Source organism: Streptomyces sp. CB00316, from assembly GCF_001905595.1.
GTDB lineage: Bacteria > Actinomycetota > Actinomycetes > Streptomycetales > Streptomycetaceae > Streptomyces.
The window spans coordinates 1-56,528 of the sequence record NZ_LIXI01000013.1 but is presented as its reverse complement, the minus strand read 5'-3'; the positions used below and the strand labels follow the sequence as shown (position 1 = coordinate 56,528).

Sequence of the window (56,528 nt, the reverse complement as noted above, 5' to 3'; positions counted from 1 at the left end):
CGGATGCTGTCGCTCGGCTGTGGCTCCGGGCTCGCCATGCTCGTCGCGGCGGCCCGGGGGGCGCAGGTGACGGGCGTGGACTCCGACCGCGAGCGCCTGGCGCTGGCGCGTGAGCGGTTGCTGCCCGACGAGGGCGCGGAAGGCGCGCCCGCGCACCGGGCCCGGCTGCATGACGGCGGGCTCCCGGCGGGCGCCGCCGCGGACGGGGCACCGTACGACCTGATCACCGTGTTCGAGCCGATCGGCTGTGCGGCCGGGGACTCCGAGGGGCTGGTGCCGGCGCTGGAGTCGGCGCTGCCGCTGGCCGCCCGGGGCGCGACCGTGGTGCTGACCGGCTGGGGCCCGCCGGAGCGGTGTGCCACGGCGCCGGTGCTGCGGGTCGCGGCCCGGCTGACGGAGTCCGCGCGTCCGCCGCGTCCCGGCGGGTGGCGGCCGACCCTCCGGGACGACCTGGAGGACGTGGCCGCACGGGCGGGGCTGAAGCCGGACGGTTCGGGGCGGGTCTCCTGCCCGTTCGGGTACGCGGATCCGGACAGCGCGGTCCGCGGGCTGCTGTCGACCGGGCTCTTCGACGCCGCCGTACGGGCCACCGACCGTTCCCAGGTGGAGAAGGAGGTCGCGGAGGCGCTGCATCCCTACAGGCGCCCGGACGGCACGGTGTGGATGCCGAACGTCTTCCGCTACCTGGTGTGCACGACGTGACCTGAAAGAAGTCGCTCCGGACGCGCGTAAGGGGCACCCTTCCGAAGGGCGCCCCTTACACAAACGTCCGGCAGGGCCGGTCAGCCCATGAACTTCTTGAACTCGTCCGGCAGCTCGAAGTTCTTGTCCTCCTGGGCCGGGAGCCCGAACGCGCCGCCCTGGGCGGCCGCCTGCTCGCGGCGCTCCGCGGCGGCGGCCTCCTCGGCCTTGCGCTTCATCGGGTTGCCGCTCTTGCGCTTGCCCTTGGCCTGCTTGACCTGCTTCTTCTGACGCCCGGGGCCGCCACCCATGCCGGGCATCCCCGGCATCCCGGGCATACCGCCGCCCTGGGCCATCTTCGACATCATCTTGCGGGCCTCGAAGAAGCGCTCCACCAGGCCCTTGACGGCGGAGACCTCGACGCCCGAACCCTTGGCGATACGGGCCCGGCGCGAACCGTTGATGATCGTCGGCTCGGCGCGCTCCTTGGGCGTCATCGACTTGATGATCGCGGCGGTGCGGTCGATGTCGCGCTCGTCGATGTTGTTGATCTGGTCCTTGATCTGCCCCATGCCGGGCAGCATCCCGAGCAGCTTGGAGATGGAGCCCATCTTGCGGACCTGCTCCATCTGGGCCAGGAAGTCGTCGAGGGTGAAGTCCTTGCCACCCTTGCTCGACTGGAGCTTCGAGGCCATTTTGGCGGCCTCTTCCTGGCTGAACGTCTTCTCCGCCTGCTCGATCAGGGTGAGCAGGTCACCCATGTCGAGGATGCGGGAGGCCATCCGGTCCGGGTGGAACGCGTCGAAGTCCTCCAGCTTCTCGCCGTTCGACGCGAACATGACCTGCTTGCCCGTGACATGGGCGATCGACAGGGCGGCACCACCGCGGGCGTCACCGTCGAGCTTGGAGAGGACCACGCCGTCGAAGCCGACGCCGTCGCGGAAGGCCTCCGCGGTGTTGACCGCGTCCTGACCGATCATCGCGTCGACGACGAAGAGGATCTCGTCGGGGCTGACGGCGTCGCGGATGTCAGCGGCCTGCCGCATCAGCTCCTGGTCGATACCGAGGCGGCCGGCGGTGTCGACGATGACGATGTCGTGGACCTTGGCCTTGGCGAACTCGATGGAGTCCTTGGCGACCTGGACCGGGTCGCCGACGCCGTTGCCCGGCTCGGGGGCGTACACCGCGACGCCGGCGCGCTCGGCGACGACGCTCAGCTGGTTGACGGCGTTGGGGCGCTGGAGGTCACAGGCGACGAGCAGCGGGGAGTGGCCCTGGCCCTTGAGCCAGAGGCCGAGCTTTCCGGCCAGCGTCGTCTTACCGGCGCCCTGGAGACCGGCGAGCATGATCACGGTGGGGGCGGTCTTGGCGAACCGCAGCCGCCGGGTCTCGCCGCCGAGGATGGAGACGAGCTCCTCATTGACGATCTTGACGACCTGCTGGGCGGGGTTCAGCGCCTGGGAGACCTCGGAGCCGCGTGCCCGCTCCTTCACGTTGGCGATGAAGGCCCGGACCACGGGCAGGGCGACGTCGGCTTCCAGCAGGGCGATACGGATCTCGCGTGCCGTGGCGTCGATGTCCGCCTCGGACAAGCGGCCCTTGCCCCGGAGGTTCTTGAAAGTCGCGCTAAGGCGGTCGGAGAGAGTATCGAACACGGCGCTCGTCGGTCCTCAGGGTCGGGGGCGGGGCAGGTCAGTCGCCCTCCAGGGTATCCGTCCCCCGGAGAACACCAAGCCCTCGCCCGGAACCAGCCGGACGAGGGCTTGTCGTACACGGTCAGCCGAGGGCCTTCTCGACCTCCCGGGCGACCTCGGCGGCCCGGATTTCCGGCAGCGGTTCGCCGTCGGTCCCGGTGACGTAGAAGGCGTCCACCGCGTTGGCGCCGAGGGTGGAGACATGGGCGCTGCGCACCCGTACCGCGCTGCCCTCCAGGGCGTTGCCGATCCGGTGCAGCAGCCCCGGGGCGTCCTGGGCACGGACCTCGATGACGGTGGCCCGGCGGGAGCCGGCCGCCGCGACGGTGACGCGGGGCGGCGGGGCCTTCACGCCCCGGCGGCGCGGGTAGGCGGCCTCCCGCTCCGCGAGCCGGGCCCGGATGTCCAGGGAGCCGTCCAGGGCGCGTACGAGGTCGGCGCGGAGCCGGACGGCCTGCGGGAGGGACCCGTACTCGGCCGCCACCCGCCAGCTGAGCAGCAGCAGGTCCGCCCTCTCCCCCACCTCGTTGGGCAGTTCCACCGCGCGCAGGTCGGCGGCGCGCACGGTGAGACGGTGCAGGGCGAGGACCCCGGCGGCGGCGGGCAGGACGCCGGGCCGGTCGGGCAGGGCGATGAGGAGCTCGACGCCGACCGGTTCCACCTCCCCGTCCCCGGCGGGCTCCTCGGGGTGGGTGTGCAGGGCGAGGGCGGGTTCGCCGGTGCGCAGGGCCTCGATCGCGAGCCGTTCGTGCTCGGCGCTGGGTGCGGCCTCCTCCGGCTCCTCGGGGGCCTCCCCCGCGAGGACGGCGGCGACGCGCTTGACCAGGTCGGTGACGAGGGAGGCCCGCCAGGTGGACCAGGCGGCGGGGCCGGTGGCGAGTGCGTCGGCCTCGGTGAGGGCGTGCAGCAGCTCCAGGGTGGAGGCGGTGGAGACGGCCTCGGCGACCGACCGCACGGTGGCGGGGTCGTCCAGGTCGCGCCGGGTGGCGGTGTCGACGAGCAGCAGATGGTGGCGTACGAGGGTGGCGATGACGCCCACGTCGTGCTTGTCGAAGCCGATCCGGGTGGCCATGTCGCGGGCGATGACCTCGCCGGCCACCGAGTGGTCGCCGGGCCATCCCTTGCCGATGTCGTGGAGGAGGGCGGCGACCAGGAGGAGGTCGGGACGGTGGACGCGGCGGGTGAGGGAGGCGGCACGGACGGCGGTCTCCACCAGGTGCCGGTCGACGGTCCAGGTGTGGACGGGGTTGCGCTGGGGCCGGCAGTGGACGCGTTCCCAGTCGGGCAGCAGCCGGGTGATGATCCCTTCTGCTTCGAGCGCCTCCCAGACGCCGACGGTGGCCTCCCCCGCGCCGAGCAGGGTGACCAGCTCCTCACGGGCCTCGGGAGGCCACGGGACCGGCAGCGGCCGGACGGTGGCGGCGAGGTGGCGTACGAGGTGGCGGGAGAGCGGCAGTCCGGCCTCGGCGGCGGCCGCGGCGGCACGCAGCGTGAGGACGGGGTCGCGGTCGGGCCGAGCCGCGCGGGCGAGGACCACTTCGCCGTCGGCCTCCACCACACCGTCGGCGAGCGGTGCGCGCTCGGGGGCGGGTTTGGCGGAGACGCGGCCGCCGCTGAGCATGGCGCGGAGCCGGGGGCGGACCGAGCGGGCGCGCAGCACCCGGTTGACCTCGCGCCAGGTGACGTCGGTGGCGTACGAGATCGTGCGCGCGGCCTCGTACACCTGACGCAGCAGCGCGTCCGCGTCCATGAGGCCGAGCGCGCCCGCGACCTGGTCCTGTTCCTGGAGGGCGAGGCGGTCGGTGGCGCGGCCGGTGGTGAGGTGGAGGGCGTCGCGGGCGTCCAGGAGGGTGCGGCGGGCCTGGTCAAGCCCCTCCCGGGGCGCGTCGGCGACCCAGGAGGCGGCGACCGCGCGCAGGGCGGTGGCGTCGCGGAGGCCTCCGCGGGCCTCCTTGAGGTCGGGTTCCAGGAGGAACTGGAGCTCGCCCATCCGCTCCGCGCGCTCCTGGCAGAGCTCGTGGAGGGCGGGAAGGCGCTTGGGCGCCTGGTTGCGCCAGTCGGCGAGGATCGCGGTGCGCAGGGAGGCGACCAGGCCGAGGTCGCCGGCGACCGGCCGGGCGTCCAGCAGGCCGAGCTGGACCTTGAGATCCTCGCCCGCCGTCTTCCGCGCCTCGCCGGGGGTCCGTACGGAGTGGTCGAGGGCCAGGCCCAGGTCCCAGACCGGGTACCAGATGCCGTCCGCGAGGGCGGAGATGGCCGCCGCGTCGGCGGTGCCGTCGTGCAGGAGGAGCAGGTCGAGGTCGCTGCGCGGGGAGAGTTCGCCGCGGCCGTAGCCGCCGACGGCGACGAGGGCGGCGCCGCGGACCCCGGAGTGTTCGGCCGCCGACGTGAACAGGCCGGTGAGCCAGTCGTCGGTGAGGCGGGCGAGGGCCGCACGGCGCGGCGGCCCGGACCGCGCCTCCTGCTGGAGGAGGCGCAGCCGGGCCGCCGCGTAGCCGCTGGGTCCCGAGTCTTCGCTTTCGGTGATCGCTTCGGTGCTCGTCACCCAGGTGCCTTCCGTTCGGTGGGGCCGTCGGTCAGAGGGCGTCCGGGCCGCGTTCGCCGGTTCGCACGCGCACGGCGGTGTCGACCGGGACGCTCCAGACCTTCCCGTCACCGATCTTGCCGGTACGGGCGGCCTTGACGACGACCTCGATGAGCTGTTCGGCGTCCTCGTCCTCGACGAGGACCTCGATGCGGATCTTGGGGACCAGGTCGACGGTGTACTCGGCGCCCCGGTAGACCTCGGTGTGGCCGCGCTGACGCCCGTAACCGCTGGCTTCGGTGACGGTGAGGCCCTGGACGCCGAAGGCCTGGAGCGCCTCCTTGATCTCGTCCAGCCGGTGGGGCTTCACGACCGCGGTGATGAGCTTCATGCGTCCACCTTCTTTGCCTTCGGTGCTGCCGTCGGGTCCGTCGCGGGGGCGGTGGTGCGGGAGACCGTGCCGCCGCCGGCGCCGCTGAAGTCGTATGCGGTCTCGGCGTGCTCGACCTGGTCGATGCCGGAGATCTCGTCGTCCTCGGAGACCCGCATCCCGATGGTCTTGTGGAGCACCAGGGCGATGAGGCCGGAGACGACCAGAGAGTACGCGAGGACCGCGACGACGCCGACGACCTGCTTGCCGAGCTGGTCGACACCGCCGCCGTAGAAGAGGCCCTTGGCGTCGGACTGGACTCCGCCGGTGGCGAAGAAGCCGACCAGGACGGAGCCGATGACGCCGCCGACGAGGTGGACGCCGATGACGTCCAGGGAGTCGTCGTAACCGAACTTGTACTTCAGGCCGACGGCCATGGCGCACAGGACACCGGCGATGGCACCGAGCGCGATGGCACCGAGCGGGGAGACCGAACCACCCGCGGGGGTGATGGCGACCAGGCCGGAGACCGCGCCGGAGGCGGCGCCGAGGGTGGTGAAGGAGCCGTGGCGCAGCTTCTCGTAGACGAGCCAGCCGAGGACGGCGGCGGCCGTGGCGACCTGGGTGTTGAGGAACATGACCGCGCCGACGCCGTCGTCGTTGCCGAGCCAGGATCCGGCGTTGAAGCCGAACCAGCCGAACCACAGGAGGGCCGCGCCGAGCATGACGAGCGGCAGGCTGTGCGGCCGCATCGGGTCCTTCTTGAAGCCGATGCGCTTGCCGATGACGAAGATCACGCCGAGGGCCGCGGCACCCGCGTTGATGTGGACCGCCGTACCGCCGGCGAAGTCGATGACGCCCATCTCGAAGAGCCAGCCGCCCGAGCCCCAGACCCAGTGGGCGACGGGGAAGTAGACGATGGTGACCCACAGGACGATGAACAGCGCCCACGCGGTGAACTTCACGCGGTCGGCGAGCGCACCGCTGATCAGGGCCGGGGTGAGGATGGCGAACATCAGCTGGAAGGCGGCGAACACGTACACCGGGATGGTGTAGCCGTCCCAGAGTTCGGTGACGCCGATGCTGCTGAAACCGACGTAGTCGGAGCTCCAGCCGATGACCGAGCCGATGTCGGAGCCGAAGGTGAGGCTGAATCCGTAGAGCACCCAAAGGATCGTGACGATCCCGAGGCTGATGAAGCTCATCATCAGCATGTTGAGGGTGCTCTTGACGCGGACCATGCCTCCGTAGAAGAAGGCCAGGCCGGGGGTCATGAGCATCACCAGGGCCGAGCAGATGAGCATGAACCCGGTGTTGGCGGCAGACAGCTCAGGGGCGTCTGCGGCAAGCGTCGTGATGCCTGGGGGCATCGGCGTCTCCTCGTCGTCGGAGCGGCCGCGGCGTGCGGGGGAAAGCTGCGGGACCACTGGGCAAAGGTGCGGGCCGGTCAGGGGGTGTCCGCGGATCATGGCCGGAGACCGCCCGTGCGCCATGAGATTGGCGGAGCGCCGTTTCCGGGGATGCCGCACGATGTTTCGCGAGCGTGACGAAGAGGTAGCGCGTGTTACGTCGGAATGAATCCCGGGTGGCGGGTCCGGTGCGCTGCCTACCATGCAGCCCCCGCCGCATACGGTCCGGTCGAAACGCCGCCGGGTCCCTCCGAGGGCGGTACGACGCGAACCGGCCGCGGCTCCCCTCCGGATGACCAGGCGATGGGGGAGCCGAGTCGGGCTGTACGGAGGGGTGCCGCGGCCGGGGCCGGTGGTGCCGGGTCAGACCGCTTCGGCGGACTCCGGCAGCTGTTCGCTGAGCAGATCGGTGAGCCGGGCGACATCGGCGACATCGCCGAAGTCCCTGGCAGCGGTGTCGACGGTCTTGCGCAGCCGGGTGTTGACGCGCTCGGAGCGGACCTTCCTGGCGATCTTCAGGGCCTGTCCGGCGAGCACGGTGGACTGCTCGGGCTCGCGCTGGAGCAGATGGACGGTGGCCATGCCGATCAGGTTGAGCGCGTAGGAGCGCTGGTGCTCGTCGTCCTCGCCGAACAGCTCGACGGCCTTCTCCATGACGGGTTCGGCGAGCGAGGCGTAGGTGGGGCTGCGGCCGGCGACATAGGCCAGGTCACGGTAGGAGTGGGCGTTCTCCCCGTTGAGCTCGGCCTCGGAGAAGAAGCGGATCCAGTCGGGCTCGGGCTCGCCGTCCAGTCCCGCGTCGAGGAAGGTGTCCTCGGCCATCCGGACCGCGCGCTTGCACTTGCTGGGCTGGCCCATGTTGGCGTAGGCGCGGGCCTCCATCGCATACAGCATGGCCTGGGTTCGGGGGGTGGCGCAGTCACGGCTGCCGTACTGCGCCAGGTGGATCAGCTCCAGGGCGTCGTCGGGGCGGCCCAGGTGGATCATCTGGCGGCTCATGCTGGAGAGCACATAGCTGCCGAGCGGCTTGTCCCCGGCCTCCTTGGCGGCGTGCAGGGCGAGCACGAAGTACTTCTGCGCGGTGGGCTGGAGGCCCACGTCGTAGCTCATCCAGCCCGCCAGCTCGGCCAGTTCGGCGGCGCAGCGGAAGAGGCGCTTGGCGGTGGGCCCGGGCTGCGGCTCCTGCAACAGGTCGGTGACCTCGTGGAGTTGCCCGACGACGGCCTTGCGGCGCAGCCCGCCGCCGCACTGGGCGTCCCACTGCCGGAACATCGCCGTGGTCGACTCCAACAGGTCCAGCTCGGGTCCGGAGAGCCGGGACGGCTTGCGGGCGGCGGCCTCCGACTCCGGTTCGCCGGGGCCCTTGGCCGGGACGGGTACCAGCCAGCGCTGCATCGGCTCGATCAGGGCGGGCCCGGCGGCCAGCGCGAGCGAGCTGCCGAGGAAGCCCCGCCGGGCGAGCATCAGGTCGCTGCGGGAGAACTCGCTGAGCAGGGCGACGGTCTGCGGGCCCGCCCAGGGCAGGTCGACGCCGGCCACCGAGGGTGACTGGTGCGCGGTGCGCAGCCCGAGCTCCTCGACGGCGACCACCGCGCCGAAGCGCTCGGAGAACAGCTCGGAGAGGATGCGCGGGATCGGCTCGCGCGGCTGCTCGCCGTCGAGCCAGCGCCGCACCCGGGAGGTGTCGGTGCTGATGTGGTGGGCGCCCATCTGCCGCGCCCGCCGGTTCACCTGGCGCGCCAGCTCGCCCTTGGACCAGCCACTGCGTACGAACCACGACCCCAACTGCCCGTTGGGGCGCTTACCGGCCTCCGTATCGCCTGCGCCGCTGCCACTCACCGGAACGCCCCCATTCCCCGTCATCCCCGCTGAATCCTTCATCGTGCGAACCACTATCAGAATGCCGTGCATCGGTGCTGCCCGTACGGGAGTTGTCTGCCATCGAACAGGAAATCGGGTTGCCCGAGGCATACCCGTGGCTGCACATGCTCCCAGAATTCGTGTACCGACGGTAATCCTACGATCACCACTCCCGCGAGGGGGATTGCGGAAACGCCACCATTCGCCACCCCTTCGAATGAACCCGACTGCCGCCTGGCGCGCTTGACTTGAGCCACCACGACCGATGGCGAGCGTACGGAAGCAGCGAGGGGCGCACGCACCGCGTCGCACCACCTCGCACACCACGGCGCACGCCACTCGATCGAGTTGCAGCGACGGAGGGTCACCTGAGCGCTCCGGGTCGTAACCACCGATGAGTCGGACCCGTTGGAGGGGGCATGGGCTTCACGATCGGCGGCATCCGCGAGAAACGTTCCGGCGTACGGCGGCGCGGCCGCGGCGCAGAGGCCACCGCGGTGGCCGAGTACACCGGACTCTGGGGCTGGGCCGTGGCGCCGGGCACCCGCGCCCGCGACGGCGCCTGCTCGTGCGGGCAGCGGGCCTGTCCCGCACCCGGCGCCCACCCGCTGGGCTTCGCCCGGGAGGTCCCGGCGGGCACCGGCCTGGACAGCGCGGCGGACGCCTGGGCCGAGACCCCGGGCGCCTCGATGCTGCTGCCGGTGGGCCGGACCTTCGACGTCCTGGACGTGGCGGAGCAGGCCGGGCGGCGAGCGCTGGTGCGGCTGGAGCGGATGGGCCTGCCGCTGGGCCCGGTGGCGGTGACGCCGACCGGCCGGGCGCAGTTCCTCGTCGCCCCCGGGGCCGCCGCCGAACTACCCGGCCTGCTCTACCGCATGGGCTGGGACGACGCGGACCTGGACCTGCGGGCGCTGGGCCCGGGCGCGCACATCACCGCCCCCCCGTCCGACCTCGGCGGCCTCGGCCCGGTCCGCTGGCTGCGCCCGCCGGTGCTGGACACGGCCGCCGCTCCCCCGCAGGCGCGACTGCTGCTGGGGACGCTGGCGTACATCTGCCACCGCTCCTAGCGCGTACGGAAACGGCGGACGGGCGGCAGGCTCCGCGTGGGAGCCGCCGCCCGTCCGCCGTACGGGGTGAGGCGCGTCAGTCGCCGATCAGGGCGTCCACGAAGGCGCCGGGCTCGAACGGAGCCAGGTCGTCCGCCCCCTCGCCGAGTCCGATCAGCTTCACCGGTACGCCCAGCTCGCGCTGGACCGCGATGACGATGCCGCCCTTGGCGGTGCCGTCGAGCTTGGTGAGGACGATGCCGGTGATGTCCACGACCTCGGCGAAGACCCGGGCCTGCACGAGGCCGTTCTGCCCGGTGGTGGCGTCCAGGACGAGCAGGATCTCGTCCAGCGGACCGTGCTTCTCCACGACCCGCTTGACCTTGCCCAGCTCGTCCATGAGGCCGGTCTTGGTGTGCAGCCGGCCGGCGGTGTCGATGAGGACCACGTCGGCCCCCTCGGCGATGCCCTCCTTGACCGCGTCGTAGGCGATCGACGCCGGGTCGCCGCCCTCGGGTCCGCGGACCGTACGGGCTCCGACGCGCTCGCCCCAGGTCTGGAGCTGGTCGGCGGCGGCGGCGCGGAAGGTGTCGGCCGCGCCGAGGACCACGCTGCGGCCGTCGGCGACGAGCACCCGGGCCAGCTTGCCGGTCGTGGTGGTCTTGCCGGTGCCGTTGACGCCGACGACCATCACGACGCCCGGGGTCTCGGCGCCGCCCTCGGTCTTGACCTCGCGGTCGAAGTCCGGTCCGAGCAGGGTGATCAGCTCTTCGCGCAGCAGGGCGCGGAGGTCTTCGGGGGTACGGGTGCCGAGCACCCGGACGCGCTCGCGGAGCCGCTCGACCAGTTCCTGGGTGGGGGCGACGCCGACGTCGGCGGTGAGGAGGGTGTCCTCGATCTCCTCCCAGGTGTCCTCGTCCAGGTTGTCCCGGGACAGCAGGGTGAGCAGCCCCTTGCCGAGCGAGTTCTGCGAGCGGGCGAGCCGGGCCCGCAGCCGGACGAGCCGGCCCTCGGTGGGCTCGGGGATCTCCAGCGCGGGCGGCGCCGGAGCTTCGACGACCGGGGCCTCCTCGACGGGCGCGGTGGCGTCCGGGAGGCCGACTTCGTCGATGGTGCGCCGCGCTTCGTCGCGCGGCGTCTCGGCCTCCTCGCCGACCTTCGGCTCGGCGGGAGGAGTGATGGTCGGCGTGGACGACGGCGGGGGCGGCAGCTTCCGCTTCTTGCGGCTGCCGACCACGAGCCCGCCGACCAGGCCGACGGCGGCCAGGGCGATGATGACAGCGAGGATGACGATTTCGACGAGTTCCATAACCCGTCCAGTATCGGCCACGGCCGCCGCGCGGGCACGGCCCCGCACGCCGCCCGGTGAGCCACCGAACCCTTATGCACCTTTTGGCGGTAATGGACCATACGCATCTCTATCCTTCTGACGATACGTCAGCTACTGTGCGCCCCGCCCTGCCCACCCGGCGAAAGGGGACACCCGTCATGGCCTTCACCGTGGTCCGGTTCAATCTCGTCGATCCCGAAGCCACCCCCGTCACCCTCTCGGCCCGCTACCGCGCCGCCCTGGAGATGGCGGCGTACGCGGACGAGCACGGCGTGGACACGGTGCAGACCGAGGAGCACCACGGGGTGGCGAACTCGTGGCTGCCCTCCCCGTTCACCTTCTCCGGCGCGGTCTTCGGCGCCACCCGGCGGATCGCGGTGACGGTCTCGGCGGTCATCGGTCCGCTGCACGACCCGCTGCGGCTCGCGGAGGACATCGCCGTCCTCGACCTGCTGAGCGAGGGGAGGCTGGTGACGGTCGCGGGGATCGGCTACCGGCCCGAGGAGTACGAGCGGGCGGGCGTGGAGTGGGGGCGGCGCGCCAGGCTCCAGGACGAGCTGCTGGAGACGCTGCTGGCGGCGTGGACCGGGGAGCCGTTCCCGTACCGGGGACGTACGGTACGCGTCACCCCGCGCCCGTACACGCGGCCGCATCCGCTGCTCCTGGTCGGCGGCAGTTCACGGGCGGCGGCGCGGCGGGCGGCCCGGCTGGGGCTGCCGCTCTTCCCGAGCGCGCATCTGCCGGAGCTGGAGGCGTACTACCACCAGCAGCGGGAGGCGTACGGGACGCAGGGGTTCTGCATGATGCCCGCGGCCCGGACACCGCTGCTCCATGTGTCCCAGGACCCGGAGCGGACGTGGGGGCTGTACGGGGAGCACCTGCTGCACGAGGCGCGGACGTACGCCTCCTGGCAGTCCGAGGACGTCCGCTCGGCGGTGCGCTCGGCGGCCACGACGGTCGCGGAGCTGCGCGAGGAGGGGGTGTACCGGATCGTCACGCCGGAGGAGCTGAAGGCGCCGGACACGGACTCGCTGGTGCTGCATCCCCTCTGCGGCGGGATGCCGGTGGAGGAGGGGTGGCGGAGTCTGCGGCTGTTCTGCGGGGCGCTGAAAGCGCCGGCTGCCCCGGCTCAGCAGTGAACCGGGGCAGCGCGTGAGCATGAAGGAGGTGGTCAGCCCATCTCCTCCAGCGTCTTGCCCTTGGTCTCCTTCACGAACTTGAGCACGAAGGGGATGGAGAGCACGGCGAAGCAGGCGTAGATGATGTACGTCCCCGAGAGGTTCCAGTCGGCCAGGCTCGGGAAGCTGGCGGTGATCGCCCAGTTGGCCATCCACTGCGCGAAGACGGCGACACCGAGGGCGGCGGCCCGCAGCCGGTTCGGGAACATCTCACCCAGGAAGACCCAGACGACGACACCCCACGACAGGGCGAAGAAGAGCACGAACGTGTGGGCGGCGATCAGCGCCACGACGCCCTGGGTGGCGGGCAGCTTGCCGTCGATCAGGTCGGCGGAGAAGGCCCAGGCCTCGACGGCGAGCGCGAGCGCCATACCGACGGAGCCGACGAGGGCGAGCGGCCTGCGGCCCACCCGGTCCACCAGCACCATCGCGATCACCGTACCGATGATGTTGATGATCGAAGTGGTGAACGAGTAGAAGAACGAGTCGGTCGGGTCGATGCCGACGGACTGCCACAGCGTCGCCGAGTAGTAGAACGCCACGTTGATGCCGACGAGCTGCTGGAACATCGACAGGCCGATACCGACCCAGACGATGGGCAGGAAGAAGAAGCGGTTGCCGAGCAGGTCCTTGAAGGAGGACTTGTGCTCACGGTGCATGGCGGTCTCGATCTCGGCCACGCGGGCGTCGAGGTCGATCTTGTTGCCCTCGACCTCTTCGAGGATCTTGCGGGCTTCGGCCTTCTTGCCGACCGAGATGAGGAAGCGCGGGGACTCGGGGATGGCGAAGGAGAGGAGCCCGTAGAGGATGGCCGGGACGACCATCACACCGAGCATCCACTGCCAGGCCTCCAGACCCAGGATCTCGCCGCGCTGGTCGCCGTCGGCGATCTGGAGGACGGCGTAGTTGACCAACTGGGAGACGGCGATGCCGATGACGATCGCGGCCTGCTGGAAGGAGCCGAGCCGGCCGCGGTAGGCGGGCGGGGAGACCTCGGCGATGTAGGCCGGGCCGATGACGGAGGCCATACCGATGGCGAAGCCGCCGATGACGCGCCACATCGCCAGGTCCCAGAGCGCGAACGGCAGCGCGGAGCCGATGGCGCTGGCGGTGAAGAGCACCGAGGCGATCTGCATGCAGCGGATGCGGCCGATCCGGTCCGCGATCCGGCCGGCGGTGGCGGCGCCGATCGCACAGCCGATCAGTGCGATGGCGATGACCTGGGCGAGGGTTCCGGAGCCGATGTCGTACCGGTCGCGGATCGCCTCGACGGCTCCGTTGATGACGGAACTGTCGTAGCCGAAGAGGAAGCCGCCCATCGCCGCGGCCGCCGTGATGAAGATGACATGGCCGAGATGGTCCGGATGGGCCGCTCGGGCTCCGGACTCCGGTCCGGTCGCTGCGCTGGTCACATGAACTCCTGATGCCTGGCCGCAAGTCAGACGTGGGGGTGAGCCTTCCCAGTGGGGCACAACATCCGGCTCGCCACCACTTGAAGGTGAAATCAACTTTGCAGAGGTTATGCGTTCAAGAAACGAAGTCAAACAGCGGGTCCCAGCGCGTGTACCCGGGTGCGCACGAAAGGTGCGTCGAACCTCTGATGATTCGGTGAAGAGTCAGCGGATCCGCCGACCGGGTCAGCGCAGGCGCTGGCTGATCACCTTCGACACGCCGTCACCCTGCATGGAGACGCCGTACAGCGCGTCGGCGACCTCCATCGTCCGCTTCTGATGGGTGATGACGATCAGCTGGGAGCTCTCCTGGAGCTCCTCCATGATCCGGATCAGTCGCTGCAGGTTGGTGTCGTCGAGCGCCGCCTCCACCTCGTCCATCACATAGAAGGGGCTGGGGCGGGCCTTGAAGATGGAGACCAGCAGCGCCACGGCCGTCAGGGACCGCTCACCTCCCGAGAGCAGCGAGAGCCGCTTCACCTTCTTGCCCGGCGGACGGGCCTCGACGTCCACTCCGGTGGCCAGCATGTTGTCCGGGTCGGTCAGGATCAGCCGCCCCTCACCACCGGGGAAGAGCCGGGCGAAGACACCCTCGAACTGACGGGCCGTGTCCCGGTACGCCTCCGTGAACACCTGCTCGACCCGCTCGTCGACCTCCTTGACCACCTGGAGCAGATCGGCCCGGGTCTTCTTCAGGTCTTCGAGCTGCTCGGAGAGGAACTGGTGCCGTTCCTCCAGTGCCGAGAACTCCTCGAGGGCGAGCGGATTCACCTTCCCGAGTTGCTGGTACGCCCGTTCGGCCGACCGCAGCCGCTTCTCCTGTTCCGACCGCAGGTACGCCTTCGGCCGGTTACGCGGATGGGCCGGGTCCTCCGGCAGCTCCTCGCCCTCCGCCGCGGGCGACGGCGGCACGAGCTGGTCGGGACCGTACTCGGAGACGAGACCCGCCGGCTCCACGCCCAGCTCCTCCAGGGACTTCGTCTCCAGCTGCTCGATGCGCAGCCGCTTCTCGGCGCCCAGCACCTCGCCCCGGTGGACGGAGTCGGTGAGCTTGTCCAGCTCGCCCTTGAGGTCGCGGCCCCGGCCCCGCTCGGCGGCCAGCTCGCGCTCCCGCTCGCCCTTCGCGGCCTCCGCGGAGGTCCGCTCCTGATCGGCCCGTACGAGGGAGACCTCGATGTGGGTGAGCAGTTGTCGGGCGCCCGAGGCCACGGCCGAGGCCACGGCCGCCTCGTGCCGCAGCCGGGCCCGGCGCTGTTCGGCGCGGGCCCGGGCCTCGCGTTCGGTGCGGGCCGCCCGGTCGAGCCCGTCGGCGCGCCCGGCCAGCGACTTGACGCGTTCCTCGTGGGTACGGGCCTGGAGCCGGGCCTCCATCTCGGTCTGGCGGGCGTTGGCCCCGTCAGCGGCGAGCCGGTCCCGCACGGAGGTGTCCGGCTCCTCCTCCACCGGCGCCTCCTGGGCCACCAGCAGCCGCTCGGCCAGCTCCTCCGCCTCCTCCACCGCCCGTTCCAGCGCATCCTGGGCGCGGGCGGCGGAGGCCGTCATCCTCTCGGCCTCGCCCACCGCGGCCCTGGCCTGCCCGGAGAGCCGGCCGAGCTGCTGGGCGACGCCCGACCTCTCCCGCTCGGCCGCCCGCCGCCGCTCCCCCAGCTCCTCCACGAGCGCGGCCCCCTCCGCGCGCCGCTCCCCCGCCAGCCGCCGCGCCTCCGCCAGCTCCTCGCACCGCACGGCGAGGTCGGCCAGCTCGGCCGCGGCCTCGTCCACGGAGGCCTGCACCTCCAGGAGGCTGGGCGCCCCGGCGGAGCCGCCGTACGCGAAGTGGGCGGAGAGCACGTCCCCTTCACCGGTCACCGCGGTCACCCCGGGGTGCGCGGCGACGAGGGCCTCGGCGTCCTCCAGGGTGGGGACGACGACGGTGTCCCGGACGAGGCTGCGTACGGCGTTCATCAGGGGGGCGGGGCCGGTGACCAGGTCGGCTACGGCGGGGGCGAGGCCGGTGAGGGTGGTGACGCCATCGGTACGGGGCTGGGCGCCGGGTTCCGTACCGCCGGCGGGCGCGGTCTGGGCGGGCACCTGGGCGGCGGCACGGCCCTCACCCGGCACGTGTTCGCCGCCCTGTCCCGGAACGTGAGGCGGCTCCAGGTCCACGGCCCCCGGCTGCCCCGGTAGGTCGCCGGGCCGGGCGCCGTCCGCCGGTGCCCCCTCCCCCAGCAGCATCGCCGCCCGCCCCGCGTCCTGTTCGCGCAGCAGCCGGATCGCCTCGGCGGCCGTGGCCGGGTCCTCGAACGCCACCGCGTCCGCCGCGGCTCCCAGGGCGGCGGCGACCGCGACCTCGTACCCGGGCCGGACGACGAGCAGTTCGGCGGCCGGACCGAGCAGGCCCGCCAGCCGGTCCCGGGCGCCGAGCAGCGCGCCCGTACCGTCCTTGCGGCGCAGCCCCAGGGCCAGGGCCTCGTGCCTCGCCGCGACCGCCGCCCGCCTGCGCTCGGCGGCCGTCGCCTCCTCGCGGGCGGCGCTGTGGGCGGCCTGGGCCTCGGCAAGGGCCTGCTTGGCCTCCTCGTGGCGGGCGGTCAGCTCCTCGTCGTCGGCGTCCAGGCCTCGCACCTCGGCCCTCAGCTGCTCGTACTCCTCCTGGGCGGTGACCGCGCGCTCCCGGGCCTCGTCGCGGGACGCGGCCAGCCGGTCGATCTCGGCCTGCGCCGAACCGGCCCGGCCACGGGCCGCGTTGACCTGGCCGTTCAGCCTGGCCAGGCCCTCGCGGCGGTCGGCGATGGCGCGGGCGGCGTCCTTGAGGCGGCGCTCCTCGGCGGCCAGCTCACGCTCCAGGTCGGCGCGGTGGGCGACGGTGTCCTCCAGCGCGTGCTCGGCCGCCTCCAGGGCCGCCACCAGCTCCGCCTCCTGCTCGCGGATCCGGGCGGCCTCACGCTCCAGGTCCTCGGGGTCGCGGCCCCGGCGCTCCTCGGCGGGGGCCTCGGTGGCGCTCCTGACGCGGGCGTCGGCCAGCGAGACCGTACCGCGGACCCGCTCGGCCAGCTGTGAGAGCTCGTACCAGGTCTGCTGGGCCCTCTGGAGCCGCGGCGCGAGGCGGCGCACCTCGCCCTCCAGCTCGGCCTCCCGGGCGAGCGCGGCCTTCAGCTCGGCCTCCGCCGCGTCCTTCCGCTTCTTCAGCGCGGCCTCGTCGGCGACCTCGTCGCGCAGCGCGTCCCGCAGGGTCACCAGGTCGTCGGCGAGGAGCCGGAGCCGGGCGTCGCGCAGGTCGGCCTGGATGACGGCGGCCCGTCGGGCGACGGCGGCCTGCCGGCCGAGCGGCTTGAGCTGGCGGCGCAGTTCGTCGGTGAGGTCCTGGACGCGGGCCAGGTTGGCGCCCATCGCGTCGAGTTTCCGGAGCGCCTTCTCCTTCCGCTTCCGGTGCTTGAGGACGCCCGCCGCCTCCTCGATGAAGGCCCGGCGGCCCATCGGGTCGGCGTGCAGGACGGAGTCCAACTGCCCCTGGCCGACGATCACGTGCATCTCGCGGCCGATACCGGAATCGGAGAGGAGTTCCTGGATGTCCAGCAGCCGGCAGGTGTCACCATTGATCTGGTATTCACTGCCGCCATTGCGGAACATGATCCGAGTGATCGTCACCTCGGCGTACTCGATGGGCAATGCGCCATCGGAATTGTCGATGGTCAGCGACACTTCGGCGCGGCCGAGCGGAGGCCGCCCGGTCGTACCGGCGAAGATCACGTCTTCCATCTTGCCGCCGCGCAGGGATTTCGCTCCCTGTTCTCCCATGACCCAGGAGAGGGCGTCCACCACATTGGATTTCCCCGACCCATTGGGGCCGACGACACAGGTGATCCCCGGTTCGAACCGCAGGGTGGTGGCGGACGCGAACGATTTGAAACCACGCAGGGTCAGGGCCTTGAGGTGCACGCCGCCGGACTCTACCTTTCCCCTCGGTTTCGGTCATGAAGGCGCAGGGCACATCAGACGGTAAGCGAGAGGGGTACGGCGGGGGCCGGGGGGCTCGGGCAAGAAAAAAGGGACGCCGGAGCGTCCCTGTAGATCTTGGTGCGCAGATCCTGGTGCACGGATCTGTGCGGTCCCGCAGGGCGCATCGCCACGGCAACCGGGCGGTGCGTCGCCGGTGATCGGACACAGACGGCCCTGTCGGTCAGGGACCCTGTCGTCCGGGGACGGCGATCCGTGACGCAGGACGGATCAGATATGAAGAGATGTTCGGAGGCTGATGAGACTGCCCAGCCCGACCGGCCCCGATGGGGCCACCGGTCAGGTCAGCGCAGGCTCGCCCTGGGGTACGTCGATGTCGATGCTGTCGAGCAACGACTCCTGGTGCTGAGCGGCGGCGTTGAGCGCGTCGTTCTCGTCCTGGATCCGGTTGAGCTCGGTTTCCAGGTCCTGGACGCGCTGCTGGAGCCGTCGCATCTCGGCGAGGAGTCGCGGGTCGGAACCGCCGACGTAACCGAGAAGCGCCTTTGCCATGATGGATGGTCCTCCACAATGAGTGACCGACCGATGCGGTGTGGGTCGTCAGGGGATCGCACCCGCGATGCTCGGCAGGGCTCTGTCACCACTGCGGTCTGCTGCATATCAGCTCTACCGAACAGCTAAGGTGCGCGGGGTTTTCAGCGTCTCACCAAAAAGTTTGACGGTCAACACGATCACAGCCCATGGAGCCAGGTGTCCCGGGGCGCGCAGCCCGACGATCATGCGGCGCGACTCTCCTGCGGGACCCCGACGGGTGTGGGGATCTTCGTCAATGCCGCAGCCTTGCACGACATCCCGCATCTGGCAACCATCGGTCACCGCGCGGTCCTTTCGCAGGTCATTTCGGGTGTGGGGCCCGACGGGGCCGACCCGTGACCGTTCACTCCGGTGCGTTCACCGAGCGGATCGGGGACGTCCGCGCGAGCCCGTATCAGCGGATGGCGAATCCTTCGTAACCGCCGCGCGGGGTGTCCCAGATCTCAGTGACTCCGTCCACACGCCCGGGTGTGTCGTCGGAGCGCAGCCAATCCAGCAGACGGTGGCAATTGTCACGTCGTCCTTCGGCGACCACCTGCACCCGGCCGTCGTCGAGATTGATTGCAAAGCCCACGAGTCCGCCGATCTCCAAAGCATTTTCCCTGGTGAACCAGCGGAAGCCTACTTGCTGTACTCGGCCGCGTACCCAGATGACCAGCCGTGCCTCTTCGTTCATGCCCGAACGCTAACCGGCCAATTGCTCCAAGAGCACGGCGGCCCCTTTGAGCCATGGCGTACAGTCCCGTCGCAATAGCCTCACTCGTTCGGGTGAGTACGGGGATCAAGATCGACCGGCAATCGGGTGACGTCGCTGCGACGTCCGGAGCATCAGGAAGGCACAGCGCATGGGACGCCACCGACGATCCGCCGCAGGCCCCGCCGCTGAAGAACCCGCGGCCGGAGCGGCCTCGCGGCACCGGGGCACGCGCCGGAAGAAGAAGTCCGCGGTGCCCGTGCGCACCGGGCTCCTCGGAGCGTCGGCCGCGATGGCGGTCGGCGCGGTCGCCGTCGCCTCGGGCCTGCTCCCCGGCGGCGACACCTACACCTCGGGCGGCTCCACCGCGGCCGACCAGGTCCGCACCGGCGGCGCCCCCGACCTGTTGACGCAGCAGGGCGGCTCCAGCGCACCCGCCGACCGTTCCTCCTCCCCCGCCAGCCGGGGCAGCGAGCGCCCCGAAGCCCCGTCGCAGGCCCCCTCGAAGTCGCCGTCAACGACCCCGGCCAAGACGGCGTCGAAGTCGCCCTCAAGCAGTGCCTCGAAGACCCCGTCGAAGTCGGCCGCGCCCTCCGCGACCCCCTCGAAGAAGCCGGCCGCCACGCCGTCCAAGGAGTCGAAGGCGCCCACCACGGCCCCGAAGAAGAGCACCGCCCCGGCGAGCAAGGCCCCGGCCCCGCCGAAGAAGACCGTGGCCCCGCCCCCCAGCAGGAAGCCCGCGCCCTCGCCCTCCGACACCTCGGCCCGCGCCGAGGTGCTGGCCCTGGTGAACCAGGAGCGCGCGAAGGTCGGCTGCTCCCCGCTGACCACCAGCGCCCCGCTCACCTCGCTCGCCCAGAACTTCAGCGAGGACATGGCGGCCCGCGGCTTCTTCGACCACACCGACCCGGACGGCGACACGCCCTGGGACCGGGCCGCCCAGGCCGGTGTGCAGGGACTCGCCGCGGAGAACATCGCCCGCGGCCAGGCCGACGCCCGGGCCGTGATGGACGGCTGGATGAACAGCGACGGCCACCGCGCGAACATTCTCAACTGCGACTACAAGACGATCGGCATCGGCGTCCACGAGGGCTCCGGCGGCCCGTGGTGGACCCAGAACTTCGGCTTCTGACCCCACCCGTACGCCACCGCTTACGCCCGCACAGCGCCACCTCCGGGTGAGCGCTGTGCGGGCGTAAGCTGCTGATATGGCCAGCGATACGGACGACCTCGCCTTCGACGTCTTCTCCCGGCAGTGCCCATCACGCTCCACGCTGGAGCACGCCACCGGCCGCTGGGGCAGCCTGACGCTGGGCGCCCTGTACGAGGAGAGCCTCCGGTTCAACGAGCTTCGCCGCCGGGTCGACGGGGTCAGCGAGAAGATGCTCTCCCAGACACTGCACGCCCTGGAGCGCGACGGGCTGGTCCTGCGGGAGGCCCAGCCGGTCAATCCGCCCCGGGTGGACTACGAGCTCACGCCGTTCGGCCGCGAGGTCGCGGGCAAGCTCCTCGGGCTCATCCATCTCGTCGAGGGGCGGATGGACGACGTACTCGCCGCCCGGACGCGTTACGACGAGGCGCGCGGCGGGCGCTGACAGCGCGGGCAGAAGTAGCTGGACCGGTTCATCCAGGCGCGGCGCAGCATCGGCGTCCCGCAGCGGCGGCACGGCTCGCCCTCCCGGCCGTACGCGTCGAGCGAGCGGTCGAAGTAGCCGGACTCGCCGTTCACGTTGACGTACAGGCTGTCGAAACTGGTGCCGCCCTGGGCGAGGGCCGCGTTCATGACGTCCCGGGCGTGGCCGAGCAGCTCGGCCGACTTCGGGCGGGTGAGGGTGGCGGTCGGCCGGTCGTAGTGCAGCCTGGCCCGCCAGAGCGCCTCGTCCGCGTAGATGTTGCCGACGCCGCTGATCAGCGACTGGTCCAGGAGCGCGCGCTTGACCGTCGTACGGCGCAGGCGCAGGGCCGTGTGGAACGCGGCGTCGTCGAAGAGCGGGTCGAGCGGGTCCCGGGCGATGTGCGCGATGGTGTCGGGCAGGCCGTCGGGGGTGGTGTCGTGGAGCGAGAGCCCGCCGAAGGTGCGCTGGTCGACGAAGCGCAGCTCGGTGCCGAGCGCGTCGTCGAACCGCATCCGGATCCGCAGGTGCTTCTCGTCGGGCGCTTCCGCGGGCTGCACCAGCAGTTGTCCGCTCATGCCGAGGTGGCCGAGCAGCGAGGAGGCGGCCTCGTCGATCGGCACCCAGAGGTACTTGCCGCGCCGCATCGCCGTACCGAACCGGACCCCGCGCAGCCGGGCGGCGAAGTCCACGCCGCCCGCGAGGTGCCGGCGGACCGAGCGCGGGTGCAGGACCTCGACATCGGTGACGGTGCGGCCGCTGACCCAGCGCTCCAGGCCCCGGCGTACGACTTCGACCTCGGGCAGCTCGGGCATGGTGGACCACTCCAGACACGACGACGGTAGTACGGGCGCGCGGGACCCGCTCCCCGGGACAGGGAGAACCCCCCGGTGCACAGGGCACCGAGGGGGTTCGGGTTCTGCTTCAGGCCGGAGCGGCGTCCGTGTTCGGCGACGGGTCGGCAGGGGTGTCGGCGGCCCCTCCGTCGGCCGCGGACTTCTCCGCGGCCTGCCGTGCCTCTGCGGCGGCGCTGATCTCACGCCAGGCGGATTCCGCCGCCTGCTGCTCCGCTTCCTTCTTGCTACGGCCGGTGCCGGTGCCGTACGAGACACCACCGACGCGAGCAGCAGCAGTGAAGGTCTTCTCGTGGTCCGGGCCGGTCTCCGTGACGAGGTACTCGGGGACTCCGAGGCTCTCGCTCGCGGTGAGCTCCTGGAGGCTGGTCTTCCAGTCCAGGCCGGCACCGAGGTTCGAGGACCTGTCGATCAGCGGGTCGAAGAGCCGGTGGACCAGCTCCGAGGCCACGCCGAGGCCCTGGTCGAGATAGACCGCGCCGATCACTGCTTCCAGTGTGTCGGCGAGGATGGAAGCCTTGTCCCGGCCACCCGTGCCCTCTTCACCGCGGCCGAGCCGGATGAAGGAGCCGAGTTCGAGGCCGCGGCCCACTTCCGCAAGTGCACGCGAGTTGACCACCGCGGCCCGCAACTTGGCCAGCTGGCCTTCGGGCAGGTCGGGGTGGGTGCGGTACAGCGTGTCCGTGACCACCAGGCCGAGCACCGAATCCCCGAGGAATTCGAGCCGCTCGTTGGTGGGCAGACCGCCGTTCTCGTATGCGTACGAACGGTGGGTCAGCGCACGCACCAGAAGGGCGGACTCGAGGTGATACCCGAGCCGCCCTTCCAGAAGCGTGTGGGACGAGGCTGTGTTGACGTTGTCTGCCTGCTTCTTGGCGCTGGACAACTCAGACATCGGGCCTCTCACCAGCCGCTCAGACCTCGAGGACCTGGCGCTTGTTGTAGGTGCCGCAGCTCGGGCACGCAATGTGCTGGAGCTTCGGCTCCTGGCAACGCTCGCACGAAACCAGGGTGGGGACCGCAGCCTTCCACTGCGACCGGCGGTGGCGCGTGTTGCTGCGCGACATCTTCCGCTTCGGAACAGCCACGGCTACTTCTCCTGCTTCTCGTCGACGCCCGGTTCGGCGCCGCCCATGTTGTCCTTCTCGCCGTCCTGAACGGTATCGGCGAGTCCTTGCAGTGCCGCCCAACGAATGTCGACGGCGTCGTGGTGGTGGCCCGGGTTCTCGTCCAGCCTGATTCCGCATTCGGAACACAGACCGGCGCAGGTCTCCTTGCACACCGGCTGCATGGGCAGTGCGAGCACTACCGCGTCACGCAGCACTGACTCGAGGTCGAACAAGCCGTCCTCGAGGAAGAACCTGTCCTCGTCGTCCTCGGCGTCGTCGGCCGGGTCCGCCGCACTGCTGCGGCCCCGGTCATCGGCGTCAGGGTACGAGAACATCTCCTGGAAATCCGCGTCGACCTCGACGGTCAGCGGCTCCAGACACCTTACGCACTCCCCTTCGGCGCTCGCACGGGCGGTACCTGTGACGAGCACCCCTTCCATGACCGATTCGAGTCGGAGGTCCAGCTCCAGGGGCGCGCCTTCCGGCACACCGATGACGCCGTCGATACCGAGAACCGGTGAACCGGGTGCGTCCACCGAGCGGGTCAGCCGCTTCAGGGCACCGGGACGCCGACCCAGCTCGCGCGTATCGAACACGAGAGGGTTGCGGTGGTCGAGGTGGCCGTTCAGGGCGTTTCCTGCTTTCGAAATCATGGGGTGCGGTGCTGCAAGGGGAGAGGCCGTCTACGGTCCGGAGTCAAATCGTCCCGATTCGTAGACGAAACGGGCAGCCGAGATCGCGGACCTATGTGCGACCGAGGATTCAGGATACTGGACGGACCGCTCAGCACCCAATCGGCCCAGGACTCCCCCGGACCCCTGCGGTCAGCGGCCCTCTTCGTAGCGGCGCAGCTGCTCCAGGTCGATCATGCTGGTGTCGAAGAGGCTGGTCTCGTCCAGCGCGCCCTGGTTCTGCTGGGCGGGCACCTGGGGCTGCTGCCGCCAGTCGTACTCCGGCTGGGCCTGCGGCTGGGGCGGGTACTGGTTCGGGTCGTAGGCGGGCTGCTGGTAGGCCGCGTACGGGTCCGGCACCTGCTGGTAGCCGTACGGGTCCTGGCCCTGCTGGTGCGGCGGCTGCTGCTGCTCCTGGTAGCCGTACGACGCCTGCGCGTACTCGCCCTGTCCGTACTCCGCCTGCGCGTAGCTCGGCTCGGGCTGCGGCGGCTGGGCCGGGTACTCCGGCTGCTGCTCCTGGTAGAGCGGCGGCTGGGCGGCCTGCGGCGGTGCCGGGGTGGCCAGCTCCGCGAGGCCCGCCAGGTAGTCGGCGTCGCTGGTGTGCCCCTGGGCGCCCGCCGCGTCCTGGGCGGCCATGTGGGCCCCGAGTTCGTCGGAGGCGACCCGGCCGTGCAGCTTCTGCCGGCCGCGGCCGACCGCCTCCAGGGTCTTGGCGAGCACCGCCTCGAAGGCGCCGAACTTGGCGTCCACGTACGCGTCGGCCCGCTGCTTCAGCGTCTCCGGGTCGGCGCTGCGCTCGGGGGCCTCGGCGAAGTCGGGGTCCTGGTAGCCCTGCTCGTCCAGGCCCTGGCCTCGGCCGAGGAGCTTCTCGCGGCCTCGGTCCACGGAGCCGATGGTCTTGGTGAGGACGACCTCGAAGTTGGCGAGCTTGCTGTCGACGTAGTCGTCGGCCTCGGCCCGGACCTCCTCGGCCTCGCGGCGGGCCTCGGAGAGGATCCGGTCGGCCTCGCTCTGCGACTGGCGGGCGATCTCCGTCTCGGCGATCAGCGAGGAGCGCTGAGCGTGCGCGGACTGGATGATCCGCTCGGCCTCCTGCCGGGCCTGCTCGGCGAACTGCTCCTGGCCGCCGATCAGCTCCTGGGCGTGGGCGAGCGAGCCGGGCAGGGCCTCGCGAACCTCTTCGAGCATGGCGAGCAGCTCGGCGCGGTTGACCACGCACGAGGCCGACATGGGCATGGCGCGGGCGTTCCCGACCGCTTCGACGATCTCGTCGAGCTTCTTCTGCACGTCCACCGTGTGCTCGCCACTCTCTGCTGCTCTGTTGGAGACGGACGGGACGACTGTAAGGCCAGTCGGCTGCCGCCCGACACCTGGTGACGACCCATCAGCCGCTCAGCGCTCGCCCAGCCGCTTCGTGAGCGCCTCGTGGACCGTGGGGGGCAGCAGGTGGGAGACGTCGCCACCCCAGGTCGCGACCTCCTTGACCAGCGAGGACGACAGGAAGCTGTACGTCGGGTTGGTCGGCACGAAGAGCGTCTCGACGCCGGAGAGGCCGTTGTTCATCTGGGCCATCTGGAGCTCGTAGTCGAAGTCGCTGACGGCCCGCAGGCCCTTCACGATCGCCGGGATCTCCCGCTGCTTGCAGAAGTCGACCAGCAGGCCGTGGAAGGACTCCACCTCCACGTTGCCGAAGCCGGCGGTGACCTCGCGGATCAGCTCGATCCGCTCGTCCACGGTGAACAGCCCCTTCTTGGACTGGTTGATCATCACCGCCACATGCACCACGTCGTACAGCTTCGAGGCTCGCTGGATGATGTCGAGATGTCCGTTGGTGATGGGGTCGAAAGACCCCGGACAGACGGCGCGGCGCACTGTGATTCCCTCGCTCTCCGGTCCGGTCATCGTGCGTCTTCGCACGTAGCGGCGGCGCGACCGTACCAAAGCGTTCCCTCGCCGTAGCGACGGGCCCGCAATGGCTCGAATCCGGCGGGCCAGCCGAATTCTCCGCCCCGGGTGCTGCGTTCCACCGTGACGAGCGCATCGGCTGTGAGCCACCCCTGAGCACGGAGTGTGAGCAGGATCTCGCGGAGGTCGTCGTCGGTGACGGCGTACGGCGGGTCCAGGAAGACGATGTCGTACGGGTCGGAGGGCGCCGGTCCTGTCACGATCTGCTCGGCTTTGCCGGTACGGACCTCGGCGCCGGGCAGGCCGAGGGTGCGGACGTTGTCCCGGACGGTACGGACCGCCTTCTGGTCCGCCTCGACGAGCAGGGCGTGGACCGCGCCCCGGGAGAGAGCTTCGAGGCCCACGGCGCCGGATCCGGCGTACAGATCGGCGACGCGGACGCCTTCGAGAGTGCCGAGCAGCGCTTCCCAGGTGGAGAAGAGGCCCTCCCGCGCACGGTCGGAGGTGGGGCGGGTGCCGGTGCCGGGCGGTACGGCCAGGCGGCGTCCGCCGGCCGATCCGGCGATCACGCGGGTCATGGGTGTCGGGTCCTCGGGGTCGGGGGCGTGTCCAGGCGCACGCGGAGGGGCGCGGGCCGTGCTTCCACGATATGGCGTGCGGCCCGGACCAGCAGGACGGCCCCGTGCGCTCACCCCTTGTCCAGGTACTCCTCGCGGTCCTTGTCCAGCAGCGCGGCCAGCACCGTACGCAGCTCCGGCAGGTGCTCCAGCTCCGGGTCGGCGGCGACGATCGCGACGGCCTCCTCGCGGGCGGCGGCGATGACCTCCTCGTCGTCGATGACGGTGAGCATCCGCAGCGAGGAGCGCACGCCGGACTGGGCCTGGCCCAGCACATCGCCCTCCCGGCGCTGCTCCAGGTCGATGCGGGAGAGCTCGAAGCCGTCGAGGGTGGCGGCAACGGCGGAGAGGCGGGCGCGGGCGGGGCTCGCCTCGTGGGCCTCGCTGACCAGCAGGCAGAGCCCGGGGGCCGAGCCACGGCCGACGCGGCCGCGGAGCTGGTGGAGCTGGGAGACGCCGAACCGGTCGGCATCCATGATCACCATGGCGGTGGCGTTGGGGACGTTGACGCCGACCTCGATGACGGTGGTGGCGACCAGGACGTCGACGTCCCCGGCGGCGAACCGGCGCATCACGTCGTCCTTCTCGTCGGGGTGCATCCTCCCGTGCAGCACCTCGACGCCCAGCCCGGCCAGCGCGCCCTCGCGGAGCTCGTCGGCGATGTCCAGGACGGCGAGGGGCGGCCGCTTCTCGGGGTCCTCCTCGGGAGCCTTCTTCTTGGCCTTGCCCTTCTTCCCCTCCTCCTCCGCGTCGTCGCCGATGCGGGGGCAGACCACGTACGCCTGGTGGCCGTTCTCCACCTCCTCGCGGACGCGCTCCCAGGCGCGGGCGAGGAAGTGCGGCTTGTCCTTGGCGGGGACGACGTGGCTGGCGATCGGGGAGCGGCCGGCCGGGAGCTGGTCCAGGACGGAGGTCTCCAGGTCGCCGAAGACCGTCATCGCGACCGTACGGGGGATGGGGGTGGCGGTCATGACGAGGAGGTGGGGCGGCTGCTTGCCCTTGGAGCGCAGGGCATCACGCTGCTCCACGCCGAAGCGGTGCTGCTCGTCGACCACGACCAGGCCCAGATCGTGGAACTGGACCTTGTCCTCGATGAGGGCGTGGGTGCCGATGACGATTCCGGCCTCGCCGGTGACCAGGTCGAGCAGGGCCTGGCGGCGGGCCGCCATGCCCATGGAGCCGGTGAGCAGGACGACCTTTGTCCCCCGGTCCGAGCCGCCGAGCATGCCGCCCTCGGCCAGCTCGCCCATCATCTCGGTGATGGAGCGGTGGTGCTGCTGGGCGAGGACCTCGGTGGGCGCGAGCATCGCGGCCTGGCCGCCCGCGTCGACGACGGTGAGCATGGCGCGCAGGGCCACCATGGTCTTCCCGGAGCCGACCTCGCCCTGGAGGAGGCGGTGCATGGGGTGCTCGGTGGCCAGGTCGTCGAAGATCTCCTTGCTGACCTTCTGCTGGCCCTCGGTGAGGGTGAACGGCAGCTTCGCGTCGAAGGCGTCCAGCAGGCCGTCGGCGACGGGGCGGCGGGCGGCGGCGGGGAGCTGGGTGTCGGCGTACCGGCGGCGGGCCAGGGCGACCTGGAGGACGAACGCCTCGTCCCACTTGAGCCGGGCCTTCGCGTCCTCCACATCCGCCTTCGTCTGCGGCCGGTGTACCTTCAGCAGGGCCTCGGGCAGCGGGGTGAAGTCACGGCCCTCGCGCAGGGAGGCGGGCAGCGGGTCCACCGCGTCCTGCGCGCTGGGCAGTACGGCGTCGACGGCCTTGGCGATCCGCCAGGAGTCCAGCTGCTTGCAGGCGGGGTAGATCGGCAGCAGCCGTCCGGCGAAGCCGTCCACGGCCTCTGTCGCCTCGTCGGAGTCGGAGGCGTCGAGCAGTTGGTACGTGGGATGGGCCAGCTGCATCTTCCGGTTGAAGACGGAGACCTTGCCCGCGAACATCGCCCGGCGGCCCGGGAGCAGCTCCTTGTGCGGCTTGTGGACGCCGTGGCCGAAGAAGACCAGCTGGAGGCGGCCGCTGCCGTCGGTGAGGGTGACCTCCAGGCGCTTGCCCCGGCCGTTGTTGAACATCAGGATGCGGGCGTCGGCGACCTGGGCGACGACCGTGACGTGCTCGTCCAGCGGGAGGTCGGCCAGCGCGGTCAGCTTGCCGCGCTCCTCGTACCGCCGCGGGTAGTGGTGCAGCAGATCACCGACCGTGTGCAGGTCGAGGTGTTCGGCCATCACCTTCGCGGTGGCTCCGCCGAGCAGCTTCTTGAGAGGTTCATCGAACGAGGACACGCGATCCATTGCACACCACGGCACTGACACCTGTCCGCCGGGCACGGCCGCGATGCGGCTACTCGACGCCGATCAGCAGCGGTGCGCGCTGGTGTCCCCCGCGGTAGACCACCGTGTCGACGGCGAGGTGGCCCCCGCGTACGTGCTCCTCCAGCGCCTCGGCGAGGGCGTCCGGGACGCCCTCGCCGAGGACGAGGGTGACCAGTTCGCCGCCGGCCGCCAGCATCCGGTCCAGCACGGTGCGGGCGGTGGCCTGGACGTCGGCGCCGATGACGGCCACGTCCCCGTCGATCAGGCCGAGGATGTCACCGGCCTGGCAGATACCCGCCATGGTCCACGACTGGCGCTCGGCGACGGCCAGTTCGGCGTAGCGGGTGGCACCGGCGGCGGCCGTCATGGCGACCACGTCCTCGTCGAAGCCACGGTCCGGTTCGTGGACGGCGAGGGCGGCGATGCCCTGGACGGCGGCGCGGGTGGGGACGAGGGCGACCCTGACCCCCTCGGTCCTGGCCTGCTCGGCCGCGGCGGCCGCGGTGTGGCGCAGGGCCGCGTCGTTGGGCAGCAGCACCACCTCGCGGGCGTGGGCGCGGCGGATGGCGTCGACCAGTTCGCCGCTGGCGGGGGGTTCGCCGGGGCGGGCGATCACGGTGGTGGCGCCGGCCTCGGTGCAGAGCCCGGCGAGGCCGTCGCCGGGGACCACGACGACGACGGCGCGCTGGGCGGGTTCGGCCTGGACGCGGACGTCGTGGCCGCTCTCGGTGGCGAAGTGGGTGATCCGGATCCGGTACGGCCGCCCGGCCTCGACGCCCGCCTCCACCGCGGCCCCGGCGTCGTCGACATGGACGTGGACGTGCCAGAGCCCGTCGCCTCCCACCACGACCAGGGAGTCGCCGAGCGCGTCGAGCCGGGTCCGCAGCCGGTCCACCCGCTCGTCGCGGGCCTCCAGGAGGTAGATCACCTCGAAGGCGGGACCGCCGCCCTCGAGGTCCTCGGGGCAGTCGAGCGGGCCTTCCCCCACAGCAGGGCCGCCCACGGGTACGCCCCCCACCGGAAGCCCCACCACCGACCCACCGTCCACGGGAGCCGCCACCTTCCCGGACCCGGCGCGGGGCCCCCGTACCGGAGCCTGCCCGGTCACCGCCTCCACCAGCGCCCCCAGGACCGCCACCAGCCCCCGCCCCCCCGCGTCCACGACACCGGCCCGGCCGAGCACGGCGAGCTGCTCCGGGGTCTTCGCCAGGGCGGCGCGCGCGCCCTCGTACGCGGCGCTCACCACCGCGCGCAACTCCCGCTCATCGCCCTGCGCGGCCTCGGCGGCTGCCGTGGCAACGGTCAGCACCGTGCCCTCCACCGGGTGGGCGACGGCCTGCCGGGCGGCGGCGGCGGCCCGGGTCAGGGCGAGGCGCAGACGGGCCGCGTCACCGCCGTCGGCCAGCACCCCGGCCATGCCGCGCAGGAGCTGGGCCAGGATCGTGCCGGAGTTCCCCCGGGCGCCGATCAGGGCGCCGTGCGCCATGGCGCGTACGGCGTCGGCGGTGGCAGGTGCGGTGGCACCGGTCTCATGGGCGGCGAAGACCGCTTCGACGGCCGCGGCGGCGGACTCGACGGTCAGATAGAGGTTGGTGCCGGTGTCCCCGTCGGCGATGGGATAGACGTTGATCGCGTCGATCTCCGCGCGCTCCCGGCCCAGGGCCTCCAGGGCCAGTGAGCACCAGGTGCGCACCACGACGGCGTCCAGATCGTCGGGGAGCTGCGGCACCGATGGTCCTCCTTGAAGCGGCCGTGGCAACGGGCTGCACCGCAGGTTAGCCCGCTTGTGGGGGTCCCGTCCGGGACAGGGGGCGGGAGGACGGTGGGCCAACCCGTGGTAGTTTCGTATCTCCGAAGCAGGCGTTGTATGCTGCTTCGGTTGCCCGATGAGAGTCGGGCCATTCCTCCGGTACCGCCACTTCATTCAATGATTCCGGCGCGCCGGAATTCACTGTAAGTGCATCTGAAGTCTTTGGAGTGACCCGTGGCTGCCAACTGCGACGTTTGCGGCAAGGGGCCGAGCTTCGGCAACAGCATTTCGCACTCGCACCGCCGTACGTCCCGTCGCTGGAACCCCAACATCCAGCGCGTGCGTGCCGTGGTCGGTCGGACGCCGAAGCGGCTCAACGTCTGCACCTCGTGCATCAAGGCCGGCAAGGTCGCGCGCTGACGTCTCCGTCGTAGCGCAGCCTTCCGGTTGCCCAAAAAGCCGGTCCATCTCGGTGGACCGGCTTTTTGCTGTGCTCATCCTGCCTGTGCTCAGGCGCTGATCAGTGGGCCTGCCGGGTCCGCCAGCCGTGGTCGACCGGGCCGATGCCGCCGCCCAGTGCGAATCCGGCCCGGATCGCGCCGGTGACGTACGCCTTCGCGTCCGCCACCGCTGTCGGCACGTCCCGGCCGAGCGCGAGCCCGGAGGCGATGGCGGAGGCGAGGGTGCAGCCGGTGCCATGGGTGTGCCGGTTGTCGTAGCGGGGGGCGCGCAGCCAGTGTTCCGCGCTCCCGTCGGTGAGCAGGTCGACCGCCTCGCCGGGCAGGTGGCCGCCCTTGATGAGCGCCCAGCGCGGTCCGAACGCGAGGATCTCCTCTGCGGCCCGGCGCATGCCGTCCTCGTCGGTGACGTGTACGCCGGTGAGCTGGGCCACTTCGTCGAGGTTCGGGGTGGCCACGGTGGCGACGGGCAGCAGCTTCGTCCGTAGGGAATCGAGAGCCTCGGCGGCGAGCAGCGCGTCCCCGTGCTTGGAGACCCCGACCGGGTCGACGACGACGGGGGCGTCCGTCCCGGCCAGGAGTTCGGCGACGGTCTCGACGAGCGCGGCCGAGGCGAGCATCCCTGTCTTCACCGCCTGGACGCCGATGTCGTCGACGACGCTGCGGTACTGGGCGCGTACGGCGTCCACCGGGAGCTCCCAGGCGCCGTGGACGCCGAGGGAGTTCTGCGCGGTGACGGCGGTGAGCACGCTCATGCCGTGCACGCCGAGGGCGAGCATGGTCTTGAGGTCGGCCTGGATCCCCGCACCGCCGCCGGAGTCGGATCCGGCGACGGTGAGGACGCGGGGCGGTGCAGCGGTACGTATGGGCATACACAGCAATCTAGTACGCGCCCGCGCACGCCAGGGGTTCACGCGTGAGCCCTGTGCTCGGCCCCGCTAGTAGGTGTCCTCGATCGCGCCGAAGTGGTCCCAGCCGCCCTTGCTGGTCCAGGGCGCCCCGTCCACGGTGACCTGGGGCAGGGCGGAGGGGTTGAGGACCTCCCCGATCACCTTCCAGCGGGCGGGGAGCTTCACGTCGGGCGGGAAGGTCGCCACGATCGCGTGGTCCTCTCCCCCGGTCAGCACCCACTGGAGCGGGTCGACGCCGACGGCCTGGCCGATGTCGGACATCTGCGAGGGGATGTCGATGAGGCCGGAGCGCAGGTCGATGCGGACCTTGCTGGCCTCGGCGATGTGCCCGAGGTCCGCGACGAGCCCGTCGCTCACGTCGGTCATCGCGGTGGCGCCGAGTCCGGCGGCCGCGGGGCCCGCGTGGTACGGCGGTTCGGGGCGGCGGTGGGCCTCCACGAAGGCGCGGGGCGAGCGGAAGCCGCGGGAGAGCACGGCGTATCCGGCGGCGGACCAGCCGAGCCAGCCGGTGACGGCGACGACGTCGCCGGGCCGGGCGCCGGCGCGGGTGACCGGCTCGTGGTTGCGCAGGTCGCCGAGGGCGGTGATGGCGACGGTGATGGTGTCGCCGCCGACCACGTCGCCGCCGACGACGGCCGCCCCCGCCACCTGGCACTCGTCACGCAGCCCGTCCATCAGCTCGGCGGCCCAGGTGACCGGGAGGTCGGCGGGGACGACGAGGCCGAGGAGCAGCGCGGTGGGCACGGCACCCATGGCCGCGATGTCGGCGAGGTTCTGCGCCGCCGCCTTGCGGCCGACGTCGTACGCCGTCGACCAGTCGCGGCGGAAGTGCCGCCCTTCCAGCAGGATGTCCGTACTGGCCACGACCCTGCGGTCGGGAGCGGCCACGACCGCGGCGTCGTCGCCGGGCCCCAGCCGTACCGCCGGAGTGGTGGTGAGCCGGGACGTGAGCTCTCTGATGAGCCCGAACTCCCCCAACTCGCCCACGGTTCCCTTCACCGAGTCTCACCTCTCATCTATCGCCCCGGACACCCGTCCGGGCCCCCGGTCGCGAGCCTTCACTGCTGTCGGTACCGTCAGGGGAGCCGCCGGCACCGTCAAGGGATACGTCAACTTCCGCACTCCGCACGCCACGCTGTGGACGTCACACGGCCCATAGGTCTCCCCGTCACCCTCGGCGACGCGATAACGTGGCGTCCCTTTCCCCCACATGATCCTCGTGGCCGCCCTGGAGGTTCCGTGGTACAGGCGTACATCCTCATCCAGACCGAGGTGGGCAAGGCGTCGATCGTCGCCGAGACCATTTCCAAGATTCCGGGAGTCATCCAGGCAGAGGACGTCACCGGTCCGTACGACGTGATCGTGCGGGCCCAGGCAGACACGGTCGATGCACTCGGCCGCATGGTGGTCGCCAAAGTGCAGCAGGTGGACGGCATCACGCGCACCCTGACCTGTCCGGTCGTCCACCTCTGACCCCCGTCCGGTGCCGCGCGTGGGACGCACGGCCGGTTCTCCGCCCCGGCACCGTGCTCTCCGCGCGCTGACGGGGCGATCGTACTGCGCTGCGGCGCTCCCCCGTCCACGAAGACATCCGCACCCACGCCCGGAAGGCCGGGACGGCCCCGGCCGTCCCGGCCTTCCGGGTCTCTCAGCGCAGTCCGGTGGAGCGGGTCAACGCGGCCTGGATCAGCCGGTCGACCAGCTCCGGGTAGCTCACGCCGCTCTCCTGCCACATGCGCGGGTACATGGAGATCGGGGTGAAACCCGGCAGGGTGTTGATCTCGTTGATGACGAAGGTGCCGTCCTCGGTGAGGAAGAAGTCGGCGCGCACCAGCCCCTCGCAGGAGGTGGCGTCGAAGGCCGCGACGGCGAGCCGCTGGACCTCGGCGGTCTCCTCCTCGGTGAGCGGTGCGGGCACCAGACCGGCGGCCGAGTCGATGTACTTCGCCTCGAAGTCGTAGAACTCGTGCGCGGTGACCGGGGGGATCTCGGCGGGCACGCTGGCGCGCGGGCCGTCCTCGAACTCCAGCACCCCGCACTCGATCTCGCGGCCGCGCAGCAGCGACTCCACGAGGAACTTGGGGTCGTGGCGGCGGGCCTCCTCGATCGCCGCGTCGAGGCCGGAGAGCTCGTCGACCTTGGTGATGCCCATGGAGGAGCCGCCGCGGGCGGGCTTGATGAAGAGCGGCCAGCCGTGCTCACCGGCGAAGTCCACGATCCGCTTGCGTACGGCGGAGGGGTCGCGGTCCCACTCGCGCGGGCGGACGACCTCGTACGGTCCGACGGGCAGGCCGAAGGAGATGAAGACGCGCTTCATGTACTCCTTGTCCTGGCCGACGGCCGAGGCGAGGACGCCCGCGCCGACGTAGGGCACACCGGAGAGTTCGAGCAGCCCCTGGAGGGTGCCGTCCTCCCCGTACGGACCGTGCAGCACCGGGAAGACGACGTCGACCTCGCCGAGCGCCTTGGGCACCGAGCCGGGTTCGGTGTAGACGACCTCACGGCTGCCCGGGTCCACGGAGAGCACGACGCTGCCCTCGGTGGACTCGGCGAGCCGGTCCACGTCGGGGACCTTGCGGTCGGCGATGGCCATGCGTTCGGGATCGTCCGCGGTGAGCGCCCAGCGGCCGTCCGTCGTGATGCCGATCGGCAGGACGTCGTACTTCGTCCGGTCGATGGCCTTCATGACGGCGCCGGCCGTGACGACCGAGATGCCGTGTTCGGAGCTGCGGCCGCCGAACACGACGGCCACACGCGGCTTGCGGCGCTGCTGCTCAGGGCTCTCGGGGCGCTCAGGGCTCTGGGGGAGGTTCTCGCTGCTCATATCGCGATGAGCGTACCTGCTGGTAAGGGAGACGTCAGCGCCGCTCGGCCTTGGCGCTCCGCGACATCAGCTCCTTGACCGCGACGACCGGCGACTTGCCCTCGTGGACGATCGAGACGACCGTCTCCGTGATGGGCATGTCGACCCCGTGCCGACGCGCCAGGTCGAGGACCGATTCGCAGGACTTGACGCCCTCGGCGGTCTGCTTGGTGACGGCGATCGTCTCCTGGAGCGTCATGCCGCGACCGAGGTTGGTACCGAAGGTGTGGTTGCGCGAGAGCGGCGAGGAGCAGGTGGCCACCAGGTCGCCCAGGCCCGCGAGTCCGGAGAACGTCAGCGGGTCGGCGCCCATGGCCACGCCCAGGCGGGTGGTCTCGGCGAGGCCGCGGGTGATGAGGGAGCCCTTGGTGTTGTCGCCGAGGCCCATGCCGTCCGCGATGCCGACGGCTAGGCCGATGACGTTCTTCACGGCGCCGCCGAGCTCGCAGCCGACCACGTCGGTGTTGGTGTAGGGGCGGAAGTACGGGGTGTGGCAGGCGGCCTGGAGTCGCTGGGCGACGGACTCGTCGGCGCAGGCGACGACGGCCGCGGCGGGGCGGCGCTCGGCGATCTCCTTGGCGAGGTTGGGGCCGGAGACGACGGCGATGCGGTCGGCGGTCACCTTGGTGACGTCCGCGATGACCTCGCTCATGAGCTTGGCGGTGCCCAGCTCTACGCCCTTCATCAGGGAGACCAGGACGGTGTCCCGCTCCAGGTGCGGGGCCCAGTCGGCGAGGTTGGCGCGCAGCGTCTGGGAGGGCACGACGAGGAAGGCGAACTCGGCTCCGCGCAGCGCCTCGGCGGCGTCGGTGGTGGCGCGGATCGAGGCGGGGAGCTCGATGCCCGGCAGGTAGTCCGGGTTCATGCGGGTGGTGTTGACGGTCTCGGCGACCTCGGCCCGGCGTCCCCAGAGGGTGACCTCGCAGCCCGCGTCGGCGAGGATCACGGCGAACGCCGTACCCCATGAGCCGGTTCCGAAGACGGCTGCTTTTACGGGGTGCGTCACGTGGATCCCTTTCCCTGCGCCCTGCGCCGTTGTTCAGCACGGGCTTTGCGGTGATCGTAGAGCTCGGTGGGGGCCTTCTCCCCGCGTACGTCCTCCAGCTGGCGGGTGATCGCGGCCATGATGACCTCGGTCGCCTGGCGCAGCGCCTCGGGCGTCGGCTCGACATCGTAGAAGCGGCTGAGGTCGACGGGAGGACCTGCCTGGACCGTCAGCGTCTTGCGGGGGAACAGCTGGAGCTTGTTCTCCTTGGCGTACGGCGGCATCGCGAGGTTGGCGCCCCACTGGGCGACCGGGATGACCGGGGCCTTGGTCATCAGCGCGACCCGGGCGGCGCCGGTCTTGCCGGCCATCGGCCACATGTCGGGGTCACGGGTGAGGGTGCCCTCGGGGTAGAAGGCGACGCACTCGCCGCGCTCGATGGCGTCGACCGCGGCCCGGAAGGCGTCCAGGGCGTTGGTCGTCTCGCGGTAGACGGGGATCTGGCCGGTGCCGCGCAGCATCATCCCGACGAAGGGGGTGCGGAAGAGGCCGGCCTTGGCCAGGAGCCGGGGCGCGCGTCCGGTGTTGTACTGGAAGTGGCCGTAGGAGAGCGGGTCAAGATACGAGTTGTGATTGACGGCGGTGATGAATCCGCCGTCGGCCGGAACGTGTTCCATCCCCCGCCAGTCGCGCTTGAACAGAACCACCAATGGCGGCTTGGCGATAGCCGCCGCCAGGCGGTACCAGAAGCCGATTCTGCGGCGGGACACTCGGACACCTTCCTCTAAGGACCTCATCGGAACTCTTGACCTGTTGCCGGCTACTGACAGTCAAGTCTCGCCCCAGGCCCCTCCTCTGTCGAGAACACCGTACGCCTCGCCCCCGGGCCCGGGACTCCGGGTTGTCGTAGCGGCAGGCGAGAATAGGTCCTCATGCGCACGGAGGGGGCGATCGCCACGAACACCGATCCGGCGGGGCCCTGGTCCCTGGTCGTTCCGCTAAAGCCGCTCGCGCGGGCCAAGAGCCGCTTGGGGCGGGCCGCGGGCGAGCTCGCCCGGCCGCGCCTGGCCCTGGCCTTCGCCCAGGACACGGTGGCGGCGGCGCTCTCCTGTTCCCGGGTGCGGGATGTGGTGGTCGTCACGGACGACGCGGCGGCCGGGGCGGCCCTTTCGGCGCTCGGCGCCCGGATCGTGCCGGACGTCCCGGCGGCCGGGCTCAACGCCGCGCTGGCGTACGGGGCGCGTTCGGTGCGGACCCTCGCGCCCGCCGTCCCGGTGGCCGCTCTCAACGCGGATCTGCCGGCCCTGCGCGCCGGAGAATTGGCTCGGGTGCTCGATTTCGCCTCCGCTTTTCCCCGGGCATTTCTCCGGGACGCGGCGGGAATCGGAACGACATTTCTGTCCTGTGCCGGCGGCACGGAATTGCGCCCCGTTTTCGGCGGCCCCTCCGCCGCCCGGCATCTGGCTTCGGGCGCGGTGGAAATAACGCTGCCCGGGGTCGACTCGGTGCGCCGGGACGTGGATACGGGCGAGGACCTGGAGGTGGCCCGGACCCTCGGGGCGGGGCCGTACACGGTGCGGCTCGCTCTCGCGCTGGCTCGCGAGGCCCTGGCTCCGGACCGATAGGCTGCCGTCCATGCAGGCGACCTCCTACACGTACGACCCCGAGACCCGGACCGGCAGCGTGCTGCTGGACGACGGCACCCCGGTGGAGTTCGACGCCCCGGCCTTCGACGCGGGCGGTCTGCTGCTGCTGCGTCCGGGGCAGCGGGTGCGGATCGAGGGCGAAGGCGAAGGCGCCGCCCTGCGGATCACGCTGGTGACGCTGCAGACGTTCTAGAGCGTACGGAGGCGTAGGGCCCCCGGACAGCCCGCGGGCCGGGCTCCCCCTGAGGGGAGCCCGGCCCGGCGCGTGTGAGGAGCGAGCAGGTGCCCGGTCTCACTTCTTGCGTGCGGTGGCCTTCTTGGCCGTGGTGGTGCGCGCCGTGGTCTTCTTCGCGGGCGCCTTCTTCGCCGTGGCCTTCTTGGCGGGCGCGGTCTTGCTGGGCGAGGCCTTCTTGGCGGTCGTGGTTGCCTTCTTCGCCGGGGTCGCCTTCTTCGCGGCCGGCGTGGCCTTCTTCGCCGTGGTCTTCTTGGCGGCGGCCTTCTTGGCGGTGGCGGTGGTCTTCTTCGCCGGTGCCACGGCCTTCGTGGCGGTGGCCTTCTTGGCCGTGGCCTTCTTGGCGGCCGACTTCTTGGCTGCGGCGGCCTTGACCGTCGTACGGGCGGCGGAAGATCCGCCCGAGAGGCTGCCCTTGGGAGCCTTCTTCACGGCCACGTCGTTCTTGGGGAGCTTCTTGGAGCCGCTCACCAGGTCCTTGAACCCCTGGCCCGCGCGGAAGCGAGGCACCGAGGTCTTCTTGACCCGGACGCGCTCACCCGTCTGCGGGTTACGGGCGTACCGGGCGGGGCGGTCGACCTTCTCGAACGAGCCGAAGCCGGTGACCGAGACACGGTCCCCTGCGACAACGGCACGGACGATCGCGTCGAGTACCGCGTCGACAGCGTCTGCGGCCTGCTGGCGGCCGCCGACCTTGTCGGCAATCGCTTCTACGAGCTGCGCCTTGTTCACGTCTTCCCCTTCGGAGACATTGCCAGAACGAAACTGTTCAGGCTTTTTCGCACGTTAGGCAGATATATACCGCAAATCAAACACGAAACGGGCTAATCACCCTAGTGCCGCAACGAAGTCGACCGATGCGCAGTTCCACGTGTCAGTCACCTTCGGGGAATCGGCCCTCATCGAGGTCCTTCATCAACCGGTCCAGACGCCTTGCCGCGTCCGGGAGATCGTGCTTCGCCGCGGCCGTGACGACCAGCAGCTTCCGGGAGAGCGTCATCCGTACGCTCTCCGGGACTTGCAGTGCACGCACCTTCGCGTGCGCTTCCTTCAACTGGTCGGCGACTTGGCCATAGAGCTTGAGTTGGCTGTCGCGTTCCATGCACCGATTGTGCCATCTGGGGCGAGTTGTCGCCCGAGGGGGGCTCAACAAGCGACTGCGCCCCCTGCCCGGAGGCAGGGGGCGCAGTCATGGAAAAGCGCTGCTCAGGCGTCAATTGTACGCGGTTTGTGGGACGGCCTGGCCGCCTCGTAAGCCGCGATGTCCGCTTCGTTCTGAAGGGTGAGGCTGATGTCGTCGAGGCCGTTGAGCAGTCGCCAGCGGGCGTTCTCGTCCAGCTCGAAGTCGGCGGTGATGCCCTCGGCGCGGACCTGGCGGGTCTCCAGGTCGACGGTGACCTCGACGGTCGGGTCGGCCTCGGTCAGCTCCCAGAGGGCGTCGACGACCTTCTGCTCCAGGACCACGGTCAGCAGGCCGTTCTTCAGCGAGTTGCCCCGGAAGATGTCGGCGAAGCGGGAGGAGATGACGGTCTTGAAGCCGAAGTTCTGCAGGGCCCAGACGGCGTGTTCGCGGGAGGAGCCCGTACCGAAGTCGGGCCCGGCCACCAGGACCGAGGCACCCTGGCGCTCGGGGCGGTTGAGGACGAAGTCGGCGTCCTTGCGCCAGGCTTCGAAGAGCCCGTCCTCGAACCCGTCGCGGGTGACCTTCTTCAGCCAGTGGGCGGGGATGATCTGGTCCGTGTCGACGTTGCTGCGGCGCAGCGGGACGGCCCGGCCGGTGTGCGTGGTGAAGGCTTCCATGGCTATCGGACTCCGGCGGGGGTACGGGTGTCGGACAGGTCGGCGGGCGAGGCCAGATGGCCCAGCACGGCGGTGGCGGCGGCGACCTGGGGCGAGACCAGGTGGGTGCGGCCGCCCTTGCCCTGCCGGCCCTCGAAGTTGCGGTTCGAGGTGGAGGCGGAGCGCTCGCCGGGGGCCAGCTGGTCGGGGTTCATACCGAGGCACATCGAGCAACCCGCGTGCCGCCATTCGGCGCCGGCCCCGGTGAAGACCTTGTCCAGGCCCTCGGAGACGGCCTGGAGGGCGACCCGGACGGAGCCGGGGACGACCAGCATCCGTACACCGTCGGCGACTTTGCGGCCGTCCAGGATCGCGGCGGCGTTGCGCAGGTCCTCGATGCGGCCGTTGGTGCACGAACCTACGAAGACGGTGTCCACGCTGATCTCGCGCAGCGGCTGTCCGGCGGTCAACCCCATGTACTCCAGAGCCTTTTCGGCGGCGTTGCGCTCCGAGGCGTCCTCGTACGAAGCCGGGTCGGGGACGTTGGCGGAGAGCGGCGCGCCCTGGCCGGGGTTGGTGCCCCAGGTGACGAACGGGGCCAGTTCGGTGGCGTCGATGACGACCTCGGCGTCGAACACCGCGTCGTCGTCCGAGCGCAGCGTCTTCCAGTACGCGACGGCCGCGTCCCACTCCTCACCCTGGGGGGCGCGGTCGCGGCCCTCCAGGTAGGCGAAGGTGGTCTCGTCCGGGGCGATCATGCCCGCGCGGGCACCGGCCTCGATCGACATGTTGCAGATGGTCATCCGGGCTTCCATCGAGAGCTTCTCGATGGCGGAGCCGCGGTATTCGAGAATGTAGCCCTGACCGCCGCCGGTGCCGATGCGGGTGATGATCGCCAGGATCAGGTCCTTGGCGGTGACGTCCTCGGGCAGTTCGCCGTCGACCGTGATCGCCATGGTCTTCGGGCGGGCCAGCGGCAGCGTCTGGGTGGCCAGGACGTGCTCCACCTGGCTGGTGCCGATGCCGAACGCCAGCGCGCCGAACGCCCCGTGCGTGGAGGTGTGGGAGTCGCCGCAGACCACGGTGGTGCCGGGCTGGGTCAGGCCCAGCTGCGGGCCGACCACGTGCACGACGCCCTGCTCGACGTCGCCGAGCGGGTGCAGCCGTACGCCGAAGTCCGCGCAGTTCTTGCGCAGGGTCTCCAACTGGGCGCGGGAGACCGGGTCGGCGATCGGCTTGTCGATGTCGAGGGTCGGGGTGTTGTGGTCCTCGGTGGCGATGGTGAGGTCGAGGCGTCGCACCGGACGTCCGGCCTGGCGCAGACCGTCGAAGGCCTGCGGGCTGGTCACCTCGTGCAGCAGGTGCAGATCGATGAAGAGAAGGTCGGGCTCGCCCTCCGCGCGCCAGTGGGGGCTCCCCTGGTCGAGCGAAGTCGAGAGCTTGGGGATGACATGGTCGTCCCAGACCTTCTCCGCGAGTGTCCTACCCATCGCTTTCCCTCCGGCCGGCGTCTTCGCCGGCCCAACTAGAGATTCCGTGCGCCGCCGTCCGGATCCCCTGCGGGGCGGTGGCTGCGGGCCGTTGTGGGGCCGCCCGTACAGGTTCGCAACTTCCGCCGAAAATTGAACTTGCGTTTCACAGAGTGAGACGGGAGTATCGTCGTATGGACAACTCTAGCGGCGTCGGCGTTCTCGACAAGGCAGCTCTGGTACTGAGCGCCCTGGAGTCCGGTCCGGCCACCCTCGCCGGGCTGGTCGCGGCGACCGGGCTCGCACGGCCCACGGCCCATCGACTGGCCGTGGCACTGGAACACCACCGAATGGTGGCGAGGGATATGCAGGGCCGGTTCATTCTCGGCCCCCGGCTGTCGGAACTGGCGGCCGCGGCGGGCGAGGACCGCTTGCTGGCCACGGCCGGACCGGTACTCACCCACCTGCGCGACATCACCGGCGAGAGCGCCCAGCTCTACCGCCGGCAGGGCGACATGCGCATCTGTGTGGCGGCGGCGGAACGGCTGTCCGGACTCCGGGACACGGTGCCGGTCGGCTCCACGCTCACCATGAAGGCCGGCTCCTCGGCCCAGATCCTGATGGCCTGGGAGGAGCCGGAGCGCCTGCACCGCGGCCTCCAGGGCGCCCGGTTCACGGCGACGGCGCTCTCCGGCGTACGGCGGCGGGGCTGGGCCCAGTCGATCGGCGAGCGGGAGCCGGGCGTCGCCTCGGTCTCGGCCCCGGTGCGCGGCCCGTCGAACCGAGTGGTCGCCGCCGTCTCGGTCTCCGGGCCGATCGAGCGGCTGACCCGTCACCCGGGCCGGATGCACGCCCAGGCCGTCATCGACTCGGCAGCGCGGCTGAGCGAGGCCCTGCGCCGTACGGGCTGACCTCGCGCCCGTACGACTTCTCTCCCCTCTTCCGGAAGGCCGCCCCAGCGCCGTGGCGGCCCTTTTTCCTTCCCCTGCCAACAGCGTTGTGACGTAGGCGACTTGGCCCTGGGCGCCCTGGTCCGGGCAAGCGAAAAGGCCCTCCACCGAGGTGAAGGGCCTTCCCGTACCGCTCTGTTGTACCCCCGACCGGATTCGAACCGGCGCTACTGCCGTGAGAGGGCAGCGTGCTAGGCCGCTACACAACGGGGGCGTGGTTACTGCTGACTTGCGCTGGGCTACCAGGACTCGAACCTAGAATGACGGTACCAGAAACCGTAGTGTTGCCAATTACACCATAGCCCATGGTGTGACAAGTACCCCCGACCGGATTCGAACCGGCGCTACTGCCGTGAGAGGGCAGCGTGCTAGGCCGCTACACAACGGGGGCCCTAGCGATCCTCCACCCGGCGTCAGCCGGATATTGTCACCGCAAGAACGTGGGTGCGACCCAGGCGTTCTCGCGGGAAGGATCTGTACCCCCGACCGGATTCGAACCGGCGCTACTGCCGTGAGAGGGCAGCGTGCTAGGCCGCTACACAACGGGGGCTTGTCCTGCTGGTCTTGCTCGTACTGCGCTGGGCTACCAGGACTCGAACCTAGAATGACGGTACCAGAAACCGTAGTGTTGCCAATTACACCATAGCCCACTGAAATGCAACCCCTGGAGAGGGCTTCACTTCTGTCTGCGCTTCCCGGCCGGATCTTCCGTCCCGCTCGGGCGGCGCAGAAAGAACATTACCCGAAGGTGTCCGGCGCTCCAAAACGGGTTTGGCCAGCCAGCAGGCCGGGGAGCTGGTCCAGCCCGGTGATCGTCACGAGATCCGGCCTCCCGCCCCTCCCCCGCCGGTCCAGCCAGATCCCGGTCAGCCCGGCGGCGACGGCGCCCGAGGCGTCGATGTCCGGCTCGTCGCCCACGTACGCCACCTCGTGCGGGTCCAGCGCGAGCTCCTCGCACGCCGCGTGGAAGGCGCCGGCCTCCGGCTTGGAGACGCCCAGCTCCACGGCGCAGACCATCGCCTCGAACCGGTCACGGATGCCGAGCGCGGTGAGCTTGCGGTGTTGGTGGTCGGTGCTGGAGTTGGAGAGAATCGCGTGCCGGTAGTCGGGCACCAGCCGGTCGAGGACCGGGAGCACGTCCGGGAACAGCGTCCAGGCGGCCTCGTAGTGGGACAGATGCCCGGCGAACCAGGCGTCGGCCTCGGCGTCGTCCATCGCTCGCGAGAGGAACTCCCGCACCCGGTCCCGGCGCTGCCCGAGGAAGTCCGTCTCCCCGGCGGCGACGCGCGCCCAGTGCCGGACGGTGATCGCCTTCCAGGCGTCGAGGGCCACGTCGACCGACGCGTACGCCGCGGGCAGGCCCTCGCCCTCCAGATGGAGCCGCATCCCGGTGCGGTCGGCGCCCGCGTAGTCGAAGATCGTGTCGTCGATGTCCCAGAGCACGGCGCGGATCGGCATGTACGCCACGGTAGCGGCCCACGGGCGCCCGCGTGGGGGCAAAAGCCGAGGAGGGTCGCAGCCGGTCGGCTGCGACCCTCCTCGGGGGTTCCTCGCGCGCTTACGCGGCCAGCTTGGCCAGTGCCGCGTCGATGCGGGCCAGGCTCTTCTCTCGGCCCAGGATCTCCAGGGACTCGAAGAGCGGCAGGCCGATGGTGCGGCCGGTCACGGCGACCCGGACCGGAGCCTGGGCCTTGCCGAGCTTGAGGCCGTGCGCCTCGCCGGCGGTCAGGACCGCGTTCTTCAGCGACTCCGGGTCGCTGAAGTCCGCCGCCTCCAGGTTGGCGCGGGCCGTGGCCAGGAGGGCGGCCGGGTCGCCCTTCATCGCCTTGGTCCAGGACGCCTCGTCCTCCACCGGCTCATCCAGGAAGAGGAAGTCGACGTTGTCGGTGATGTCGGAGAGCACCGTGACCCGGGTCTGGGCGTACGGGGCGATCCGCGTCCACTTCTCCGCGTCGAAGGCCTCCGGGGCCCAGGGCGCGAACGGGGCCTTCAGCCAGGGGGCGCAGGCCTCGGTGAAGGCCTTCACGTCGAGCATGCGGATGTGCTCGGCGTTGATGTGCTCGCACTTCTTGAGGTCGAAGCGGGCCGGGTTGGCGTTGACGTCCTTGATGTCGAACGCCGCGATCAGCTCGTCCACCGAGAAGATGTCGCGGTCCTCGGCGATCGACCAGCCGAGCAGCGACAGGTAGTTCAGCAGCCCCTCGGGGAGGAAGCCGCGCTCCCGGTAGAGGTTGAGGGAGGCCTGCGGGTCGCGCTTGGAGAGCTTCTTGTTGCCCTCGCCCATGACGTATGGGAGGTGGCCGAAGGCGGGGGTCTCCTTGGCGATGCCCAGCTCGATGAGCGCCCGGTACAGGGCGATCTGGCGCGGGGTGGAGGAGAGCAGGTCCTCGCCGCGCAGCACGTGGGTGATCTCCATCAGCGCGTCGTCGACCGGGTTGACCAGCGTGTAGAGCGGGGCCCCGTTGGCGCGGACGATGCCGTAGTCCGGGACGTTCTCCGGCTGGACGGTGATGTCGCCGCGGACCAGGTCGGTGAAGGTGATGGCCTCGTCGGGCATCCGGAAGCGGACGATCGAGCTGCGGCCCTCGGCCTCGTACGCGGCCTTCCGCTCGGCCGTGAGGTCGCGGCAGTGGCCGTCGTAGCCGGACGGCTTGCCTGCGGCGCGGGCGGCGTCGCGGCGGGTGTCCAGCTCCTCGGTGGTGCAGTAGCAGGCGTACGCGTACCCGGCGGCGAGCAGCTTCTCGGCGACGTCCTTGTACAGGTCCATCCGCTGCGACTGGCGGTACGGCGCGTGCGGGCCGCCGATCTCCGGGCCCTCGTCCCAGTCCAGGCCCAGCCAGCGCATCGAGTCGAGCAGCTGCTGGTAGGACTCCTCGGAGTCGCGCGCGGCGTCGGTGTCCTCGATCCGGAAGACCAGGGTGCCCTGGTGGTGCCGGGCGAAGGCCCAGTTGAACAGGGCCGTGCGGACCAGGCCCACGTGGGGGTTGCCGGTCGGGGAGGGACAGAAACGGACGCGGACAGGTGCCACTGGTGCGTTAACCACGCTTGATCACCTTGTTGGTGAGAGTGCCGATGCCTTCGATGGTGACGGCGACCTCGTCGCCGACGTGCAGGGGACCGACCCCTGCGGGGGTGCCCGTGAGGATGACGTCGCCCGGGAGGAGGGTCATGGCCTCCGTGATGTGGACGATCAGGTCCTCGATGGAGCGGACCATGTCGCTCGTGCGGCCGAGCTGCCGCTGCTCGCCGTTGACCGTCGCCTGGATGGTGAGGTCGTGGGGGTCCAGGTCGGTCTCCACCCAGGGGCCCAGCGGGCAGGAGGTGTCGAAGCCCTTGGCACGGGCCCACTGCTTCTCGCGCTGCTGCACGTCGCGGGCGGTGACGTCGTTGGCGCAGGTGTAGCCGAGAACGACGTCCTTGACGCGCTCGCGGGGGACCTCGCGGCACATGCGGCCGATGACCACGGCCAGCTCGGCCTCGTGGTGGAGGTCGTCGGAGAAGGAGGGGTACTCGATCGCGTCGCCGGAGCCGATCACCGAGGTGGTGGGCTTGAAGAAGGTGATCGGCGCGTCGGGGACCTCGTGGCCGAGCTCGGCGGCGTGCTCCGCGTAATTGCGGCCGATGGCCACGACCTTGTTGGGAAGCACGGGGGGCAGCAGCCGGACCTTGTTCAGCGGGACCTTGGTGCCCGAGAGCTCGAAGTCGGCGTACGGGATGCCCTTGATGATGTCGAGGACGAGGTCACCGGATTCCACGGTGCCCTGTCCCTCGACGGCGCCGAAGGCGACGTTGCCGTCGATGGAGAACCTGGCGATGCGCACGGGATGCTGTCGCCCCTCACTTGCTGGCTGGCTGAAGACTGACGCTCCAGGCTAACGCGGTGAGGGGGCACAGCCTCGCCCGTTACAGGGCCGCTACCGGGCGGCGGCGACCGGCGCTTCCATGAGGATGGTGCGGCGCGGGTTGGCCGTGACGGTGGGCAGTTCGGCGGCGTGGTCCGGCAGGAAGGGCGTCTGCAGCGCTTCGGCGTCCTTGAGGTGCGCCAGCGTGGTGCGCCGGGGGTTGGCAATGTTGCGGATCGTCGTCGTCTTCATCTGCCGTCAGGACCCTGTCGGTAGGGGCGTCGCCTCGGCGGCGCCTGCTTGTCGGATTCGCCATCCCTGTAAAGCGTCAGGCTAAACATCCGATTCCCCGCCGGAGCCGGGATGGGGCGACGATCATCATGTGAGTTTGCTCACGAAGTAATCGACAATTAACCCATTGCGGACAGGAGGCCAGGGTCCCGAAAACGGACATTACCTCTCTGAATCGATCATTCCGCTCCTGATCATCTCGACTGGGACACCCCCCACCCCTAAGCGACTCATCCCCGATAGTCCGTTTTACCCACGAACACTCTGCACTGCTTGTTACGCGTTCATCACAACGTGTCACTCAGGTCACAGCCCGGTACATGGCCCTTGTTGGAGATCCTGCACTGTGCTGGAATTCCACGCACCGCCGCGGGTTTCAGACCGGCGCACCGGGGCGCAACGCAGCGCCGAGCGGCGGCGGGAGGGGGAAGTACGCCGGTCACCCAACGACCACCATGGGGCGCGTCCAGCGCCCCACGACGCCGACACCGTTCTGTCCTTATCCGGACGGAACGCCTGGTCCAGAGGTTGCGACGCTAGTGCAGGGACGTTTCAAGAGGGATGGCAGCGCTCCGGCGGAACAGGAGCCGCGCGGCGGGACCGACCGCGGTTCCTCGCCCCAGCACGCCCAGAACCCCGGGCCGGCCGCTGCCGGCGACAACAGCGACCGTGCGCAGCGCTCGGGCTCCACGACGAGCAGTGGAGCCGAGCCGAGCACGCCTCCCGCCTCCCGCGGCCCGGTCGACACGGGGTCGCGAATAGCGCTCCGTAACTGGCGCATCAGTACGCGACTGGTCTCCCTCCTCGCCCTCCCCGTGGTCGCAGCGACCAGCCTGGGCGGTCTGAGGATCAACGAGTCCATGACCGACATGCAGCAGCTGGAGCACATGCAGCTGCTGACCCAGATGACCAAGCAGGCGACCTCGCTCGCGCAGGCCCTCCAGGTGGAGCGCGACCAGTCCGCCGGTCCGCTCTCCAACGGCTCCAAGGCGACCGACTACAAGGTCTCCCAGCCCCGGGAGAAGACCGACCGGGCCAAGGACGCGTTCCTGGACGCGACCAACGAGATCGGCGACTTCGAGAACGACGACGCGCTGGAGAGCATCCACGCGAGCGTCGCCCAGATCGCCTCGCAGCTCGGTGACATCCGGTCGATCCGCAAGTCGGCGTACGAGGACGGGGCGCCGTCCCTCAACACGATCGACCAGTACAGCCAGCTGATCACCTCGCTGCTCAGCCTGTCCCAGGACATGGCCCAGGCGACCAGCAACCCGGACATGATCAAGCGGACCCGTGCTCTGGCGGCGTTCTCCTCCGCCAAGGAGTACGCGTCGATCCAGCGCGCGGTCATCGCGGCGGCGCTGCCCGGCGGCTCGGTCAAGGAACCGCACCTCAACGAGAACGACAAGCAGTTCGGCTCCAACGCCCTCGACAAGGAAACCCGCGCGATCAGCTCGTTCAAGTCGATCTACGGGTCGACCGGCGAGAGCGCGGTGGACCTGATGGCTCCGCTGGACAACGGCAACAACCCCGAGATCAACGCGGCGAACATGTACGCCAAGCACATCCTCGACACCCCGAACGGGATCGACGGGGCGAAGGTGCGCTCGTACATGGACTGGTACGACCAGTCGTCCACCAAGATCGACGCGATGAAGACGATCGAGACCACCCTCCTCAGCGACATGGAGGCCAAGGCGCGCGAGCTGCGCGAGGCCTCCCAGCGCGAGGCCATCATCAACGGTGCGGTCATCCTCCTCGTCCTCGGTGTCTCGCTGGTCGGCGCCTTCGTGGTGGCCCGGTCCATGATCCGCTCGCTGCGGCGCCTCCAGGACACCGCCACCCGCGTCGCCCAGGACCGCCTGCCCGAGCTCGTCAAGCAGCTCTCCGAGACCGACCCGCAGGACGTCGACACCTCCGTCGAGTCGGTCGGTGTGCACTCCCGGGACGAGATCGGCCAGGTGGCCGCGGCCTTCGACGACGTGCACCGCGAGGCCGTCCGCCTCGCCGCCGAGCAGGCCCTCCTGCGAGGCAACGTCAACGCGATGTTCACCAACCTCTCGCGGCGTTCGCAGGGCCTCATCCAGCGCCAGCTCTCGCTCATCTCCGAGCTGGAGTCGCGCGAGGCCGACCCGGACCAGCTCTCCTCCCTCTTCAAGCTCGACCACCTCGCGACCCGTATGCGCCGTAACGGCGAGAACCTCCTCGTCCTCGCGGGTGAGGAGCCGGGACGCCGGTGGACCCGACCCGTCCCGCTGGTCGACGTGCTCCGTGCCGCCGCCTCCGAGGTGGAGCAGTACGAGCGCATCGAGCTCTCCGCGGTGCCCGCGACCGAGGTCGCGGGCCGGGTCGTCAACGACCTCGTGCACCTCCTCGCCGAGCTGCTGGAGAACGCCACGTCGTTCTCCTCGCCGCAGACGAAGGTCCGCGTCACCGGTCACGCCCTGCCCGACGGCCGCGTGCTCGTCGAGATCCACGACACCGGTATCGGCCTCTCCCCCGAGGACCTCGCCGCGATCAACGAGCGGCTCGCGCAGCCGCCCACCGTGGACGTCTCGGTCTCCCGCCGCATGGGTCTGTTCGTGGTCGGCCGGCTGTCGCTGCGTCACGGCATCCGTATCCAGCTGCGCCCCTCCGACTCCGGTGGCACGACCGCCCTGGTCATGCTGCCCGTCGATGTCGCCCACGGCGGCAAGCAGCCCCCGTCCAAGCAGGGCTCCGGCCAGCAGACCGGCGGCGCCCCCGGCGGCCTGCTCGCGGGCGGCAACGGCAACGGCGCGGGTAACGGCCAGCGTCCGGGGCTCGGCGGCGGTCCTGGCGGACCGGGCGCCAAGAGCCTCGGCTCAGGACCCGGCGGCCAGCGCGGCCAGGTCGGTGCGGGCTCCGGTCCGCGCGCCGCCCTCCCCGCACGGGACAACGGTCCCGGCCGCCCGCAGGGCCAGCAGAACAACGGGCCCCAGGGCAACGGCCCGCAGAACCCCGGCAACCCGAACCAGCCCTTCCCGGGCCAGGAGCCGCAGCGCCAAGGCGGTGGCGGCCTCTCCGGAGCCTTCGGCAACGGCGCCCGGCCCGGCGCGCGCGGTCAGGGCGATGCTCCCAGCCGTACGGAGCAGGGCCAGCCCAACCTGTTCGGTCACGGCGCTCCGGCCTCCCCCGGCCAGAACGGCCGCTCGAACGCGTTCGCCCCGCAGAACCAGCAGGGCCCGGGCCAGCCCGGTCAGCAGCAGGCCCCGGGGGCGCCGCAGCCCCAGCAGGCCCGGCATGAGCAGCACACCTCCGGCCAGGGCGGCTTCCAGCAGCCCGGCGGCCCCGGCCGTCAGCTGCCGCCGACCGGCGGTCCCCGGGCCGAGCTGCCCGGCGGCAACCCGCAGCAGGGTCCTCAGGCGGCGGGCTGGGGCGCCGACGCCCCGCGCGGCCACGAGGAGCACGACGCGACCGGGCAGTTCGCACGGCCGACGGGCCCCGGCCAGGACCAGGCGTTCAACGCCCCGCTGAACCAGCGGCCGGCCGACAGCCACCAGGACCCGGGCGCGACCTCCCAGTTCGCCCGGCCGGACTTCGACGCGCCTCACGGCCAGGGCTACGGCCAGCAGGCCCAGGACCCGGCGTCCACCGCGCAGTTCGCGCGGCCGGACTTCAACGCGCCGCACCAGCAGAACCATGGCCAGCAGCTGCCCGCGCCGCGTCAGCGCGGCCCGGAGGGCAACGGCTTCGGCGCCCCGCGTCCGTCGGCGTCCCCGGCGGGCGAGGCACCGTACCGTCCGGCGCTCCCCCAGCAGCCGGAGGCCCTGCCGCCGGCCGGTCCCGGGGACGGCCGTACGCCGCTGTACGACACCCTGGAGACCAACTGGTTCCACGGTCCTGGCCAGGGCGGCCAGCAGGGCGCCGAGCCGCAGGCACCGGCCGCTCCGGAGCCGACCGGTGTGCCCGTTCCGCCCATGCCCCGGCGTGGTGCGGCCGAGGCTCCGGTCACCAGCTCGTGGCGCGCCTCGCCCAACGACGAACTCGTACGACAGGCCGAGCGGGTCAAGAAGCCGGCCGCCGGCGGGGTCACCACTTCCGGGCTGCCCCGCCGTGTTCCCCGCGCCAATTTGGTTCCGGGGACCGCTCAGCAGCAGAATCACCAGTCCGGACCTCAGGTTTCGCGTGCGCCCGATGACGTACGCGGTCGTCTGACCAATCTCCGCCGGGGCATCCAGCAGGGACGGCAGGCCAACAACGGCCCGTCGACCGGCAGTATCCATCTCGGCCCCACTCACCAGCAGGAGCGTTAGTTGAGCCCCATGAGTCAGGCCGCGCAGAATCTGAACTGGCTGATCACCAACTTCGTGGACAACACCCCAGGGGTGTCCCACACGGTGGTGGTCTCCGCGGATGGCCTGCTGCTGGCGATGTCCGAAGGTTTCCCGCGCGACCGCGCCGATCAGCTGGCGGCCGTGGCCTCCGGGCTGACGTCGCTGACGGCGGGCGCCTCGCGGATCTTCGAGGGCGGCGCCGTCAGCCAGACCGTTGTGGAGATGGAGCGAGGATTCCTCTTCCTCATGTCCATCTCCGACGGGTCCTCACTCGCCGTTCTCGCCCACCCGGACGCCGACATCGGTCTGGTCGGTTACGAGATGGCCCTCCTGGTCGACCGTGCGGGCACCGTCCTCACGCCCGACCTCCGCGCCGAGCTCCAGGGCAGTCTGCTCCATTAGGCGGCCGTGCTGCGGATTCACGACACGATCCCCTCAGGTAATGCCCACAACCCTCACCCGCCAGGCCGCCTTAGTCCCCTCACCGGCCCCTTGCAGACGGCAAGCCGAGAACCTGCTGTCACGCCCGGAGGATTCATGACCCCGCCACCCGCCTCACCCGATCCGTACGGCGCACTGCACCACGCGTCGTACGACGAGGGAGGCGACCAGCCGCTGGTTCGTCCTTACGCCATGACCGGCGGCCGGACCCGGCCGCGTTACCAGCTCGCGATAGAGGCACTGGTCAGCACCACCGCGGACCCGGCGCATCTGGGGACGCTGCTCCCCGAACACCAGCGGATCTGCCACCTCTGCCGCGAGGTCAAGTCGGTGGCCGAGGTCTCCGCGCTGCTGTCGATGCCTCTCGGCGTCGCCCGCATCCTTGTGGCGGACCTGGCGGAAGCCGGCATGGTGGCCATCCACCAGCCGGGCAATGGAGAGGCCGGCGGCGCGCCGGATGTGACACTGCTCGAAAGGGTGCTCAGTGGACTTCGCAAGCTCTAGCGGCGGTACGGCCCGCGCCACTACCTCCGCGAAGATCGTGGTGGCGGGCGGTTTCGGCGTGGGTAAGACCACGTTCGTCGGTGCCGTCTCGGAGATCAACCCGCTGCGCACCGAGGCCGTGATGACGTCCGCGTCCGCGGGCATCGACGACCTGACCCACACCGGGGACAAGACCACCACGACGGTGGCCATGGACTTCGGCCGCATCACGCTCGACCAGGACCTGATCCTGTACCTGTTCGGTACGCCGGGCCAGGACCGCTTCTGGTTCATGTGGGACGACCTGGTCCGCGGCGCCATCGGCGCCGTCGTCCTCGTCGACACCCGCCGCCTCGCCGACTGCTTCCCCGCCGTCGACTACTTCGAGAACAGCGGCCTGCCCTTCGTCATCGCCCTCAACGGCTTCGACGGACACCAGCCCTACACCCCCGACGAGGTACGCGAAGCGCTCCAGATCGGGCCGGACGCACCCATCATCACGACGGACGCACGGCACCGTGCGGATGCCAAGAGCGGCCTGATCACCCTGGTCGAGCACGCGCTGATGGCACGTTTGAAGTAGTCCCGCCAAGCGGGCGTAAGTCGTTTTTGCCATACGGAAGTTGTTGTAGTCACGCGGGGGCGGCCTGTGTCGTTTGACACGATCCGCCCCCGCCTTCATAACGTTTCGACAGAGAATTGCCCCCGCGCCACCACCCGACGCATCCACATGGTGCCACTGCGCTCACATGAGCCCCGCCTTTTGACGGGGCTCGCTCTTTATGCCCGTTTTATCTGAGGCGTGGACCACTCGGAATGATCGATTCCGAGTGTTTGGAAGGGGGCCCGTACCCGTGCTGCAATTCGTCGAACTCCCGAGTAGTCACGGCCCTGAACGAATAATCCGGCACAACGTAGGTGCCGACGCCGAGAGGTTGTTGGTCGAGTGAGGCGAAGCAACGAGGGCTCCGCGGTGCAGCCCGAGCGGGGCAACTTCACCCCGCCGTCGCACGCTGCGGCGCCCCCTGCACAGGCGCCCGAGCCGGATCCGGCCGGTGGCAGCACCAGCCGGTTCGCCCCGCGCAACTGGCGGGTGGCCACCCGGCTGAACGCGATCCTCCTGATCCCGGTCATCATCGGCCTGATCATGGGCGGCTTCCAGGTGAAGGGGTCCATCGACACCTGGAGCGAGGCCCAGGAGGCCGAGAAGATCGCGCGCGTCGTCCGCGCGGCCTCGGACTACGGGCAGGCGCTGCTCAACGAGCGCGACCTGACCGCCCAGCCGCTGCTCTCCGGCGACCGGGAGGCCGACATCGTCGAGCAGACCCGGGCCACCACGGACGAGGCGCGTGCGGCCTTCGACGCCGCGGTGAAGGAGATGCCCGCCAAGCCGGGTCTGGAGCGCCGCCTGAAGCTCTTCAAGGTCGAGGAGCCCAAGCTCCCCGAGCTCCGCAAGGCCGCCTATTCACAGGCGCTCGACCCGGTGAAGACCGAAGAGGGCTACACACAGGTCCAGCACTCGCTGATGCAGTTCGCCAACGAGCTCGGCCTCGGTACCGGCAACGTCACCAGCTACGGCCGTACCGTCTACGCGATCGAGCTGTCCAAGGCTGCAGAATCGCTTCAGCGCTCGATCGGCATGCACCTGCTGGTGCGCCCGAGCAAGAAGCCCGCCGTCTACAACGACCAGGTCAAGGCCTTCGGCTCGTACAACTACCTGGAGCAGATCGCCCTCGCCGAGTTCAACGCCGGTGGCACCCAGGCCGACGTGGACCGCCTCAAGCAGGTCATGGCGGGCAAGGCCGCCGAGGGCGCCAGGCAGCTCAAGGCCGCCCGCGAGCAGGCCGATGCCGCCGGCCAGCCCTTCGTGGCGCCGCCGAGCATCGACGGTTCGGTCTTCGACGGCATGGTGCAGGAGATCGGCCGGGGCCAGGAGCCCGAGGACCTGGCGAAGAAGGGCATCACACCCGAGACCTGGATGGCCGCCGCCACCGCCAAGTTCGAGGGGTACGCGACGGTCGAGAAGGAACTCGTCGACAAGGCGGTGAACGAGGCAGCGAAGATCTCCTCCGACGCCAAGTCCGACGCCATCGTCAACGGGCTCATCGTCGTCATCGCGCTCCTGGCCGCCTTCCTCCTGGCCGGGCTCATGGCCCGCCAGATGAGCCGCGCGATGCGCCAGCTGCGTACCGCCGCCTTCTCCATCGCCGAGCAGCGGCTGCCCTCCCTCGTCGACCAGCTCTCCCGCACCGACCCGGGACGGGTCGACACCCGGGTGCAGCCCATCCCGATCACCACGCAGGACGAGATCGGCGAGGTCGCCCGCGCCTTCGACCAGGTGCACCGCGAGGCCGTCCGGCTCGCCGCCGAGCAGGCCATGCTGCGGGGCAACGTCAACGCGATCTTCACCAACCTCTCGCGCCGCAACCAGTCGCTCATCGAGGGCCAGTTGACCCTCATCACCGACCTGGAGAACAACGAGGCGGACCCGGACCAGCTGGAGAGCCTCTTCAAGCTGGACCACCTGGCCACCCGTATGCGGCGCAACGGCGAGAACCTGCTCGTCCTCTCCGGCGAGGAGCCCGGCCGCCGCTGGGACCAGCCGGTGCCGCTGGTCGACGTCCTGCGGGCCGCCTCCTCCGAGGTGGAGTCCTACGAGCGCATCGAGCTGTCCGGCGTCCCCGAGGCCGAGATCCACGGCCGGGCCGTCACCGACCTCGTGCACCTGCTGGCCGAGCTGCTGGAGAACGCCACCACGTTCTCCTCGCCGCAGACCAAGGTCAAGGTCACCGCGACCCGGCTGCCCGACGGCCGGGTGATGGTCGAGATCCACGACAAGGGCATCGGCCTCACCGCCGAGGACTTCGCCGACATCAACCACAAGCTGGCCAACCCGCCGACGGTGGACGCCGCGGTCTCCCAGCGCATGGGCCTGTTCGTGGTCGGCCGGCTCGCCGACCGGCACGGCATCCGGGTCCAGCTGCGCCCCTCGGGCGAGCAGGCCGGGACGACGTCGCTGGTCATGCTCCCGGACGCCATCACCCACGGTGGCGGCGGCGAATCCCTGCACGGACAGGACGACTTCACCGTCTCCTCGATCATCCCCGAGCAGCGAGACGCCTTCGAGCCGGCCCCGCAGCACGGCCAGATGCGTACGGCGGCGGAGCTCGGCTTCGACGACTCGCGCTACGAGGTCCCGGCGGACCCGGGCCAGCTGGACCCGGTCAACCGTTCGCTGATGCGCGAGGAGCGCCGGGCGGCGCTGGAGGCCCAGACCGGCCCCGGCGGCTCGTTCCCGGACAGCTCCCAGGAGCAGCAGGGCTACGCCCAGGAGGGCTACGCCCAGGACCAGTACGCCGGGCAGGACCCGTACAGCGGTCAGCAGCAGTACGCGCAGGAGCCCTACGGCCAGGACCAGTACGCCCAGGACCCCGCCCAGCAGCCGCAGCAGGACCCGTACGCCGGCTCCTACGAGCAGCAGGGTTACGGCACCGAGGACGGCTACCCGCGGCAGCAGGAGCAGAACGGGCCTCAGGCGCAGCCTCAGCCGGGCTATGCGGAACCGGCATATGCCGCTCCGGAGAACCCGCAGGACCCGTACGCCGCCGACCGGTACGCTGCCCCGACAGGCCAGTCCCACCAGGACGACTGGCCTGTTCAGAGCGGTTCGCAGAACACTTTCGAGCCGGTTCGGCAGGCTGAAGCGGAATCTGTTCCGAGCGTTCCCGCACCGTCGCAGGAGCGCGTAGGCTTCGAACGTCCGGGGTCCACCCCGAGCGTCGGCCACGAGCTGACCGAAGCCGGTCTGCCTCGCCGCGGGGGTGCGCAGCACTGGCAGCCGAGCAGTCGTGGCAACGACCAGCCCGCTCCGGCTCCGCAGCGGCAGCCGCAGCAGGAAGAACGGCAGGCCCCGCAGACGGACGGGGGCGGCACCGACGACTGGCGCTCGACGAATGACGAGCGCTGGGAGCGGGCCGAGAAGCTCCGTGAGCCTAAGGCGGGCGGAATCACCCCCTCCGGCCTCCCCCGGCGCGTGCCCAAGGCCAACCTGGTCGAAGGCACGGCGGAGCAGACCCAGCAGGGCGGCCCACAGGTCTCCCGCGCCCCCGAGGACGTCCGCGGCAGGTTGAGCAAGCTGCGGCGCGGTGTCCAGCGGGGACGCGACGCGGGGTCGGACACCAGTACCACCTACAACCAGGAGCGTTAGTGTGAGCCCGATGAGCCAGGCGGCGCAGAATCTCAACTGGTTGATCACCAACTTCGTGGACAACACCCCCGGGGTGTCGCACACGGTGGTGGTCTCCGCCGACGGACTCCTGCTGGCCATGTCCGAAGGATTCCCGCGCGACCGCGCCGACCAGCTGTCGGCCGTCGCCTCCGGTCTGACGTCGCTGACCGCGGGCGCCTCGCGGATCTTCGAGGGCGGGGCGGTGAACCAGACCGTGGTGGAGATGGAGCGGGGATTCCTCTTCATCATGTCCATCTCGGACGGTTCGTCACTCGCCGTTCTCGCCCACCCGGATGCCGATATCGGTCTGGTCGGGTACGAAATGGCACTTCTGGTCGACCGCGCGGGCAGTGTTCTGACCCCGGATCTCCGCGCCGAACTTCAGGGAAGTCTTCTTAACTAGTAGACAGACAGTGCGTTTCTCGCCACCGCGCCATAAGGTGCGGTGGCGCGGCCCCACTGGGATCGGCGACCGGCAGTCGGAGGAGGAAACGTGGCAGCACCCACAGGCGGACACCCCTACGAGGGTGAACAGAGGGTTCCGGGTGAGCACGGTGACAACCGTTTCGGCTTCCCCGCCGCATCCGGGGGCCAGGGCCCCGGCAACTCTTATCAGCCATACCAGCAGCCGCAGCAGCCACAGGGCGCCCACGGTGCGCAGGGGTCCGAGTGGCCCCAGCAGCAGCCGGGTTCGCCGTGGCCGCAGCAGCAGCCCCAGCAGCGGTACGACGCGCCGCAGCAGCAGCGTATCCAGCCGGTGCAGCAGCGGCGGGCCCCTGAGCCCGCCAAGCCCGCGGCGCACAATCCGCTGGTCCGTCCGTACGCCATGACCGGCGGCCGGACCCGGCCGCGTTACCAGCTCGCCATCGAGGCACTGGTCAGTACCACGGCCGATCCGGCCCGGCTGCAAGGGCAGTTGCCCGAGCACCAGCGGATCTGCCGGCTCTGCATCGAGATCAAGTCGGTCGCCGAGGTTTCGGCCCTTCTCTCGATCCCCCTCGGCGTTGCCCGGATCCTCGTCGCCGACCTGGCAGAGGCCGGACTCGTCGCTATCCATCAGCCCGGCGGCGACGAGGCCGCCGGCGGCCAGCCAGATGTGACACTGCTCGAAAGGGTGCTCAGTGGACTTCGCAAGCTCTAGCGGCGGAGCGGCCCGCTCCACTACCTCGGCGAAGATCGTGGTGGCAGGGGGCTTCGGCGTGGGTAAGACCACGTTTGTCGGTGCCGTCTCGGAGATCAACCCGCTGCGCACCGAAGCCGTGATGACGTCCGCGTCCGCGGGCATCGACGATCTGACCCACACCGGGGACAAGACCACCACGACGGTGGCCATGGACTTCGGCCGCATCACCCTGGACCAGGACCTGATCCTGTACCTGTTCGGTACGCCGGGCCAGGACCGCTTCTGGTTCATGTGGGACGACCTGGTCCGCGGCGCCATCGGCGCCGTCGTCCTCGTCGACACCCGCCGCCTCGCCGACTGCTTCCCCGCCGTCGACTACTTCGAGAACAGCGGCCTGCCCTTCGTCATCGCCCTCAACGGCTTCGACGGACACCAGCCCTACACCCCCGACGAGGTACGCGAAGCGCTCCAGATCGGGCCGGACACCCCGATCCTGACGACGGACGCCCGCCACCGCGCCGACGCCAAGAGCGCGCTCATCACCCTGGTCGAGCACGCCCTGATGGCCCGCCTGCGCTAGGACCCCCCGCCCGTACGGAAAGGGCCCCGCACTCCTTGAGGAGTGCGGGGCCCTTCTCGTAACGCCTTACGGGAGGTTCTCAGCCCTGCCAGCTGTGCGGTGCGCGGAAGCCCGGCGTGCGCTCCAGGCGGCGCCAGCGGGCCGTGTCGCGGCCGCGGTGGGCGGGGGCGGACGGCTGGGCGGCGGCGCGGGCCATCAGGACGGCGGTGATGGCCGCGAGTTCCTCGGGGCCGGCGTGGCCTTTCTCGACGCGCAGGACGGACTCGGCGGAAGTCAGGCTCATGGCGGGGTGTCTCCGTCTTCTCGGCAGGGTGTCGTGGACCGTGCGGCGGATCGCGCCGCTGCCCAGGTGCGACTACTGCG

Annotated in this window: 51 protein-coding genes and 5 tRNA genes (1 of these 56 running past the window's edge); 18 read left to right on the top strand and 38 right to left on the bottom strand. The window is 70.8% G+C overall.

What is annotated here, in order from left to right; genetic code table 11:
* Positions 1-702, top strand: partial view of a methyltransferase domain-containing protein gene (locus AMK21_RS30000; protein WP_073882308.1) — the 3' portion only. It extends 156 nt beyond the left edge of the window; only the last 702 of its 858 coding nucleotides appear in the window; the start codon falls outside the window, past its left edge; it ends in the stop codon at positions 700-702.
* Positions 703-782: 80 nt separating this feature from the next.
* Here the strand turns inward: AMK21_RS30000 and ffh are convergent, their stop codons facing one another.
* The 5 genes from ffh to AMK21_RS29975 all read right to left on the bottom strand — a co-directional run bounded on the left by ffh (position 783) and on the right by AMK21_RS29975 (position 8,517).
* Entirely contained in the window at positions 783-2,336 is a 1,554-nt protein-coding gene (gene ffh / locus AMK21_RS29995; protein WP_073882307.1) for a signal recognition particle protein, read from the bottom strand.
* 121 nt (positions 2,337-2,457) lie between these two features.
* Positions 2,458-4,920, bottom strand: a complete 2,463-nt coding sequence (locus tag AMK21_RS29990) for a [protein-PII] uridylyltransferase (protein WP_073882306.1) — start codon at positions 4,918-4,920, stop codon at positions 2,458-2,460.
* A gap of 31 nt (positions 4,921-4,951) precedes the next feature.
* Complete coding sequence (locus AMK21_RS29985; protein WP_006127894.1) at positions 4,952-5,290, bottom strand: P-II family nitrogen regulator; 339 nt, start codon at positions 5,288-5,290, stop codon at positions 4,952-4,954.
* Positions 5,287-6,639, bottom strand: a complete 1,353-nt coding sequence (locus AMK21_RS29980) for an ammonium transporter (RefSeq protein WP_073882305.1) — start codon at positions 6,637-6,639, stop codon at positions 5,287-5,289. Before AMK21_RS29980 ends, AMK21_RS29985 begins: the two co-directional genes overlap by 4 nt.
* Before the next feature lie 402 nt (positions 6,640-7,041).
* Positions 7,042-8,517, bottom strand: coding sequence for a hypothetical protein (locus AMK21_RS29975; protein WP_073882304.1), 1,476 nt, complete (start codon positions 8,515-8,517; stop codon positions 7,042-7,044).
* Between the two features lie 440 nt (positions 8,518-8,957).
* On the opposite strand from AMK21_RS29975, the gene AMK21_RS29970 reads away from it, so the two are divergent.
* Positions 8,958-9,605, top strand: a complete 648-nt coding sequence (locus AMK21_RS29970; protein WP_073882303.1) for a bifunctional DNA primase/polymerase — start codon at positions 8,958-8,960, stop codon at positions 9,603-9,605.
* 76 nt (positions 9,606-9,681) lie between these two features.
* Here AMK21_RS29970 and ftsY read toward each other — a convergent pair whose 3' ends face one another.
* On the bottom strand, positions 9,682-10,893 hold the full coding sequence (ftsY, locus tag AMK21_RS29965; protein ID WP_073882302.1) for a signal recognition particle-docking protein FtsY: 1,212 nt from the start codon (positions 10,891-10,893) through the stop codon (positions 9,682-9,684).
* A 179-nt stretch (positions 10,894-11,072) separates the two neighbouring features.
* Here ftsY and AMK21_RS29960 point away from each other — a divergent pair, with 179 nt between their 5' ends.
* The gene (locus AMK21_RS29960) at positions 11,073-12,053 is read left to right on the top strand and encodes an LLM class flavin-dependent oxidoreductase (protein ID WP_073882301.1); all 981 of its coding nucleotides are present in this window, start codon (positions 11,073-11,075) and stop codon (positions 12,051-12,053) included.
* 32 nt (positions 12,054-12,085) lie between these two features.
* Here the strand turns inward: AMK21_RS29960 and AMK21_RS29955 are convergent, their stop codons facing one another.
* The 4 genes from AMK21_RS29955 to AMK21_RS29935 form a co-directional block, all read right to left on the bottom strand.
* Entirely contained in the window at positions 12,086-13,504 is a 1,419-nt protein-coding gene (locus AMK21_RS29955) for a sugar porter family MFS transporter (RefSeq protein ID WP_073882300.1), read from the bottom strand.
* Between the two features lie 225 nt (positions 13,505-13,729).
* Positions 13,730-17,458, bottom strand: a complete 3,729-nt coding sequence (locus AMK21_RS29950) for an AAA family ATPase (protein ID WP_073882299.1) — start codon at positions 17,456-17,458, stop codon at positions 13,730-13,732.
* A gap of 357 nt (positions 17,459-17,815) precedes the next feature.
* Positions 17,816-18,028, bottom strand: a complete 213-nt coding sequence (locus AMK21_RS29945) for a hypothetical protein (RefSeq protein WP_073882298.1) — start codon at positions 18,026-18,028, stop codon at positions 17,816-17,818.
* Between the two features lie 436 nt (positions 18,029-18,464).
* Positions 18,465-18,746: an acylphosphatase gene (locus AMK21_RS29935; protein ID WP_073882297.1), complete on the bottom strand. Its 282-nt coding sequence runs from the start codon at positions 18,744-18,746 to the stop codon at positions 18,465-18,467.
* A gap of 169 nt (positions 18,747-18,915) precedes the next feature.
* On the opposite strand from AMK21_RS29935, the gene AMK21_RS29930 reads away from it, so the two are divergent.
* Both AMK21_RS29930 and AMK21_RS29925 read left to right on the top strand, forming a co-directional pair.
* The gene (locus AMK21_RS29930; RefSeq protein WP_073882296.1) at positions 18,916-19,896 is read left to right on the top strand and encodes a CAP domain-containing protein; all 981 of its coding nucleotides are present in this window, start codon (positions 18,916-18,918) and stop codon (positions 19,894-19,896) included.
* 76 nt (positions 19,897-19,972) lie between these two features.
* On the top strand, positions 19,973-20,359 hold the full coding sequence (locus AMK21_RS29925) for a winged helix-turn-helix transcriptional regulator (RefSeq protein WP_073882295.1): 387 nt from the start codon (positions 19,973-19,975) through the stop codon (positions 20,357-20,359).
* On the opposite strand, the gene mutM is transcribed toward AMK21_RS29925, so the two are convergent.
* The 9 genes from mutM to AMK21_RS29880 all read right to left on the bottom strand — a co-directional run bounded on the left by mutM (position 20,332) and on the right by AMK21_RS29880 (position 29,568).
* A complete protein-coding gene (gene mutM, locus AMK21_RS29920) occupies positions 20,332-21,192 on the bottom strand; it encodes a bifunctional DNA-formamidopyrimidine glycosylase/DNA-(apurinic or apyrimidinic site) lyase (protein WP_073882294.1) in 861 nt (286 codons plus the stop codon). The genes AMK21_RS29925 and mutM overlap by 28 nt on opposite strands.
* Before the next feature lie 109 nt (positions 21,193-21,301).
* Entirely contained in the window at positions 21,302-22,126 is an 825-nt protein-coding gene (gene rnc / locus AMK21_RS29915) for a ribonuclease III (RefSeq protein ID WP_073882293.1), read from the bottom strand.
* Positions 22,127-22,145: 19 nt separating this feature from the next.
* Complete coding sequence (gene rpmF / locus AMK21_RS29910; protein WP_003965982.1) at positions 22,146-22,319, bottom strand: 50S ribosomal protein L32; 174 nt, start codon at positions 22,317-22,319, stop codon at positions 22,146-22,148.
* 2 nt (positions 22,320-22,321) lie between these two features.
* Complete coding sequence (locus AMK21_RS29905) at positions 22,322-22,993, bottom strand: YceD family protein (protein WP_073882292.1); 672 nt, start codon at positions 22,991-22,993, stop codon at positions 22,322-22,324.
* 171 nt (positions 22,994-23,164) lie between these two features.
* Positions 23,165-24,307: an ATP synthase F0 subunit B gene (locus AMK21_RS29900; protein WP_073882291.1), complete on the bottom strand. Its 1,143-nt coding sequence runs from the start codon at positions 24,305-24,307 to the stop codon at positions 23,165-23,167.
* A gap of 99 nt (positions 24,308-24,406) precedes the next feature.
* Entirely contained in the window at positions 24,407-24,886 is a 480-nt protein-coding gene (gene coaD, locus AMK21_RS29895; protein WP_032772528.1) for a pantetheine-phosphate adenylyltransferase, read from the bottom strand.
* A 26-nt stretch (positions 24,887-24,912) separates the two neighbouring features.
* Complete coding sequence (gene rsmD / locus AMK21_RS29890) at positions 24,913-25,497, bottom strand: 16S rRNA (guanine(966)-N(2))-methyltransferase RsmD (RefSeq protein ID WP_032757447.1); 585 nt, start codon at positions 25,495-25,497, stop codon at positions 24,913-24,915.
* A gap of 110 nt (positions 25,498-25,607) precedes the next feature.
* A complete protein-coding gene (gene recG, locus AMK21_RS29885) occupies positions 25,608-27,818 on the bottom strand; it encodes an ATP-dependent DNA helicase RecG (RefSeq protein ID WP_199863309.1) in 2,211 nt (736 codons plus the stop codon).
* A 49-nt stretch (positions 27,819-27,867) separates the two neighbouring features.
* The gene (locus AMK21_RS29880) at positions 27,868-29,568 is read right to left on the bottom strand and encodes a DAK2 domain-containing protein (protein WP_073882290.1); all 1,701 of its coding nucleotides are present in this window, start codon (positions 29,566-29,568) and stop codon (positions 27,868-27,870) included.
* Positions 29,569-29,823: 255 nt separating this feature from the next.
* Here AMK21_RS29880 and rpmB point away from each other — a divergent pair, with 255 nt between their 5' ends.
* Positions 29,824-30,009 (top strand): 50S ribosomal protein L28, encoded by a 186-nt coding sequence (rpmB, locus tag AMK21_RS29875; RefSeq protein WP_003965989.1) that lies wholly within the window; start codon positions 29,824-29,826, stop codon positions 30,007-30,009.
* A 100-nt stretch (positions 30,010-30,109) separates the two neighbouring features.
* Here rpmB and thiD read toward each other — a convergent pair whose 3' ends face one another.
* Positions 30,110-30,919: a bifunctional hydroxymethylpyrimidine kinase/phosphomethylpyrimidine kinase gene (thiD, locus tag AMK21_RS29870; protein WP_073882289.1), complete on the bottom strand. Its 810-nt coding sequence runs from the start codon at positions 30,917-30,919 to the stop codon at positions 30,110-30,112.
* Positions 30,920-30,985: 66 nt separating this feature from the next.
* Complete coding sequence (locus tag AMK21_RS29865) at positions 30,986-31,957, bottom strand: thiamine-phosphate kinase (protein ID WP_030569648.1); 972 nt, start codon at positions 31,955-31,957, stop codon at positions 30,986-30,988.
* Between the two features lie 240 nt (positions 31,958-32,197).
* On the opposite strand from AMK21_RS29865, the gene AMK21_RS29860 reads away from it, so the two are divergent.
* Positions 32,198-32,431, top strand: a complete 234-nt coding sequence (locus tag AMK21_RS29860) for an Lrp/AsnC family transcriptional regulator (protein WP_015611652.1) — start codon at positions 32,198-32,200, stop codon at positions 32,429-32,431.
* Between the two features lie 175 nt (positions 32,432-32,606).
* On the opposite strand, the gene AMK21_RS29855 is transcribed toward AMK21_RS29860, so the two are convergent.
* Genes AMK21_RS29855 through AMK21_RS29845 form a run of 3 tightly spaced genes read right to left on the bottom strand, consistent with a single transcriptional unit; the run spans position 32,607 to position 35,576 of the window.
* On the bottom strand, positions 32,607-33,782 hold the full coding sequence (locus AMK21_RS29855) for a D-alanine--D-alanine ligase family protein (RefSeq protein WP_073882288.1): 1,176 nt from the start codon (positions 33,780-33,782) through the stop codon (positions 32,607-32,609).
* A 34-nt stretch (positions 33,783-33,816) separates the two neighbouring features.
* Positions 33,817-34,827, bottom strand: a complete 1,011-nt coding sequence (locus AMK21_RS29850) for an NAD(P)H-dependent glycerol-3-phosphate dehydrogenase (protein ID WP_073882287.1) — start codon at positions 34,825-34,827, stop codon at positions 33,817-33,819.
* Positions 34,824-35,576: a lysophospholipid acyltransferase family protein gene (locus AMK21_RS29845; protein ID WP_073882286.1), complete on the bottom strand. Its 753-nt coding sequence runs from the start codon at positions 35,574-35,576 to the stop codon at positions 34,824-34,826. The genes AMK21_RS29850 and AMK21_RS29845 overlap by 4 nt, the downstream gene beginning before the upstream one ends.
* Positions 35,577-35,738: 162 nt before the next feature.
* Between AMK21_RS29845 and cofC the strand changes: the two genes are divergently transcribed.
* Positions 35,739-36,431 carry a 2-phospho-L-lactate guanylyltransferase gene (gene cofC, locus AMK21_RS29840; protein ID WP_073882285.1) on the top strand — a complete coding sequence of 231 codons (693 nt, stop codon included), beginning with the start codon at positions 35,739-35,741 and terminating at the stop codon, positions 36,429-36,431.
* A 10-nt stretch (positions 36,432-36,441) separates the two neighbouring features.
* Positions 36,442-36,645: a hypothetical protein gene (locus AMK21_RS29835; RefSeq protein ID WP_018509660.1), complete on the top strand. Its 204-nt coding sequence runs from the start codon at positions 36,442-36,444 to the stop codon at positions 36,643-36,645.
* A 99-nt stretch (positions 36,646-36,744) separates the two neighbouring features.
* Here the strand turns inward: AMK21_RS29835 and AMK21_RS29830 are convergent, their stop codons facing one another.
* From AMK21_RS29830 to leuC, 4 genes are all read right to left on the bottom strand, one after another.
* Complete coding sequence (locus AMK21_RS29830; RefSeq protein WP_073882284.1) at positions 36,745-37,416, bottom strand: HU family DNA-binding protein; 672 nt, start codon at positions 37,414-37,416, stop codon at positions 36,745-36,747.
* A gap of 142 nt (positions 37,417-37,558) precedes the next feature.
* Positions 37,559-37,786: a hypothetical protein gene (locus AMK21_RS29825; protein ID WP_073882283.1), complete on the bottom strand. Its 228-nt coding sequence runs from the start codon at positions 37,784-37,786 to the stop codon at positions 37,559-37,561.
* Between the two features lie 104 nt (positions 37,787-37,890).
* Entirely contained in the window at positions 37,891-38,484 is a 594-nt protein-coding gene (gene leuD, locus AMK21_RS29820; RefSeq protein WP_073882282.1) for a 3-isopropylmalate dehydratase small subunit, read from the bottom strand.
* Positions 38,485-38,486: 2 nt separating this feature from the next.
* On the bottom strand, positions 38,487-39,953 hold the full coding sequence (gene leuC, locus AMK21_RS29815; protein WP_073882281.1) for a 3-isopropylmalate dehydratase large subunit: 1,467 nt from the start codon (positions 39,951-39,953) through the stop codon (positions 38,487-38,489).
* Between the two features lie 173 nt (positions 39,954-40,126).
* On the opposite strand from leuC, the gene ndgR reads away from it, so the two are divergent.
* Positions 40,127-40,843, top strand: a complete 717-nt coding sequence (ndgR, locus tag AMK21_RS29810) for an IclR family transcriptional regulator NdgR (protein ID WP_003966003.1) — start codon at positions 40,127-40,129, stop codon at positions 40,841-40,843.
* Positions 40,844-41,023: 180 nt separating this feature from the next.
* Here the strand turns inward: ndgR and AMK21_RS29805 are convergent.
* The 9 genes from AMK21_RS29805 to AMK21_RS29765 form a co-directional block, all read right to left on the bottom strand.
* Positions 41,024-41,096, bottom strand: a tRNA-Glu gene (locus AMK21_RS29805).
* Positions 41,097-41,116: 20 nt separating this feature from the next.
* Positions 41,117-41,188 (bottom strand) — tRNA-Gln (locus tag AMK21_RS29800).
* Between the two features lie 12 nt (positions 41,189-41,200).
* Positions 41,201-41,273: transfer RNA gene (locus tag AMK21_RS29795), tRNA-Glu, on the bottom strand.
* A gap of 86 nt (positions 41,274-41,359) precedes the next feature.
* A tRNA-Glu gene (locus AMK21_RS29790) sits at positions 41,360-41,432 on the bottom strand.
* A 28-nt stretch (positions 41,433-41,460) separates the two neighbouring features.
* Positions 41,461-41,532: transfer RNA gene (locus AMK21_RS29785), tRNA-Gln, on the bottom strand.
* Between the two features lie 88 nt (positions 41,533-41,620).
* Positions 41,621-42,340: an HAD family hydrolase gene (locus tag AMK21_RS29780; protein ID WP_073882280.1), complete on the bottom strand. Its 720-nt coding sequence runs from the start codon at positions 42,338-42,340 to the stop codon at positions 41,621-41,623.
* Positions 42,341-42,440: 100 nt separating this feature from the next.
* Positions 42,441-43,910 carry a glutamate--tRNA ligase gene (gene gltX, locus AMK21_RS29775; protein WP_073882279.1) on the bottom strand — a complete coding sequence of 490 codons (1,470 nt, stop codon included), beginning with the start codon at positions 43,908-43,910 and terminating at the stop codon, positions 42,441-42,443.
* Positions 43,911-43,917: 7 nt separating this feature from the next.
* Complete coding sequence (locus AMK21_RS29770) at positions 43,918-44,703, bottom strand: fumarylacetoacetate hydrolase family protein (protein ID WP_073882278.1); 786 nt, start codon at positions 44,701-44,703, stop codon at positions 43,918-43,920.
* 93 nt (positions 44,704-44,796) lie between these two features.
* A complete protein-coding gene (locus tag AMK21_RS29765) occupies positions 44,797-44,976 on the bottom strand; it encodes a hypothetical protein (protein WP_073882277.1) in 180 nt (59 codons plus the stop codon).
* 578 nt (positions 44,977-45,554) lie between these two features.
* Between AMK21_RS29765 and AMK21_RS29760 the strand changes: the two genes are divergently transcribed.
* The 8 genes from AMK21_RS29760 to AMK21_RS29725 all read left to right on the top strand — a co-directional run bounded on the left by AMK21_RS29760 (position 45,555) and on the right by AMK21_RS29725 (position 56,165).
* Positions 45,555-49,289, top strand: a complete 3,735-nt coding sequence (locus AMK21_RS29760) for a nitrate- and nitrite sensing domain-containing protein (RefSeq protein WP_073882276.1) — start codon at positions 45,555-45,557, stop codon at positions 49,287-49,289.
* A 9-nt stretch (positions 49,290-49,298) separates the two neighbouring features.
* Positions 49,299-49,712, top strand: a complete 414-nt coding sequence (locus tag AMK21_RS29755; RefSeq protein ID WP_006127850.1) for a roadblock/LC7 domain-containing protein — start codon at positions 49,299-49,301, stop codon at positions 49,710-49,712.
* A gap of 135 nt (positions 49,713-49,847) precedes the next feature.
* A complete protein-coding gene (locus AMK21_RS29750; RefSeq protein WP_015611637.1) occupies positions 49,848-50,255 on the top strand; it encodes a DUF742 domain-containing protein in 408 nt (135 codons plus the stop codon).
* Entirely contained in the window at positions 50,236-50,817 is a 582-nt protein-coding gene (locus AMK21_RS29745; protein ID WP_015611636.1) for a GTP-binding protein, read from the top strand. The genes AMK21_RS29750 and AMK21_RS29745 overlap by 20 nt, the downstream gene beginning before the upstream one ends.
* 363 nt (positions 50,818-51,180) lie before the next feature.
* Positions 51,181-54,441, top strand: a complete 3,261-nt coding sequence (locus AMK21_RS29740) for a nitrate- and nitrite sensing domain-containing protein (protein WP_073882275.1) — start codon at positions 51,181-51,183, stop codon at positions 54,439-54,441.
* A gap of 10 nt (positions 54,442-54,451) precedes the next feature.
* Positions 54,452-54,865, top strand: a complete 414-nt coding sequence (locus AMK21_RS29735; RefSeq protein WP_073882396.1) for a roadblock/LC7 domain-containing protein — start codon at positions 54,452-54,454, stop codon at positions 54,863-54,865.
* Between the two features lie 90 nt (positions 54,866-54,955).
* Entirely contained in the window at positions 54,956-55,603 is a 648-nt protein-coding gene (locus tag AMK21_RS29730) for a DUF742 domain-containing protein (RefSeq protein ID WP_073882274.1), read from the top strand.
* Positions 55,584-56,165, top strand: coding sequence for a GTP-binding protein (locus AMK21_RS29725; protein WP_014048542.1), 582 nt, complete (start codon positions 55,584-55,586; stop codon positions 56,163-56,165). The genes AMK21_RS29730 and AMK21_RS29725 overlap by 20 nt, the downstream gene beginning before the upstream one ends.
* A gap of 79 nt (positions 56,166-56,244) precedes the next feature.
* On the opposite strand, the gene AMK21_RS29720 is transcribed toward AMK21_RS29725, so the two are convergent.
* A complete protein-coding gene (locus AMK21_RS29720) occupies positions 56,245-56,448 on the bottom strand; it encodes an acyl-CoA carboxylase subunit epsilon (RefSeq protein WP_073878894.1) in 204 nt (67 codons plus the stop codon).
* Positions 56,449-56,528: the final 80 nt, after the last annotated feature.

Excerpts from the sequence above, each read along its gene's own strand:
- ftsY (WP_073882302.1), bottom strand. The coding sequence starts at position 10,893 with ATGGAACTCGTCGAAATCGTCATCCTCGCTGTCATCATCGCCCTGGCC.
- AMK21_RS29905 (WP_073882292.1), bottom strand. The coding sequence starts at position 22,993 with ATGATTTCGAAAGCAGGAAACGCCCTGAACGGCCACCTCGACCACCGC.
- AMK21_RS29835 (WP_018509660.1), top strand. The coding sequence starts at position 36,442 with ATGCAGGCGACCTCCTACACGTACGACCCCGAGACCCGGACCGGCAGC.
- AMK21_RS29970 (WP_073882303.1), top strand. The coding sequence starts at position 8,958 with ATGGGCTTCACGATCGGCGGCATCCGCGAGAAACGTTCCGGCGTACGG.
- rnc (WP_073882293.1), bottom strand. The coding sequence starts at position 22,126 with ATGTCTGAGTTGTCCAGCGCCAAGAAGCAGGCAGACAACGTCAACACA.
- AMK21_RS29735 (WP_073882396.1), top strand. The coding sequence starts at position 54,452 with ATGAGCCAGGCGGCGCAGAATCTCAACTGGTTGATCACCAACTTCGTG.
- AMK21_RS29980 (WP_073882305.1), bottom strand. The coding sequence starts at position 6,639 with ATGCCCCCAGGCATCACGACGCTTGCCGCAGACGCCCCTGAGCTGTCT.
- AMK21_RS29755 (WP_006127850.1), top strand. The coding sequence starts at position 49,299 with ATGAGTCAGGCCGCGCAGAATCTGAACTGGCTGATCACCAACTTCGTG.
- leuD (WP_073882282.1), bottom strand. The coding sequence starts at position 38,484 with ATGGAAGCCTTCACCACGCACACCGGCCGGGCCGTCCCGCTGCGCCGC.
- ndgR (WP_003966003.1), top strand. The coding sequence starts at position 40,127 with ATGGACAACTCTAGCGGCGTCGGCGTTCTCGACAAGGCAGCTCTGGTA.
- AMK21_RS29925 (WP_073882295.1), top strand. The coding sequence starts at position 19,973 with ATGGCCAGCGATACGGACGACCTCGCCTTCGACGTCTTCTCCCGGCAG.
- AMK21_RS29825 (WP_073882283.1), bottom strand. The coding sequence starts at position 37,786 with ATGGAACGCGACAGCCAACTCAAGCTCTATGGCCAAGTCGCCGACCAG.
- AMK21_RS29765 (WP_073882277.1), bottom strand. The coding sequence starts at position 44,976 with ATGAAGACGACGACGATCCGCAACATTGCCAACCCCCGGCGCACCACG.
- AMK21_RS29720 (WP_073878894.1), bottom strand. The coding sequence starts at position 56,448 with ATGAGCCTGACTTCCGCCGAGTCCGTCCTGCGCGTCGAGAAAGGCCAC.
- AMK21_RS29855 (WP_073882288.1), bottom strand. The coding sequence starts at position 33,782 with ATGAGCAGCGAGAACCTCCCCCAGAGCCCTGAGCGCCCCGAGAGCCCT.
- AMK21_RS29750 (WP_015611637.1), top strand. The coding sequence starts at position 49,848 with ATGACCCCGCCACCCGCCTCACCCGATCCGTACGGCGCACTGCACCAC.
- AMK21_RS29935 (WP_073882297.1), bottom strand. The coding sequence starts at position 18,746 with ATGAACGAAGAGGCACGGCTGGTCATCTGGGTACGCGGCCGAGTACAG.
- AMK21_RS29780 (WP_073882280.1), bottom strand. The coding sequence starts at position 42,340 with ATGCCGATCCGCGCCGTGCTCTGGGACATCGACGACACGATCTTCGAC.
- cofC (WP_073882285.1), top strand. The coding sequence starts at position 35,739 with ATGCGCACGGAGGGGGCGATCGCCACGAACACCGATCCGGCGGGGCCC.
- AMK21_RS29930 (WP_073882296.1), top strand. The coding sequence starts at position 18,916 with ATGGGACGCCACCGACGATCCGCCGCAGGCCCCGCCGCTGAAGAACCC.
- mutM (WP_073882294.1), bottom strand. The coding sequence starts at position 21,192 with ATGCCCGAGCTGCCCGAGGTCGAAGTCGTACGCCGGGGCCTGGAGCGC.
- AMK21_RS29960 (WP_073882301.1), top strand. The coding sequence starts at position 11,073 with ATGGCCTTCACCGTGGTCCGGTTCAATCTCGTCGATCCCGAAGCCACC.
- leuC (WP_073882281.1), bottom strand. The coding sequence starts at position 39,953 with ATGGGTAGGACACTCGCGGAGAAGGTCTGGGACGACCATGTCATCCCC.
- AMK21_RS29945 (WP_073882298.1), bottom strand. The coding sequence starts at position 18,028 with ATGGCAAAGGCGCTTCTCGGTTACGTCGGCGGTTCCGACCCGCGACTC.
- rsmD (WP_032757447.1), bottom strand. The coding sequence starts at position 25,497 with ATGACCCGCGTGATCGCCGGATCGGCCGGCGGACGCCGCCTGGCCGTA.
- recG (WP_199863309.1), bottom strand. The coding sequence starts at position 27,818 with ATGGATCGCGTGTCCTCGTTCGATGAACCTCTCAAGAAGCTGCTCGGC.
- AMK21_RS29985 (WP_006127894.1), bottom strand. The coding sequence starts at position 5,290 with ATGAAGCTCATCACCGCGGTCGTGAAGCCCCACCGGCTGGACGAGATC.
- thiD (WP_073882289.1), bottom strand. The coding sequence starts at position 30,919 with ATGCCCATACGTACCGCTGCACCGCCCCGCGTCCTCACCGTCGCCGGA.